Here is a 57,671-nt window from a genome sequence, read left to right as displayed (position 1 = left end):
TTTTGAGCTGACTACCGCTGGAAACGGGCTGGAACGCTATGATTTGATGGCACATGACAAGACGAGTTTTCCACCCATGTCGCTCAGCTTGTGGGTGAATCCCGGAAGTCGTTTGCTCGTACAGGGAGAAAATCCGTATATTTACTCTTGGAAAGTAGAGAGCGATGTGAAGGAACAACAGTTCCAGCAGCAGCTGATGCAGGCTTCCCGCAAGGAATGGGAAGAGTTTCAGCGGTTGTCCATGCAGAAGTTTGAGCTGATGAGGTCGGCTGCACAGGGAGGAAACAAGGAACAGGCTCGTGCAAAGGTAGACAGTCTGCAACAACTGACGGATAAGGTGAGCGATCAGATTACGCAGCATACTATCGCACTTATGAAACAGTCGCCGGTCAATGCCGTCTGGATGGATGAACTGTACCATATGGGGATGTCGGTGAAGTTCCGTAAAGACTATCCGTATAAGGAAGACGTGCAGCAGTTGTACGACCGTCTGGATGCCGCACAGAAAGAGACTTTTGAAGGGAAGAGCGTGTACCTGACTTTAAATTCGCCGACCGTGGTCAAGGCGGGCGAGGAAGCTGTCGATGCGGATATGTATGATTTGGAAGGCAAGGTTCACCACTTGGCAGAGTTTCGCGGAAAATACGTCCTGCTGGATTTCTGGAGCCGGGGATGTGGCCCTTGCATGATGTCGCAGCCGGAGCTGAAAGAAATCAGCGAGATGTACAAGGACAGCTTGGAGGTGGTCAGTTTGAGCATTGAGAACCGGAAAGGATGGGAAGAGGCTTCTAAAGCGCATGCCATGACTTGGAATAACTGGAACGATTTGGAGGAAACCAATGGATTGTATGCCCGTTATGGCGTCAGAGGTATTCCCCATTTTGTGTTGATTTCTCCGGAGGGAAAGGTAGTTGACAGCTGGAGTGGATATGGAAAAGGGCTGTTGAAGCTGAAAGTCAAAGGCATGTTGGCTCCCAAACAGCCGATGCGTATCGAATGGAAAGACGGTCACAAACTGGTGCATCATCCGCGGAAGAAAACAGAGAAAGTGGATGTGCTGACCATCCGTCAGGTGGAACTGACAGACTCGGCTACGGTGCTTCGCGTGCATGCACGGTATATTCCAAACTATTGGATTCGGCTGGACAAAGCGACTTTCTTGATGTCGGACAAGGGGGTGAACTATCCGCTCCTGCGCAGTGAAGGTTTCGCGATAGACGAGCAAGTGTTTATGCCCGATAGCGGAGAAATGGATTTCACGCTCTATTTTGCTCCGCTGCCGAAAGATACCCGTTGGTTTGACTTTTCGGAAGGCGAGCACGTGGAAGGGGGATACTATATCGAAGGTATCCGTCTGACAGAATAATAACGTACTAAAATTGACAATGGATGATACTGAATGTCACACTGAAAATGATTTTGCGAAGCTGGTGGCGGAACAAGGTGTTTTTCCTTGTTTCGGTAGCCAGTCTGGCATTGGGATTGGCCTGTACCAACTTGCTGGTGACGTACTTTGTGCATGAGCATGGGTTGGAAGGGCATAATCCGGACCGTGGCCGTATGTTTTTCCTGCGGCAGGATGACCCGATGACGGAGGGGAAACGAGTGGCCTTTGCCGGAGCAGAGATTCCTCCACAGCTGAAGCAAAACTATGCCGAGGTAGAGGATTTTCTTCGGTTAGGGAAACTGGATTTGCTTTACTGCAAGGTGAACGAACAGAAGGTGGAAGGTGATTTTAAGATGTTGTCGGCCGATACGACCCTGACGAGCTTTTTTGATTACTGTACGGAAGAAGGTAGTTTAAGTCAGGTACTTTGTCAACCGGGAAAAGTGGCGTTGAGTGAGGCTTGTGCCCGTCGCCTTTTCGGAGAGAAACAAGCGGTAGGAAAGCAGGTGGAGGCACATTTCCGCTTTGGAGAGGTCCGTACGTACGAAGTGGCGGCAGTGCTCAAGAAACGCGAACAATCACTTCTGCAGTTTGATATGCTGATAGCACACGACCCTGATTTCTTCTGGGGTGGTCTTACACTGCTGAAGCTGACTCCGGGTACGGATGCTGCTCGTTTGGCTGATAAACTGAATGTGGACAAGGTGCCTACACTGATGCCCGGTCAGACGAAATATTACTTGGACCCGCTGGATGCCATTTGTTTCACGACTCCCGACGATGCTTCTCAGCAGACGCTCGACTTTGTCAGTCAGACACCTGTCCAGACTCTCTACATCAGTCTGCTGGCAGCCGTACTGATACTGGTCATTGCCTGCTGCAACTATACCAACATGAGTTTGAGCCGCTTGCTGCAACAGCTGCGTATGATTCATGTGGAGAAATTGATGGGGGCTACCTTGCGCAATATCCGTCTGCAACTTTTCGGGGATGCTTTCCTGACGGTGGTACTGGCGTTCGGGCTGTCCATTTTGCTGGTGAACGATTGCTTGTCACTGTTTAATGACTTGTTGGGTTCGCGGTTGACCATGACGTTCTTCTTCAGTAGTCAGATGCTGCCGTGGTTGCTGTTGTTTATTCTGTTGATGTCGGTAATACCGGCCTGGTATATCAGCTATCGCTTGTCACGCTTGTCGTTCACGGAATACCGTACGCTTTACAGTGGCCGGCGCAAGCAGCGATTTGTGGCAGTACTGGTAACGGTGCAGTTTGTGATTTCCATCGGTTTGTTGCTGGCTACGCTGACAGCCCGCAACCAGATGGAACTGACCCGCCAGCGGGCTTCGCGTTACGAAGGCTGCATTGAGATAGGGGATGCCTTTGGAGCTCCGTTGGCTCCTTTCAAGGCGGAACTGGAGAAACGGGTGAAAGGCATTGAATCCATGACACTTTCCAAGGCTTCGGTACTCAGTGCCTGGATACGTCAGTTGAACGTGCAGCGTCCCGGTGGAAAGGAAGTGCGTACCAATCTGCTGACCTTGGAAGGCGACTCCACTTTATTGCGTACCTTGCGCATTGAACAGTTGAGTGGAGAATCTCCTTCCCGCTTGTTGGAGCGTCAGGTCTCTCCGGTATTGGTGAACGAGAGTTTTGTCCGGCTGTTGGTGCCTGTGGGTACGGAAGTGGTCGGACATGCCTTGCGTGAGTTCGAAAGGGAAACACAAGACAGCTTGGCTGTGATAGGTGGTGTGGTGCGTGATTTTTCCGTCAATTCACTGGAGGAAGCCGTAACGCCCCTTGTCATCACACTGCTGTCGGCAAGTGACTTGCAGAAAGGATTCTATCTGCAGCTTCGTCTTCGTCCGGAAAGCCGTGAGGAGGCCTTGCGGCAGATAGAGACGGTATGGAATGAGATGAATCCCAACCAGCCTTTCAGATACACGGACATGCATCAGGAGTTTATGGCACGCAATCAGAAAGTGCTTTCCTTGTCGCATATCCTGACGTTCTATGCTGTCATTGGTCTGTTGCTGACAGGTTTCGGGTTGTTTGGTATTGCCTGGTACGCCACCCGTCAGCGGATACGTGAAATCAGCATCCGCAAGGTACATGGAGCGACACGTGGGCAAATCATTTGGCTGCTCAACAAGCCGTTCTGCCTCTATGCTATCGTAGCCTATGTGGTGGCCATGCCCGTTGGCGGGTGGCTCATGCTGCATTGGCTGGAGCAGTTTGCCTACCGTGCCCCGCTTTCGGCCGGTATCTTTGTGTGGCCGTTGCTAGTGGTGTGGGGCGTTTCAGCGCTTATCGTCTGTCTGCAAGGTTGGATATTGAGTCGGGTAAATCCGGTAGAGTGTATGAAACAAGATAATTAATAATAAATAGTCAATAAATGTGATTCAATTAAATTTTAAGCGTATGATTAAGACAGAAAATTTACAGAAAGTGTTCCGCACGGATGAGGTGGAAACTTGGGCATTGAATAATGTAAGTATCGAAGTAAAAGAAGGGGAGTTCGTGGCCATTATGGGCCCTTCCGGTTGTGGAAAATCTACCTTGCTGAACATCTTGGGATTGCTGGACAACCCCACTGGCGGAAAGTATTACCTGAACGGGGTGGAAGTGGGCAGCTACACCGAATCGCAGCGTACCTCCTTGCGTAAGGGCGTGATTGGCTTCGTGTTCCAGAGCTTCAATCTGATTGATGAATTGAACGTATATGAGAACATCGAACTGCCCTTGCTGTATCTGGGAGTGCCTTCGGCAGAACGTAAGCGGAAGGTGGAGGCAGCCATGGAACGGATGGGGATTACGCATCGGGCCAAACACTTCCCGCAGCAGTTGTCGGGCGGTCAGCAACAGCGTGTGGCCATTGCCCGTGCGGTAGTGTCGGGCCCGAAACTGATTCTGGCCGACGAACCTACCGGTAACCTGGATTCCAAGAACGGACGGGAAGTGATGGGGCTGCTGACCGAGTTGCACAAGGAAGGCACTACCATCGTGATGGTGACACACTCGCAGCACGATGCCGGTTTTGCCGACCGCGTGATCAACCTCTTCGACGGACAGGTGGTGACGGAAGTCAACCTGTAAGGAGCAGGTTGTGTCTTTCTATAACTGTTTCTTGAACCGGCCGGGCGACATGCCGCTGTGACGCTTGAAGAACTTGCTGAATGCGGCCTGGTCGGCGAAACAGAGTTTTTCGGCCACGTCCTGTACGGTATAGGCTGGATTGAGGAGGCAGATTTTGGCCTCTTCCATCAGGCTTTCATTGATGAGCTGGTTGGCCGATTTATGGTAGGCCTTTCTCAGTTTGGCCGACAGGGCATCGGGTGACACACAGAGCTGGTCGGCATACCATCTCACGGTGTGATGAAAGCGGCAGTGGGTATGCATCAGGTAAAGAAAGCGGGGAAGCGTATCGTCCCATGGGAGGACGGGCTCTTCTTCGCTTTCCTGTTTATAGGTACGGAAAATGATGTTCCAGATTTCCAGTACCAGGGAACGGAGCGTGTTCTCCAGAATTTCATGCTGAAAATTGTTTTCTGTCTGTGCAAGGGTGTGCCGCAGGATATCGAACAGGACACCGATACGGGAGATGTCGTCTTCCTTTAGCGTAAGGAAGGGCGCTTGTACATATCGGTAAATGTAAGGCGTAACCCTCGGTCGGATACATTCTGCCGCCTGCAGGAAGAGTTCCCGGCGGGTGATGAGCAGGCGACCTTCAAACTGGGCATCGGTTTTCAGATCGGTCCATTGGTGAGGTTCGATAAATTCAATGTAGGCGGGAGCCTGGATAGCCATGCGCCCCTCGGGCATTTGCAGACTGAGTTCTCCTTTTAGCATGAGCAGGGAAACCGTGTGCTGGGTGTCGATGGTACCCTTCCGGAAAACCTCTTCGCCTTGTACATGAAAAAGGCCCATCAGCTCGTTGTAAATCATTCCTTCCTCTTTTTCCCCTTCGGAAGACAATGGCTGAAGCCATTTGGTAAAAGCATATTCTCTCATCTTATTGTATGGTTGTATTGTATTTGCGCGTCTAAAGTACGTACATAAATCTATGTCTGAAAGTCTTTTTGTATGTTTTAGAAATCGTAAACAGAATAAATGCTAAAGAGAGGATTCGGACAAATGTTCTTAGGATTGGGACAAATGCCTTGGTAGAGCAGGCTTCTAAATTTGCACTTGCTATAACAACAGAATGAGTCAAATCAACTAAAAAGAGAACAAGATGAAAAAAGCATTTGTTTTTGTCGGAACGTGTCTTGTGATTTTGCTGGGACTGCTGACGGCTTGTACACAGTCGGCCGGTACTTCGCAGGAGGGCGGATACAAGACCATGACCGTAAAAAAAGAGAATCGTCTTCTCACCAACAGCTACTCGGCGGTGGTAAAGGGAAGGCAGAGTGTGGAAATCCGTCCGCAGGTGAGCGGTACGATTACCGACATTTGCGTGAAGGAAGGGGCCAAGGTGCAGAAAGGGCAGGTGCTCTTTGTCATCGACCAGGTGCCCTATCAGGCAGCCTTGCAGACGGCAGCGGCCAATGTGAAGAGTGCGGAAGCGGCGGTAGCTACGGCCCGTCTGACCTCGGACAGCAAGGAGGAACTCTTCAAGGAAAAGGTGGTTTCTGATTTTGACCGCCAGACGGCACGGAATTCCTTGCTGGAAGCAGAAGCCAGTCTGGCACAGGCCAAGGCAGCCGAGACCAATGCCCGCAACGACCTTTCTTATACCGTAGTACGAAGCCCGGTGAACGGAGTGGCAGGCATGTCTTCCTATCGAGTAGGGGCCTTGGTCAACTCGTCCATCACCACTCCGCTGCTGACGGTCTCCGACGACGAGGAAATTTATGTGTATTTTTCCCTTACAGAAAACCAGATACTGTCGCTGGTCCGCCAGTATGGCAGTGTGGAAAAGGCGTTGGCGGGCATGCCTAAAGTGTCGTTGTTGCTGAGCGACGGTACGGCGTATGCCCATGAGGGTACGGTGGATGCCATCAGCGGTACCATCGATACGGAAACCGGAGCCATCAGTCTGCGGGCTGTGTTCCCCAATCCGGAAGGCATGTTGCGCAATGGAAGTACGGCCACGCTGGTACTGCCTTATACCAAGAACGATGTGCTGGTGGTTCCGCAGGAAGCCACTTTCGAAATCCAGGACAAGGTGTATGTGTATAAGGTGAACAAGGAAGGCAAAGCCGAATCGGCTCAGGTGACAGTCTTCCCGCTGAACAACGGACAGGAATACATTGTAGAGAGTGGCTTGCAGGAAGGCGACGTGATTGTGGCCGAAGGTGCAGGATTGATTCAGGAAAATACGCAGATTCTTTCCGTACATACTGAAAAATAGGAGGGTGCTATGAAACTGAAGACTTTTATCGACCGGCCTATCTTGTCGTGTGCCATTTCCGTGCTGATTCTGATATTGGGAATCATCGGTCTGAGCAATCTTCCCATGGAGCAGTATCCCGACATTGCACCGCCTACCATCATGGTGTCTACCACTTATACCGGTGCCAATGCAGAAACGGTGCTGAAGAGTGTCATCGCTCCGCTGGAAGAAGCCATCAACGGGGTAGAGAACATGACATATATGACTTCCACGGCAACCAATACGGGGTCGGCTTCCATTACGGTGTATTTTGCGCAGGGAACCGATCCGGACATGGCGACCGTCAACACGAAGAACCGTGTGTCGGAAGCAGAAGGACTGTTGCCGGCGGAGGTAACCAAAGTGGGAGTTACCGTGGAAAAACGCCAGAACAGTATGGTGAAGATTCTGGCATTGTACAGTCCCGACGACAGTTACGACCAGAATTTTATCAACAACTATTTCAAGATTAACGTAGAACCTCGTCTTTCCCGTATCACGGGCGTCGGAAATGTGAACGTGATGGGAGGGGATTATGCCATGCGTATCTGGATGAATCCCCAGAAGATGGCCCAGCATCAGCTGGTGCCAGCCGATGTCATCGCTTTGCTCGACGACCAGAACGTGGAAGCGGCTACAGGTACGCTGGGCGAGGATTCCGAAAATACATTTCAATACACGCTCAAGTACCGGGGTCGGTATGAAACGGCAGAAGAGTTTGGCAACATGGTGCTCAAGGCCTTGCCGACAGGTGAAGTGCTCCGCCTGAAGGATGTGGCCGAAGTGGAACTGGGTGCCCAGACTTATGCCTATAACAGCCAGATTGCGGGCCACCCCGGTGCTACGTGTATGATTTCGCAGACCGCCGGCTCGAATGCCAACGAGATTGTGAAGGAGGTGGATGCTTTGATGGCAGAAATCTCGAAAGACTTGCCCAAAGGGCTGGTGCTGACCGACCTGATGAGTACGAAGGACTTCCTGGATGCGTCGGTGCATGAGGTGGTGAAGACCTTGATTGAAGCCATCATTTTGGTGGTATTGGTGGTTTATTTCTTCTTGCAGAGTGTACGTTCCACCATCATTCCGTCAATCTCTATTATCGTGTCGCTGGTGGGTACGTTTGCCTTCCTCTATGTGGCCGGATTCAGTCTGAACCTGCTGACCCTCTTTGCCCTGGTACTGGTGATTGGTACGGTGGTGGACGATGCCATCGTGGTGGTGGAGGCCGTGCAGGCCAAGTTTGACGAAGGTTACCGCTCTCCTTATAAGGCGACGGTGGCTGCCATGGACGGCATCTCTGCAGCCATTGTCACTACCTCATTGGTATTCATGGCGGTATTTATTCCTACTTCGTTCATGGGAGGCACCAGTGGGGTGTTCTACACGCAGTTCGGTCTGACCATGGCGGTGGCAGTGGGTATCTCGGCCATCAATGCCTTGACCCTCAGTCCGGCATTGTGTGCCCTGATTATGACGCCCCACATGGACAAGACGACGGGCGAGAAATTGAGCTTTTCTTCCCGTTTCCACCATGCCTTTGAGGCCTCGTTCAACCGCTTGGTGCTGAAATACAAAAATGGCGTTTCGTTCTTCCTGCGGCGGAAATGGATTGCCTGGGTTTCCTTGGTGGCAGTTTGTGCTTTGTTGGTTTTCTTCATGCGGACCACAAAGACGGGACTGGTGCCGGATGAGGACATGGGTACGGTCTTTGTCAATGTGACCATCCCTCCCGGAAGCAGTCTGGCACAGACCCGCAAGACGATGGGAATGATTGACAAGCGTATCCGTGAGATTCCGCAGATAAAGACGTATTCCAATGTGACAGGTTACAGCATGATGGGCGGACAGGCCGCTTCGGGAGGAATGCTGATTATCAAGCTGAAGCATTGGGATGAACGGGAGAAAGCAGAGGACAATATCAATGCGGTGATTTCTGCCATCTATCAGCATACGGCAGACATTAAGTCGGCCAAGATTTTTGCCTTTGCCCAGCCTACCATCATGGGATACGGTATGGGTAGCGGTTTCGAGATGTATGTGCAGGACCGTGCCGGAGGCAGTGTGGACGATTTGCAGAAGTACACCCAGAATTTCATTGCGGCCCTCAACAAGCGTCCTGAAATTTCCATGGCCTACACCACTTTCGATACGAAGTTCCCGCAGTATATGGTAGAGGTGGATGCCGCGAAGTGCCAGCGGGCCGGTGTCACCACGTCCGATGTGTTGAGTGTGCTTTCCGGATACATCGGTGGTAACTATTCCTCTAACTTGAACCGTTTCTCCAAGCTGTACCGTGTCATGATTCAGGCACGCAAGGATTATCGTCTGGACAAGGAGTCGCTCAACAACATGTTCGTACGGACCGAAAGCGGGGCCATGGCACCCGTGGGACAGTTCATCACCCTGACCAAGGTGTACGGGGCAGAAACGCTGACACGGTTCAACATGTACACTTCCATTCCGGTGAACGGAATGCCGGCCGACGGATACAGTTCGGGAGATGCCATTGCAGCCATCGAGGAGGTGGCAGCGCAGACTTTGCCTACCGGCTATGGGTATGAGTTCAGCGGTATTACGCGTGAGGAATCCGGCAGTACGGGAAATACCGTGATTATCTTCATTATCTGTATCGTGTTCATCTACTTGATTCTGTGCTCATTGTATGAGAGTCTCTTTATCCCGATGGTGGTGATTCTGGCCGTGCCTTTCGGACTGATGGGAAGCTTCCTGTTTGCCAAGTGCTTCGGATTGGAGAACAACATTTACATGCAGACCGGATTGATTATGTTGATTGGTTTGCTGGCAAAGACAGCCATCTTGCTGACCGAATACGCTTCTGCCCGTCGCCGGCAGGGAATGAGCATTGTGCAGGCTGCCGTGGCGGCTGCCGGAGTCCGTCTGCGTCCGATTCTGATGACGGCGCTGACCATGATTATCGGTTTGTTCCCGCTGATTGTCGCTACGGGAGCCGGAGCCAACGGAAACCGTTCGTTGGGTGTCGGTACGGTAGGAGGAATGCTGGTCGGTACGGTAGCCCTGCTGTTTGTGGTGCCGGTGTTGTTTGCCGTGTTCCAGGTGATTGAGGAAAAGGTGATGCCGCGCCGACATAGAGAAGAGGATACGGATGCCTGAGGTCCGGGCGGAAATAGTTAATCTACTAAAGACGATTTTGATATGCAGAAAAATATAAGTCATTTAGGAATGCTCGTTTGCCTGGGCAGTATGCTGACCGGGTGCGGCATCTATACCCAATACCAGCAGCCGGAAGTGCAAACCGACGGACTGTTTGGAACGCTCCCGGAGGAGGTGGATACCACCTCCTCACTGGGAGATTTGAAATGGCAGGAATTGTTTACCGACGTTTCTTTGCAACAGCTTATTGAACGGGCTCTGGAGGCCAATACGGATTTGAACGTGGCTCGCCTGAAAGTGGAGGAAGCACGGGCTTCCCTGGTTTCGGCCAAGCAGGCCTACCTGCCGTCTGCACAGCTGGACCCGGAAGGGGCGTTGAGCAGTTACGACGGGAGCAAACCCACCAAAACCTACACGTTGGGAGCTTCTGCCAGTTGGGAACTGGATTTCTTTGGGAAGCTGACCAATGCCAAACGGAAAGAACGGGCGGCATTGGAACAGAGCGAGGCGTATCGGCAGGCGGTACAGACCCAGCTGATTGCCACGGTGGCGGAAAGTTATTACACCTTGCTGATGCTCGATGAGCAGGTGGCTGTGACGGAAGAAACAGTGGAAAGCTGGAAAGAATACATCCGTAGCCTGAATGCCCTGATGCGGGCCGGACAGGCCGACCGTGCGACGGTGAATCAGGCGGAGGCCTCCCGTTTGAATACGGAAGCGTCTTTGCTCGACTTGCGGCAACAGGTGACCGAGATGGAGAACAGTCTTTGCAGTCTGCTTTTCTGGACTCCGCAGCACATTGCACGCGGCACACTCAGCGAGGTGAATTTCCCGCAGACCCTGTCGGTAGGGGTGCCGCTGGATTTGCTGGCCGGTCGTCCCGACGTAAGGCAGGCAGAGGCCACGCTCAAGCAGGCCTTTTATGCCACCAATCAGGCACGTTCCAGCTTCTATCCCAGTGTGACGTTGAGCGGTGCGGCCGGATGGACCAACAGCGGAGGAGCGTTGGTGACGAACCCGGGGGCTTGGCTGCTACAGGCGGTGGGCTCGCTGGTACAACCCCTCTTTCAGCGCGGGCAACTGATAGCCAACCTGAAAATCAGTAAGGCGCAGCAGGAAGAGGCTTTGCTCCAGTTCCAGCAGACGTTGCTGGATGCCGGTACGGAGGTGAACAATGCCCTGAACCAGTGGCAGACAGCCCGGCGGAAAACGGAGCTCGACCAGCAGCAGGTGGGGCACTTATCGGATGCCCTGCACGATACGGAACTGCTGATGGAGCATGGGACGATAAATTACCTGGAGGTACTGACGGCCCGCCAGTCGTTGCTGACGGCACGGTTATCGCTGGTGGCCGACCGGAACTCAGAGATTAAAAGTGTGATAACCCTCTACCATGCATTGGGTGGGGGATGTGAAGAGGAATAAAATAACGCGCGATGAAAAAATTGCTATATGTGGGAATGTGCCTGTGTGCCTTGTTTTTCTTGTTCGCATGCGAAAAAGACGACGTGAACAGTTACACTCCACTTCCCAAACTGCATTTGGGAGAAACTTTCAGATACAAATGTGAGCCGGAGAATTATATCCGGCTCGAATATGATACCTTGGACGAAGCGGCTGTATTGAACTTCTACAAGGACGAAGTCACTTCGCTGGATTACCTGGACTACGATGAGAATTCCTGCACTTTCTCCTTCCACAAGGGAGAAACCGGACTTTACCGTATCAGCTGGGATTATACGTCGGAAAATCCTTTACGGATATTCTACGGGCAGAACGGCATGTGGTACCGGATGAATACGACCGGAACGAACGAGTACCTGCTGGAGGCCAACGATGGAATGGCCGTAAAGGTGGTGGCCTATCGTTCCAGCTACGATTCCGTGCATTGCACCATCAACCGTTTTTGCATTGAAGAATACAAGGCAGAAGAATAAACAGAGTGACCGGTGGCCGGTCTGCCTTCATCTTCCTGAAGGCAGTGCCGGCAGTTCGGCCTCTATACGGTTTTCCACGTCATCGGGCAGCTTGGAGAAGAAATCCATGCCCGTCACTTTTTCTACAGAATCGACCGGTACCAGGTATTTTTGCAGGGCCTGATGATGGGCCTTGTTGTCGAACAGGAAGCCCATGGCGATGGGATTTTTCCGGTTGTAAATCAGTACCACCTTGAAGAACCGGTCGGGTACGGCCACCCGATGCTCTCCGATACGCTTCGGCTGTTTCTGGTCGTAAATCGGGCCGCAGGCAATGTACACCGTGCCATATTTTCGTGCCCAGCTGCGGCACAGTTCTTCCAAATCGCCCCAGTCATCACGGTTCAGCTTCTGGTTCTGCGGACAGATGTTGCTCATGTAGAACGATTCTTCCATCGCCTTTTTGCTCCACTTCATATCGGCAGCCGGTGCCATGTGCCCCCGGTCGTAACCGGAGTGCGTATAGTCTGCATGCTCCACGCGCGGTTCAGGCAGGTCCGGGTCGGGTACGAAGCGGTTTTTCCGTTCCTCGTTTCCCTTCGTTTCCTGGCGGGTCAGTTCCCAGGCCACCCAGTTGGGCGTCTTGTAGAAATTATTGTACGACACCGTGTAGCCCGTGCGTTGCAGCTGGATTTCCTCCCGTTTCTTCAGCACGACCGGAATCTCCAGTTTGCTGCCGATGCGGTTCGTGGCCGACGGCGAAGCGGTTTCCTCTGTCGCCTCCTTGGTGACTCGTTGTGATACTTTTTCCCGGGCCTCTTCCAGTGTTTCCGAGATTCCTTTTTCCAGCCCTTTTGCTTCGGGCAGGTTTTGCTGGTTCTGGTAGAAGTATACCCCTCCACCGAGAATCAGCAACAGGAGGATGAAACCCTTTAACGAGCCGGTGGAAGAACTTCTTTTTTTCTTTGCCATAATACGTGCGGTTTAAACCAGTTTGAAACGCATCCGGAAGATGCCGTCCTTGTAGTCGTGGCTGATGATTTTGAACGTGCCGATTTCTGAGGTATTCTCCACGTGCAGTCCGATGCACAGACATTCGTCGTAGTCGCCCACGTGTACCACGCGCACCGTGTCGGAGGCCCCTTCGGGCAGGCGTTTCAGGTCGAAGCGTCCGGCGGCATCTTCTTGGGTGGTGAATTCCGTGGTCACCGGCAGATGACGGGCGATGACTTCGTTGACCGTATTCTCAATGCGGGTGATGTCTTCGTCTGAGGGAGCCTGTGGAAGCGCGAAATCAAGTTTGCTTTTTTTCCGTTCGATGTGGGCCGATACCGCCCGTCCGCATCCGAAAAGATTCACCATCGTGCGGTTGACAATGTGTTCGCAGGTATGCATGGGAGGATATTCCTGCTTGTGGTGTTCGTTAAGTTGAGTGGTTTGTTCCATAATTTATTTGATTTGGCGGCAAAGATAGAAAAATGAAAGCAAATCACAACTATAAGATTATCGCCAAGTAGATATCATTGTTGTTTCCAATGATTCAAAGAAAGCAGAACTCACCTGATTTCGGATGGATTTAGGAGAGTAATGTAAACCGTTTGGCTTTCAGTGGGGTACGAAGAATTATTCACATTTGTAGAGGTGTGCTTTAATTTATTTAAGTTTCATATAGCAAAATGGCGGCCATGCGAATGATGACTGCCATCAATATACAATGACCCGTTAAGACTTTAGGATGTAAATTCATTTTATCTTTTCTAATAGCCATGCCATATTCTGCCCCAAATTTTTCATATTAGCAACACCTTCCTCATCTTTCAACGCTTCTCCTGGCAGACGACCATAGGCTATATTCCAATATGTAGAGCCTACCAGGTAGGTTTCTTTGTTCAGAAAGAAGTGGTTGAGCGTGTCAATGACATTCATTGCACCGCCTCTCCGTGCCACAGCTACCGTTCCGCAGACCTTGTGTCGAAACATACCCGGATTGGTGTCACTCACCACGCTGGCACGCTCGATGACTGCTTTCAGCGTGGATGAGACATCTGCCGAATAGGTAGGTGAGCCCAACAGGATGCCATCGGCTTCGGTCATTTTTCGATATAGTTCTTGAAAACTGTCGTCACCGAAAACGCAATTCTTTTTCCCGCTACATGCAAAACATGCCCTACACGGATGGATAGTCTGACCAGCCAGTTGGATATGTTCTGTTTCATATCCTTGTTTTTCCAGTTCCTTTAAAACCAAATTCAACATATCTGCCGTATTCCCATCCTTTCGTGAACTACCGTTTATTGCCAGTACTTTCATTTTCTGATTCTCTGTTACATTTAAACTTTCAAAAGCATTAAGTCCACTGGCTCCTAATGCAGCACCAACGGCGACGGCTCCCATCTTTTTGAGAGCCTCGCGTCGGGTGATATGGTTATTATGATTCATACGATATACCCGTTCCGGCTGTAGTGGTTATGGCAACAATGGGCAGCTGCATCCGCATTTGCTACAGTTGGATTAGGGGCAATGCCATCGAATACTTCGGTTTCTACGCCAGCCTTATGAAGTTGTTCTTCGGTACGTGCGAGATAACCGTTTGCACGGGTTGATTTTCCATTAGAGATGACAAACAATGCCCGTTTGCCAGGCAATGGCTGTGCATGGAGATTGTTCAACTGTCCTACACCGAAAAGGATATGGGTAGGAATGTACTGGTCATAAGTCATACTTGTTTTCATCATAATTCAATCTGTATAATTCAATCTGTTTTAGTTTGTTGCGAAATCGTTTTTCCCTGTCTTTATGCAGTCCGCAATCTTGAAACCGACGGTCCGTATTCCTTTATCCCTGTTTAATACCAGTCGTGCTTCTCATTCCGGTTGAGTGCGGCGATTCGTGCCATTTCATCGTCGGTCAATGAGAAATCAAAAATAGAGATATTTTCCTCGATATGGTCGGGATTGCTCGAACCGGGAATGGCAACCACGCCTCGCTGCAGGTGCCAGCGAAGAATAACCTGTACCACCGATTTGCCGTGCCTGGCTGCTATATCCGATAACACCGGGTCGCTCAGCAGTTCACCCTGATGTCCCCGTCCTCCAAGCGGATACCAGGCTTCTACGGCAATGCCGAGATTGTGTAAGTGTTCCACTACTTCAGTATCCTGATAATAAGGATGAACCTCATTCTGAACCAGTACGGGTTTGATATTTACCTGAGGTAAGAATTCGTTTATCTCATTCACATAGTAACACGACACACCTATTGAACGTATTTTCCCTTCTGCCACATACTTCTCCATGGCCTTGTATGCCTTCACATCATTCGTACCCGGATGATGAAGCAACATCAGGTCGACATAGCCGATGTTGAGTTTTCTCAGGCATTCCTCGATAGCAGCTTCAGGATTGGCGTACTGGTTGGGATAGAGTTTGGTAGCTACAAAAATCTCTTCACGCGGTACATCCGATTCCCGGATGGCTTGCCCCACCTCTTCTTCATTGCCGTAGATGGATGCCGTGTCAAATTTCCGGAAACCGCTTGCCAAAGCGGCCTTAATGCTGTTGATGCAGACATCGCCATGCAGGCTGTATGTGCCCAAACCGAGAATCGGCATATCGTAGCCACTGCTTAACTTCACTGTCGGAGCGTTTCCGTTTGTCCCTTCAGAGAGGTCAAATACCCCCGCATTCGTACCATTGTCAATATTTAAGTTCATACTTTCAATCCAGTTTTTAATTGTTTCTTCTGATTCGCTTCCATTGAATCGTTGTCCCCGTTCCCATTCGGCTCCTGGTGCCAGCTGATGCAGGTCTGTATCACTTGAGCCAATGCCACTGGAATGTGACGTGCAGAACGGTACAATCGTCTTGCCCGTAAGGTCATGGCCTTCAAGGAAGGTGAAAATGACTTTCGGCGCTTTCCCCCACCAGATGGGATAGCCGAGAAAAATTACGTCGTAATCGGCAATTTCCTTACATTTGCCCTTGATGGCAGGACGTGCCGACGGATCATTCTGTTCCCGGTTTGCACGACACGATGAATTGTTGTAATTCAAATCCTCGGAGGTATAGGGCTCTTCGGGTTCGATTCGCCAGGCAGCCGCATCGGTCACCGCGACAATCCGATGGGCGATACCTCTGGTAGTATTCGTGCAGGAAAAGTACACAACCAGTGCACGACCGCCGGTCGGCTGTGGGTCGGGGTCTTCAGAATCGGGGTCCGGTTGCGGGTCCGATTCAGGCTGTGGAGTGGGATTTTCCGTGTTTACAGATTCTTCTGTCGGAGAACACGCACTTACCGTCATTGCCAGGCATGACATCAGTATCATAGGTAATAACCATTTTTTCATTTTATCACTATTTTAGATTGTTTTGAAAGAGCGCCACCTTGATATATGGTTTATCCCCGTGTCTCTTATTCGATGGTACTCATATCGATTACATAGCGGAATTTCACTTTTCCGTCAGACACGTTACGCCAGGCCTTGTCTATTTCGGAAGCATCGGCCTGGATGAGCTCTACTTCGGGATAAATGTCGTGTGTCCCGGAATCATCGGATAAGTAGCATACAGTCCTTGTTTCTGCTGTTCGTCCCATCCGGCGTGCAGATCGCTGTGGCATATTCCGGCATAGAGTATTTCTATCTGGATATCATTGTCTCCAACAGCTCTACGGGTAAACTCGTGTGGATGAAATGTGTCTTTTGCCGAAAACATGGCGAATCCTTTTGCCGGAATCCGATCCGTAGTCGCGGTGGCGGTGGCGATTATAGCCAAACTTGCCACAAGTGTCATAATTGTACGTTTCATACTTTTTTAATTCTTATTATTACTATTGTCATTGTTCTTACGTTGCAAAGGTAGAAGTTTTAAGGGCCTTGGCCGGTACCTGTCTTAAGGGAGGAAATACCTCGATTACGGAAGTTTTCCTTTAAAACTGAAAATTGATAATCAAGAAGTTAAAATCTGTAAGGCAGACAGCTTCCCAATAGTCACGAACAGAAAAAAGGACCGACCATTAAAGAGGTAAAACTGACTATCATCGGGTAACGAACATTCCCTATAGCACGAAGTGTGGCAGGCAAAATGTAGAAAAGTACCCAAGTAAGGGGAAATGATACCCAGATTACGTTTTATCAAAGGAGCACAGTCGTAATCTTGAGAATAATTATTTACTTTGTATTGACTGAAAGAGTAAATCAATCACTAAGAAAGAGAAAGCTATGGATATTATCAAGGCAGATACAATCGAACAATACAACCGATACTTCGGTTTCCAAACCAAACACCCGCTGGTGAGCGTTGTTCATTTTGACCGTTCGGATAACCAGCCTACACACAGAATGACATTTGGTTTCTATGCGTTGTTCCTGAAAAAGACAACAGGGTGCATCATTAATTATGGCAAGACGGTCTATGATTTTGACGATGAGACCGTGGTCAGTTTTGCTCCGGGACAGACCGTAGGTATCCATCGCACGGAAGACGGCCCCACACCGGAAGCTATTGGGTTGCTGTTTCATCCTGATTTCCTGCACCGCACCTCATTAGCACAGAAGATGAAACAATATTCTTTCTTCTCGTATGCTTCCAACGAAGCCTTACATCTGTCCGTGGACGAGCGCATCATCCTGCAAGACTACATGGACAAGATAACTCGTGAACTGGATCATCCCATTGACAGGTTCTCCAAACCGTTGATTATTTCGAATATCGAGGTATTGCTTAACTATTGCATGAGATTCTATGAACGTCAGTTTGTGACCCGTGAAGAATTGAACAATGATGTCCTTGTACGTTTCGAACGGTTGTTGAACGGATATTGGGATTCGGGTATGGCAAAACAACATGGGCTACCTACCGTGAAATACTTTGCAGACAAAATATGTCTTTCGCCAAATTATTTCGGTGATTTGGTAAAGTCTGAAACAGGCAAGACAGCACATGAATACATTCAACTCAAAATAGCAGAAGTGGCTAAAAGCGCCTTGCTTGATTCCAATCTCAGCACCAAGCAAGTTGCCGAGATGCTTGGTTTCCAATATCCGCAACATTTTCTCCGTTTCTTCAAAAAACAAGTTGGTTGTACACCGAAAGAGTTTATGAATAATGCAGTGGCTTAAATACATTTTGTGTTTGAATGTCTGTCTGTGTTTATATTTTTATTCCTCTGTATTCCTTGTGTCCACAGGAATTGAGGAATTTTGAGGTCTGAAAAAAACGCACTTGCATTTGATGGCAAACGCACTTGTGTTTTACTTGAAACGTACTTGCGTTTTGATCAAAACGTAAAGGCGTTTTTTCAGACCTTATTCACGTATCTGAATGCCCTGTTTTTCAGTGTTTTCCATTTTTAATGGGAAGGATAAGAGTCTTTGGGGAAGAGCAGCCGAAACCAGAAACGACCCGATTTATGGGAGAAAACCATTTTTGTATGGTCTGTGGTGCAGGTTTAAGGTCTTTGGGGGGAGGGAAAGGTGATTATCTTTTCGGGTTTCGGAAAAATCTTATTATTTTTGCGTGATGAACCTCAAATATTATTATCATGAAATTTATTGGAATTATTCCTGCTAGATATGCATCTACACGCTTCCCGGCCAAACCACTGGCTCTGCTGGGAGGCAAACCCGTCATACAGAGAGTCTATGAGCAAGTGGCCGGTGTGCTGGACGAAGCATACGTGGCTACGGACGACGAACGCATCGAAGCGGCTGTGAAAGCCTTCGGTGGAAAAGTGGTGATGACTTCCGTCGACCATAAGAGTGGAACCGACCGTTGTTACGAAGCCTACTGCAAGGTAGGCAGCGGCTATGACGTGGTGGTGAACATTCAAGGCGATGAGCCTTTCATCCAGCGTTCGCAGCTGGAAGCCGTGAAGGCGTGTTTCGACGAGGAGACGACCCAGATTGCCACCTTGGTGAAACCGTTTACACCGGCCGACGGATTCGATGCGCTGGAGAATGTCAATTCGCCGAAGGTGGTGGTGGACAAGTGGATGAATGCCCTTTATTTCAGCCGTTCCATCATTCCTTACCAGCGCAACCGCGACAAGCAGGAGTGGCTGGCCGGACACACATATTACAAGCACATCGGACTGTATGCCTATCGGGCTTCGGTACTGAAAGAGATTACCGCCCTTCCGCAGTCGTCACTGGAACTGGCCGAATCGCTGGAGCAGTTGCGCTGGCTGGAGAACGGCTATTCCATCAAGGTGGGCCTCAGTGAGGTAGAGACTATCGGTATTGACACCCCGCAGGATCTGGCGCGTGCCGAGGAATTCCTGCGCAATCACGGGGAGGCCCTATGACGCAGCTTGACCGTAGTGTGGCTCCTGCCATCCGCCAGCTGGAGCATTTTTCCATCTTGCAGCCGGAACTGCACCGCATGCGCAACGGCATGCCGCTGTATGTGCTTTCGGCGGGCAATGAAGACGTGATTCGTTTCGACTTGCTGGTACGGAGCGGACAGCTCGACCAGTCGCAGCCGCTTCAGGCAGTGTTTACTAACCGCATGTTGCGCGAAGGAACCGTACGGATGACTTCGGGCGAGATTGCCGAGCGGCTGGATTATTACGGGGCTTGGCTGGAACTTTCTTCTTCTGTCAACTGTGGATTCGTCACGCTTTACACGCTGACCAAATACCTCGACCAGACGCTGGAGATTGTGGCCGGAATGGTGAAAGAGGCGGTATTCCCGGAGGAACAGTTCCGGATTATCTGCGACATCAACCGCCAGCAGTTCCTGGTGAACAACCAGCGGGTGGATGTGCTGGCCCGCAAGCAGCTGAACCGTTCGTTGTTTGGCACCGCGCATCCTTTGGGCCGGTATGCGGAGCTGGAAGATTATGAACGTATCCAGGTGGAGGCGTTGAAGGAGTTTTATCACCGGCATTATCATTCGGGCAACTGTTCGATGTATGTGTCGGGCAAGGTGACGCCGGAAGTTATCCGATGCATTGAGCACCAGTGGGGAGAGGCTCCGTGGGGCAACTGTACGTCGGAAAAGGTGGAGCGGACATGGGATATCGTGAAGGATACCCGCAAACGGATTTTCGTGGAGAAGGAGGATGCCTTGCAGAGTTCCCTCCGCATGGGAGGTTTCTCGCTCGACCGCAAGCATCCGGACTATCTGAAATTGCGGGTGCTGGTCACGCTGTTCGGCGGCTATTTCGGCAGCCGGCTGATGTCGAACATCCGTGAAGAGAAGGGATATACCTACGGTATCGGGGCCGGACTGGTGTCTTATCCGGGCACGAGCCTGCTGGTTGTCAGCACGGAGGCGGCCAACGAGTACATCGAGTCGGTGGTGACGGAAGTGTACCGTGAAATGGACCGCCTGCAGCAGGAAAAGGTGCCGGCCGAGGAACTGGAGATGGTGCGCAATTACATGCTGGGCGATATGTGCCGTTCGTATGAAGGGGCTTTCTCACTGTCGGATGCGTGGATATTCATTGAGACTGCCGGACTGAAACCGGATTTCTTCGATGCTTCGCTGGCAGCCATCCGGGAAGTTACTTCGGAGGAGTTACTCTCACTGGCTCAGCAGTATTTCTGCAAAGAAAACTTAATAGAGGTGGTGGCAGGTAAAAAAGTATAAACCTGTCGGTGCGGGCAAAAGTAAAAAGACTATTTTTGAACGGATTTAAAAAACAGACCAATAACAAGGATGAACAAACATACATTGATTTTATTTACTTTACTGACTTTCGGCTCGGTTTCGGCTTCGGCCCAGATGTCGTTGGGATACTATCAGTTTAAAGACGGATCGGAATATACCGGTGAACTGAAGGGACGTAAACCGAACGGGAAAGGACGGACTGTCTTCCGGAACGGGGATGTGTACGAAGGCGAATATGTGAAAGGAAAACGTCAGGGGGAGGGAACCTATACCTTCAGTGACGGCGAAAAATACGTGGGGCAATGGTATGAAGACCAGCAACACGGGAAAGGAACATATTATTTTATGAACAACAACCGTTACGAGGGAATGTGGTATGCCGATTTCCAAGAAGGAGAGGGTACCATGACTTATTATAACGGGGACTTGTATGCCGGCACGTGGCATCATGACAAACGGAACGGACAAGGCACTTACACCTGGAAAGGTGGGGCGGTCTATACGGGTGAATGGAAGAACGACCTGAAAAACGGAAAAGGTACCATGGTCTGGGAAGACAAGTCGAAATATGAAGGCGAATGGAAGGACGGCATGCGTCACGGAAAGGGAACCTTCTATTATACCAACGGCGACAAGTACGTGGGCGACTGGAAGGATGACGTGCAGGATGGAAAGGGTATCTATTATTTCCAGAACGGCGAACGTTACGAAGGTGATTATGCCAACGGGGAACGGACGGGACGTGGTATCTACACGTATCCCAACGGCGACAAGTACGTGGGGCAGTTCCTGAACGGCTGGCAGGAAGGACAAGGCACGTTCACCTGGGCCAACGGGGCTGTGTACGACGGACAGTGGGTGAAGAACCAGCGCTCGGGTACCGGAAAATACAAGTGGGCCAACGGCGATGAATACGAAGGCCAGTGGAAGAATAACATGGCGGAAGGAGAAGGTACCTTGCGTACGGCTGACGGTTCTGTTTACACCGGAGGGTTCGTGCGGGGCAAAGAAGACGGAAAAGGGGTGCTGATTGACAAGGAGGGCGTACGCTTTGAAGGCTTCTTCAAGCAAGGAAAGAAAGATGGTCCTTTTATTGAAACGGATATCAACGGGAATGTCATCCGGAAGGGGACTTTCAAATACGGACGTTTGTTGGAGGAGAAAAAATGAACTGGGAATTATCCGAACTGACGTGGAAGGTGCGTGAACTGGCCGTGGAAACCGGCGCTTTTATCCGTGAGGAGCGGAAGAAGTTCAATCGGGAACGGATTGAGAAAAAACATGCACACGACTATGTGTCGTATGTGGACAAAGAATCGGAACGAAGAATAGTGGCCTGTCTGCGGGAATGGCTTCCCGAGGCAGGTTTTGTTGCAGAAGAGGGAAGCGGAAGCCATGCCGACGAGGAATACTGCTGGGTGGTGGACCCGCTGGACGGAACGACGAATTTCATTCACAACCATGCACCTTATTGCATCAGTATTGCGTTGCGCAACCGCAAGGAAATCCTCTTGGGGGTGGTGTATGAAATCTGTCGGGACGAGTGTTTCTGGACTTACAAGGGAGCGCCTTCTTTCTGCAACGACCGGCAGATACGGGTTTCGGAGGTGGCTTCGCCCGACGATGCTTTTCTGGCTTTTGGATTGCCGTATGATGCGGAGGTCTACAAGCCGGTGTTCAACCGCCTGATAGAGAATTGCTACGGCAATGTGGCGGGTATCCGGGTGGTAGGTGCGGCGGCAGCTGAAATGTGTTACGTGGCCGACGGACGCTTTGAAGCCCGTGCAGAGGCTTTCACTTGCCCGTGGGATGTGGCAGCCGGCATCTTGCTCGTGCAGAATGCGGGAGGCCGGGTCACCGACTTTTCGGGAGGTGATTCGTTCTATACGGGTCGGGAGGTCATCGCTTCGAACGGAAAAGTGCATGATTTTCTGCTGAATCTGTTGCGGTAGTGCAAAAAAACATCTTTTTGTGCGACAGATAAGATTTTTTTTGTAAGTTTGTGTAACTCAAAAGAAAAAGATATGGATATATCGAATATATTGGACTTCCTGAAAGTGCTGGCGGCAAACAACAACCGGGAGTGGTTTCAGGAACATAAGGCGGAGTATTTGAGTGTGCAGGCTGATTTTGAGGAACTGCTGGGCATGGTTATCGCCCGTATCTCCCTGTTCGACGAGAGTGTGGCGCATGTGCTTCCGCAGGATTGTACGTATCGTATCTATCGGGATGTCCGTTTCTCTTCGGACAAGTCTCCCTACAAGACCCACATCGGGGGCTATATCAATGCCAGAGGGAAGAAATCCAATCATTGTGGTTATTATGTGCATCTGGAACCGGGCAACTGTATGTTGGCCGGAGGGAGCTGGTGCATGCCTGCCGATATGCTGCGGGCGGTACGGCAGTCGGTGTGTGACCGTATCGACGAGTTCCGGGCCATTGTGGAGGATCCGGCTTTCCACCAATATTTTCCGGTGGTAGGGGAGACGCATCTGAAAACGGTACCGAAGGGATTCCCGAAAGATTTTCCTTATCCGCAGTATATCCGCTGTAAGGATTTTACGGTGGCCTGTCCGCTGGAGGATGAATTTTTCTCCCATCCGGATTTTCTGGACCGGATGACAGAGATATTCCGGCAGCTGAAGCGCTTTGCCGATTTCACGAATGAGACGATAGACGAGTTTGAATAAAATATTTAACTACTTAAATGTGAAATGATATGGTAATTGACAAATTGGAAAACCTGGAGAAATATGTTTCACTGAATCCTCTGTTTGCGGAGGCGGCGGCTTTCTTGAAAGCGACCGACCTGCAGGCTCATGAGGCGGGGAAAGTGGTGTTGAGAGAAGGGGAACTGACAGTGAACTTCTCGGATGTCTGTCCGAAAACCAAGGCGGAAGCACGCCTTGAAACGCATAATGAATTCATTGATATCCAGCTTCCGTTGTCGGGGGTGGAAGTGATGGGCTATACGCCGCGTGCCGACCTCCCTGAAGCGGCGTACGATGCGGAGAAGGATATCTCTTTTTATGAAGGAGCGGCTACTGACTATCTGACCGTAAAACCGGGGATGTTCGTGATTTTCTTTCCGGAAGATGCACATGCACCGGGCGTGACTCCTGAGAAAGTGAGAAAAGTGATTGTAAAAGTTCATGTCAAATAAATTCTAATAACTAATACTATGGACAAGGTATTGAATATCATAAAGAATGATCCTTGGCTGGAACCGTATGCCAGCGCTATTAACGGTCGTCACCAGCATGCAATAGAGAAAGAAAAAGAACTGGTGGGAAAGAAGACTTTGTCGGACTTTGCAACCGGACACATGTATTTCGGTCTGCATCACACGGACAAAGGGTGGACGTTCCGCGAATGGGCACCCAATGCCACGGAAATCTATTTGGTGGGTGACTTCAACGGCTGGCAGGAAAAACCGGCTTTCCGCCTGAAACGGGTGCGTAAGACGGGTAACTGGGAAATCAATCTGCCGGAGAAGGCCATGAAGCATGGCGACCTGTACAAGCTGAAGGTGTACTGGGAAGGCGGATGCGGCGAACGTATTCCGGCATGGGCTACGCGTGTAGTGCAGGATGAACAGACCAAGATTTTCAGTGCGCAGGTATGGAATCCGGAAAAGCCGTACAAGTTCAAGAAAAAGAGCTTTACGCCGAACGTTTCTCCGCTGATGATTTATGAGTGTCACATCGGTATGGCACAGGATGCGGAAAAAGTAGGCACGTACAACGAGTTCCGTGAGAAGGTGCTTCCCCGTATCGCGAAGGATGGGTACAACTGTATCCAGATTATGGCCATTCAGGAGCATCCTTACTATGGCAGTTTTGGCTACCACGTGTCCAGCTTCTTTGCACCTTCTTCGCGTTTCGGTACGCCGGAAGAACTGAAGCAGCTCATTGATACGGCACATCAGATGAACATTGCCGTCATCATGGATATCGTGCACTCACACGCCGTGAAGAACGAGGTGGAAGGACTGGGTAACTTTGCCGGCGATCCTTGCCAGTATTTCTATCCGGGCGACCGTCGGGAACATCCGGCATGGGATTCGCTTTGCTTCGATTATGGAAAGAACGAGGTGGTTCACTTCTTGCTGTCCAACTGCAAATACTGGCTGGAGGAGTTCCATTTCGATGGTTTCCGCTTCGATGGAGTTACCTCGATGTTGTATTACAGTCACGGATTGGGAGAGGCTTTCTGCAACTACGGCGACTATTTCAACGGGCATCAGGATGACAATGCTATCTGTTACCTGACACTGGCCAACCGTCTGATTCACGAGGTGAACCCGAAGGCCATCACCATTGCCGAGGAAGTTTCGGGCATGCCGGGACTGGCGGCACCTTTCGAGGACGGTGGTTATGGCTTTGATTACCGTATGGCAATGAACATTCCGGATTATTGGATAAAGATTATCAAGGAACGCAAGGATGAGGATTGGAAGCCTTCTAGCCTGTTCTGGGAAGTGACGAACCGTCGTAAGGATGAAAAGACGATTTCTTATTGTGAGAGTCACGATCAGGCGTTGGTGGGCGACAAGACCATCATCTTCCGTCTGATTGATGCCGACATGTACTGGCACTTCAAGATTGGCGACGAGAACGGCGTAGTGGAACGAGGCATCGCCTTGCACAAGATGATTCGTCTGCTTACCGCCTCTACCATCAACGGAGGTTACCTGAACTTCATGGGAAATGAGTTCGGTCATCCGGAATGGATTGACTTCCCGCGCGAAGGCAATGGATGGTCGTACAAGTATGCCCGCCGTCAGTGGCACTTGGTAGACGATCCGACACTGTGCTACCATTATCTGGGTGATTTTGATGAGAGCATGGTCAAGCTGATGCGCAGTGTGAAGAATATCCAGAAATCGGATGTCATCGAGGTATGGCACAACGACGGCGACCAGATTCTGGCTTTCCGCCGGAAGGACTTGGTGTTTGTGTTTAATTTCAACCCTACCCGTTCGTTTACTGACTACGGCTTCCTGGTTCCGAGAGGTGCCTACGATGTGGTGCTGAATACGGACAACAAGCAGTTTGGTGGCTTCGGCTTCTCGGACGACAGTCTCCGCCACTTTACCTGTGCTGACCCGCTTTATGCAAAAGATAAGAAAGAATGGCTGAAGCTGTATGTGCCGGCCCGTTCTGCAGTGGTATTGAAACGAGTGAAAGAATAATTTTGTATGAGTGATTACACAAATGCACTTTATAAGAAGACTGCACGCATCATGATTGCTGTATGCGGTCTTCTTTTTTCTCTATTTAGCTTTGTCTATCTCTACGTGTTCCAGCGCGATGTGCTGGAAGCACTTCATTATTCGCTGGCGCACGGCAAGACGGTATTTGCCCCGCTGGCCAGTGCCATCGTCATTACCCTCATCCTGCTGTTGCTGCGGTGGGGAGTGAACAGTCTGCTGGGACTGAAGGGAAAGGTACGCGCTTTGGCGTATGTACCTTCTTTTCTGGTGCTCTGTGCCCTGACCGACGTGGGGCGTGGGGTTTATATGTCCAGCTATTATACGCCGTGGACGTGGTTGCTTCCTTTGCTGGTGTTGCTGTTTGTCGGCCTCGGCTACTGGTTGCGCGGACTCTTCCGGGTACAGCTGAACCAGGAAGGAAGTCTTTGGGGGCTGGTGAACTGTAACCTGACCATTCTACTGGGCCTGTGTGTGCTGACAGTGTGTGTAGGCAATACCAACCGGGGCTATCATCACGAACTGGAGGCGGAACACTATCTGCGCGCACGGGAATATGACAAGGTGCTGGAGGTCGGAAAACGTTCGCTGGAGGCCAGTCGCAACTTGACGGCTTTCCGTGCAGTGGCATTGTCCCATCTGGGGCAGATGGGGGACAAACTGTTTGCCTATCCGCAGTATTACCGTTCCGACGGATTGTTTTTTGAGTCGGATTCCTTGCATACGCTTCGTTATACGAACGATTCCATCTATTATTTGTTGGGAGCCCGTCCGTATGCCGGAGAAGACCGTATGGTGTTTCTGCGTAACATTTGTTATAAGGGTACGGGAAAATATACTTCCCTGGACTATTATCTTTCCGCCTTGCTGCTGGAAAAACAGCTGGGTCAGTTCATGGAGGCTGTTCCTGATTTCTATCTGCCGGAAGATAGCCTGCCGCGGTATTATAGAGAGGCGGTGGTGCTGTATCATGCACAGCAGAAGGATACCCTCTATCCGGTGACAGACAGTCTGATGATTGGGCGTTTCAAGGCTTATCGTGCACTTCAGCAGAAAGAAGATTCTCCAGCGGAAGAGCGGAATCGCATGCGGCGGGAATTTGGTGATACCTATTGGTGGTATTACGACTATCAGGAATAAGAGGCATTTGTGGATGGGATAAAAATTAAGAGAGACTGCCGGGGAAATGCAGTCTCTCTTATTTTTAAGAACAAACGCCTTTGTCCTTACAGCTGATATTTTCACAAATACCAATACTGTTCTTATCTATTACTATGAAAAACATCTTTATAACAGCTGGTGTAAATGGATTGTTCAACGGAAATTGCTTATTTAACACTTGTTTTGGTTTTGATTCTATCTTTTACACATTCCCTTGAAATCACAATACGTACATTGGTCTTCCTCTTCCGTTTGATTGAAATCCAGTTCCGGGTTGAAAACTTCTTCCAGAAGTGCTTTCAGCCGGTTGCGGAACTCTTCTTCCAGAGTGGCAAAATCCTCTACCGGAGTGGTTTTGTTGTACGATTCCTTGAGCTGGATAACCGGTGAATAGTCTTCTGCCGCAGCCCGGTGAATATAGAGCAGGGAAGGGGCTACTTTCCGGTCGTCGTTCCGTTCCCGCAGCTTCCTGCATACGATGGCGGCATACAAGAAGGTCTGGAATACGTAGTTGGAGCGTTTGGGACCCGGTGTGAACAGAGACTCCACACTGGGTGGTGTATCGGCTTTTCCCCCTGTCTTGTAATCCACGATGCGGAGCACATTGTCCTTGCTGTCCATTCGGTCGATGATACCGCCCATGCGCGAACGAATCACCCCTTTGGGCGTTTGTATCTCGATGTCCTCCATGACGGACTGTTCGGAGCCTACGAAGGTGAAAGGAGCATGACGCAGGTCATTGCGCAGCAGTTGTTGGACGTAACGCAGGATGACGGCCGAGTTGATGAGCTGGATGCCGTTGTATTCCGGACGTTCGTCAGCAGGGAGATGGAAGAACAAATCCTTGAACCCGTTGTCCACGTAGTTTTGCAGCTTTACTTCCTCTTTGAGCAGAGTTTCCAAAGCCTCTTTATTGATGACTTTCCCATGCGCCGTAAGGTCCTTGTAGATATGCTCGGCTGCATAGTGGAAGATACTTCCGAACTTGGCCGAGTCGATTTCCGCGCTCACTTCATCGGGTGCCGAAAGTCCGGCCACATACTTGTAGCAGAACTTCAACGGACAGTCAAGGTAGCAGTTCAGGGCCGAGGGAGAGAAGAAAGCTTTCGGATTCACCCGCACATCGAATACCTGCTGCATCCGTTTCAGAATGTCGGCTGATTTGGGGATGCGGATGGGGGAGGATACGACCGGCGACTGTTCGGCTTCCAGCTGTTTCCGTTCTATCGGATAGCCCCATTCAATCAGCAGCTGGAGCATGAAGCGCGACATCTCGCCCCGGTTCATGCCGTCGCTCACCGTATTGTACACCAAGGTCGCTTTTTCCGCCCGTTGCAGCAGGCGGTAGAAGTAATAGGCATAGACGGCAATCTTGTGGTCGATGGTGGTCATACCGAATGCCTTGCGCAGGTTGTAGGGGATGAACGAAGAATCGCCGCCCGCCTTGGGCAACTGTCCTTCGTTGACCGACAGCAGGATGACATGGCGGAAATCCAGGTTACGGGTTTCCAATACTCCCATCACCTGCATACCGATGGCCGGCTCGCCGTGGAACGGAATGCTGGCGGCCGACATGACCCGCACAAGCAGTCGGTGGAAGGTGGCAGGCTGCACTTCCAAATCCTTGCTTTCGAGCAACGCATGGAAGCGGTTGACCATGGTGAAGCTTTTAAACAAGGCTTCCCGGTAGAGCTGGTCAAGAGCATCGCTGGTAGAGGCCGTCTGCTTGCGGTACAGCTGTGCCACCTGCTTCAGAATATCGGCCAGCCGTTTGCACAGCTCCTGGTTGTGGGTGCAAGGTTTGAATAGCAGTGACAAGGCCTCATCCCGTTCCAGTTCCGACGGCAGCGGATAGAAGCGGTTCTTCTCTGTCAGCTCCTTTTCCAGCGGAGTGGCTGCCTCCGAAAGCAGTTGCGTGTACGGATGCTTCAGTACACTGATGACTTCGGCAAACTGGTAGCGTCCGCTGCGGGAGTTATAGCCTGAGATGTGCAGCTCCAGCAGTGTTTTCACGAAACTGTAGGCCGGAGTTTGCGAAAGCGGGAAACCCATGGTAATGTTGATGTGGCGCACGTTCTCCGGCAGCGAATGTAATACAGGTTGCAGCAGGGCTTCGTTGCAGAGCACCACCGCCGTTTCTTTTTCGTTCTCCGTCAGGTTTTCCCGAATCCATTGCGGAAGGTAGCGCGCCTGCCCGTTTTCCGTAGGCGATTCGATGAAGGTTATCTCTTTCGGGTGATTCAGGTGGTCGAACAGGGCCGGCGGCAGTTCCGACGGGAAATTCTTCAGGTTACGGCGGATGAACTCACCCGCCTCGTGCGGATGCTTGTCCAGGTAGAAGGTGTCGTAATCCCAGTAGAACAGGGCCTTTCCGGCTGCGTGCAGCTTGCTGAATAGAGTTTGTTCCACTTTGTTCAGTACGTTGAATCCCACGAACACATAGGTATCGTAGGGGAACTTCTGTACGTCCATCGTTTCCGTCACCTCGCGGTAGAGCATTCCTTCGTAGGCGATGCCTTGTTCGCGGAGCCGTTCCTTGTATTGCGTATAGATGTCGCCCAGCACGTCCCACAGCGAGATGAAACGCCGCTTCAGTTCCGTGACCTGCTCGATGGAGAAATTGCGGAAAAATTGGCTCAACGCTTCCTTCTGTCCTTCCTCCAGAAAGTCATATTCAGCCGTCAGCTTGTTCAAGTCTTTCAGGTTGCTGAACAAGGCCTTCGTGTCGACCAGGTTCTTGTCGGCATCGTCGAAATCACTGATGAGCATCTCGCCCCAGAAATAAAAATCGTCTAGGCTCTCCTTGCTTCCCGTCACTTCCCGGAACACCTTGTAGAGGTCGCACACCAGTTTGATGGAGTCGCCCGTAACCCATTGTGACGACTGGCGGAACAGCTCACTGATGCTCACGTAGGCCGGCGACCAGACCGGACGGTCGGACTCCTGCGCCAGGTATTCGTTGAAAAAGAGGCTGGCACGCTTGTTCGGGAACACCACGGCCACCTTGGTAAAGTCTCCGTGCAGCTTCCGGTACAAATCAGCGGCCACCTGCTTCAAAAAAGTTTCCATATATTGTATTGTCGAAATAGTGTGGTAAATAAAAATAAACTCAGGCCGGAAGCGTCACTTCTTCCAGCTCGTTGGCAAACACATACCAGAGGAATCCCCAGATGTGGGTGTAGCCCATTTGAGTGAGCAGGTTCATGTACTCCTGCACCTGTGTGCGATAGGTCTCGTTCTTCTTTCCGAACTTGAAGTCCACCACGACCACCTGCCCGTCTTTCCGCATCACGCGGTCGGGGCGGCGCGTCTGCATCTGTCCCTCCTCGTCGGTGTACACAATGGCGCATTCGTTGTAGAGTTCCCAGGTGCCGCTGAACCAGTCTTTGGCAGCCGGATGCTGCAAAGCCCGTCGGGCCAGTGCTTCCACCTGTTTCATTTGTTTTTCCGATTCGAAGATACCCTCGAAGTTCAACCGTTCCAAAGCAGGCGATAGGTCGTCCGCCTTTTCAATGTGGGCGAACACCTGATGCAGCAGCTGTCCCTGACGGATGTACTGTCCACGGCTGTCCTCTGTCTCATCCCCCTGGATAAAGTCAGCCGAACGGTTCGACTGCTTGAATTCGATGTGCGTTTCAATGCTTTCCATCTTCACGGGAACTCCCTCCTTGGACGAAGAAAGCCGGTTGGATTTGCCCGCCTTCTTCTCGTCGTGCGCCGTGCAGAGCTCCCCGTATTCGCCCACCGCATCATCTTCCGGGGCTTCCTGCGCCAGCGGCAATTCCACCTCCTGCATCAGTGGCAGACTGTCGTACAACAGTTCCGATACCGTACCTTTCTGTCCCGCCTTGGCAAAAATAATCAGGTTTTTGCAGGCACGTGTAAACGCCACATAAAGCAGGTTCAGGTTGTCCACCCACAGCTGCAACTTTTCCTCCAGGTAATCGTCGTGGTACACCGATTCCGCCATGGCACTCGAGTAGTTCACCGGTACGATGTCCAGGCGGTTGAACGGCGGGATGTCCGTTTCCTTTCCCGTGCCCGCCACGCTGCACCATATCAGATGACTGTTCGTCTCGTTCTCCATCTTCCAGTCGCAGAACGGCAGCAGCACCGTGTGGTATTCCAGTCCCTTCGACTTGTGGATGGACAGGATGCGGATGCCGTCGATTTCGCCCGAAGGAATGGTTTTCGTGTTCAGCTTCTCGTCCCAGAAACGGATGAAAGCCGTCAGCTCCGACGAGTTGTTCTGCATGTATTCCGTCACCGCATCATAGAACGCATAGAGATACGCATCCTGTTTCTCGATGCACTCCATGTCGAACAGCACGAAGAGTTTCTCCAGCAACTCGTAAAGCGGCATGAAGCGGAGTTCGTTTGCCTGCAACTGGAAAGCTGCTGGCAAATAATTCTTTGGGTCGTCGAGCAGCACGGCGTTGAGGCTGATATCCTTTCGTAACACTTCCTGCTGATAGGCCACCGCCAGACGGGCCAGCGCAATGTGGTCGTCGGGCGAAGACAGGTAACGCAGTCCGTCGATGAGCATGTTCACAGCCAGCGAAGCGTTCAGCTGGAAAGCCTCGTCCGAGACGATGCGGTAGGGGGTGTGTTCGTCGAAATAGGCCGCAATGTCGGGGATGCTCCGGTTCTTCCGTACCAGGATGGCCATCTCATTGAGCCGGATACCCTCTGCCGTGAGCCGTTCCACCTCTTCGGCCAGCTGTTGCAAGGTGGCCTCCGTATAAGGCCGCTCCTTGGAATCCTGCAGGAAAGTCACCTTTACGAAGCCTTTCTCGTCTTTCTTGGCACAACGTTGCCGCACGTCGCTGTACGCCTGTTCCAGCTGCGTGCAAGGCGTGCCCTGTTCCTCCTGATACCGTCGGTTCAGCGTCTGGCAGGCCGCCGTGAAAAACTCGTTGTTGAAACGGATGATGCGCGCCTCGCTTCGCCAGTTCGTGTCGAGCGTACATTCCTTGATGCGGAAACTCCGGTCGTGCCCCAGTCCCGCGAGGATTTTCCAGTCTCCGCTTCGCCAGCGGTAGATGCTCTGCTTGATGTCGCCCACAATCAGGCTGCCTTCCTTCTGCGCCAGACTCTCCTGCAAGAGCAGATGGAAATTCTCCCACTGCATGCGCGAAGTATCCTGAAACTCGTCAATCATCACCGTATCAATGGTGGTGCCGATTTTCTCGTAGACAAACGAAGCGTCGCCTTCCCGAATCAGGCTGTGGAGCAGGGCGTTGGTGTCCGACAACAGGAAACGGTTGTGCGCCTGATTCTGCAACCGCACCTCCTCGTCGATGTGCGCCAGCAGCCGCAGGTTGTTCAGGTAACGTAGCGAGAGGTCGCACGAATTGAGCAGCAAGCTGTTCTGCGGACGCCGGTTTTCCGCTTCCTCCAGTAACGGCATCAGTTCCGAGGCCGCCAGCGAGCGGATTTCGTCACGGTGTGAAGACGTCTTCGTGGTCCAGTTCTCTTCACTTTCCAGACACTTCTCCACGGTCGCATTGCGGATGTCGCTGCCCAGTTTCCCGTTGGCCAGCTTGTTGAAATAACTGCCGATGCCCCGCGAGCCGTTTTTCAAGTCCGCCGGCGTCAGCCCGTGCATTTCGAGCAGTCCCGTAAACTGGTCGTTGAATCCCTTCATAAATTCCAGCACCTCTTCGCGGATGTTTTTCAGTTCCTCCCGATACGTCGGGATGAACTTCGGGTCGGCCAGTTTCCGGCGCAGTCCTTCCCCTTTCTCGATATAGTTCTCATCGAAGATGTTTTGTCCGAAACTCTTGATGTCCTTCGACACATCCCAGCGCCGGTCGTTTGCAATCCGTTCTTCGATGTACTCCAGCAGCCAGTAGAGCACCGGCGAGCGGCGGTCCAGTTTTTCAATCATGGCATCCACGGCATCGCTCAGCACTTCCGTATTGTTCAGTTCGATGGACAGGTTGGCCCCCAGCTCCAGTTCCCGTGCCAGGTTGCGCATCACCGACTGGAAAAACGAGTCGATGGTTTCGATGCGGAAACGGCTGTAGTCATGAATCATGTGCCGCAAGGCCTCGCGTGCCGCCTCCCGGATTTCCCCGACCGACTTGGCCGAGGTCTTCTGTATTTCCTTCAGGTAACCGTCCGACCCCTCATCGGCTGTGGCAATGCCATACAGCTGTTCCAGAATACGCTCCTTCATTTCCGCCGTGGCCTTGTTGGTGAATGTCACCGCCAGAATCCTCCGGTACGCATACGGGTCTTCAATCAGTTGTCTTATATAATGTACGGCCAGCGTGAAAGTCTTGCCGGAACCGGCAGACGCCTTGTAGACTAAAAGCTGGGGATGCTGTTCCATGTGTGATGTGGTTTTAAGTTTTTGTCAGACAAACTTACGGAATTTTCGTGGAAAAACCACAGAAAATGCTCGATAACTATTCAGAGGAAGAGGAGGGAAGACAAGGACGATAAGCCGGAAACCGCTTGTACCTCTTTATGTTTCCCACGGCGAAAACGTAGGTTTCCCGTATGGAAAATGTACGGCTCCGCATCGGGAAACGTACGTCCTGCGCGCGGGAAACGTAGAACACTTCAGGGCTTTTTCTTCTTAATGTATCTACGTTTTTCAGATAAAACGCCGGAATAATTTGTATAATTCAAAATAAAAGCATACCTTTGCGCCGCAATTAAGGATGGTTCCGTAGCTCAGCTGGATAGAGCAACGCCCTTCTAAGGCGTGGGTCCTGCGTTCGAATCGCAGCGGAATCACTTGAATGCAGCACTATTAGTAAGGATGGTTCCGTAGCTCAGCTGGATAGAGCAACGCCCTTCTAAGGCGTGGGTCCTGCGTTCGAATCGCAGCGGAATCACAGAAAAGAGGAAATCAAACGGTGAAATGCCATTGGTTTCCTCTTTTCTTTTTTAGTAAGTCGCTTAAAGCTTCAGTTACCTGAAAGCATGAGAATAGGGAGGAACACCCGGCTGCTTTCGGCTCGGTCGGCCTGCCTTGACTGCCTTTAAAGAAAATGACTTAAGAAAAATTCTTACAAGAATGTTTGTAGTTTATAAAAAATGCATATCTTTGCAACCCGATAAAACTGGAAATTTTATTTTTGAAGACACAAACCTGACGAGCTTAAGCTAAACTATTGAGAAAAATCATATCGAAGGCTATATTGGAATAAGCCTGTATTCCAAATTATTTTAAAAAGGTAGAGAAAGAGTGCAAAGATGACAGATGCGGACTGATGCTGCTCCTGCAGTAGAAGGAAGTACCTGTACAGACTTTTCACACCCGTTTTGCAACAAAAACAAACTAGAATTTTAACCGGTTCTTGACTGCTGGCCAATGCGACATTGTCCTGCCTGGAGATGATGTGCCTTGACGGCTGTTGTGAACCCTAAAAATGTGATAACTATTTAATTGTCCAACCAATTCTTAAATCATCTATGAAAATAGAAAGAGCTACTCAACTGCTATTCCTGTTGCTGCTTAGTCAGGGAGGAAATGCAGCGTACGCCAGTTTGCCGAGAGGGGCCGGTGAGCCTTCCGTGCAAGTAACGGCACAAACAAACAAAATCACAGTCAGTGGAACCGTTGTAGACGCGAATGGAGAACCTCTGGTGGGGGTGAGCGTGCTGGAAAAAGCGACCAGCAACGGTACGATTACCGATATTGACGGAAATTTCGCGTTGTCGGTCACAGAAGGTTCCACTTTGGAAATTTCCTACGTAGGTTATAAGAGTCTGACAGTCCCGTCGAAGGAGGCACTGGGTGTGCTGGTGATGAAAGAAGATTCGGAACTTCTGGATGAGGTCGTGGTGACTGCCTTGGGTATCAAGCGTTCCCAGAAAGCCCTGAGCTATAACGTGCAGGAAGTGAAAAACGACGTACTGACAAAGGTAAAGGATGCTAACTTCGTGAACAGCCTGAACGGAAAGGTGGCTGGTGTGAATATCCAGCGCAGTGCTTCGGGAGTAGGTGGAGGTACGCGCGTGGTGATGCGTGGTAACAAGTCCATCAGCGGAGACAACAACGTGTTGTATGTGATAGACGGTGTGCCGATGGGCAACCAGGCCGACCGCTCGGGCGACGGAACAGGTTTCGGCTCGGGACGTACCTCGGGTGAAGGTATTGCCAGCTTCAACCCTGAAGACATTGAGAGCCTGTCGGTGCTGACCGGTCCTTCGGCTGCCGCCCTCTACGGAGCCAGTGCGGCCAATGGAGTCATTCTGATTACCACCAAGAAAGGAGCCGCCGGCAAAGTGAATGTCAATGTGTCTTCTTCGGCAGAGTTTTCGAAAGCCTTTGTGCTGCCGAGGTTCCAGAATACGTATGGCAATGTAAGCGGAGAGGCCGCTTCCTGGGGTGAGAAACTGGCGGTGCCTTCTTCTTACAATCCGGCTGATTTCTTCAATACAGGAACCACCTTTACCAACTCGTTCAACCTGTCGGTGGGTAACGACAAAAACCAGACCTATGTGTCGGGCTCGGCGGTCAACGCGAAGGGCATTGTGCCGAACAACAAATACCATCGTTACAATGCCATGGTGCGGAACACCACCAAGTTCTTCAACGACAAGCTGACCATGGACGTGTCTGCCAGCTATGTGCGTGAATACGCCAACAACATGCTGTCTTACGGTACTTATTTCAATCCGATTCTGGGTGCGTATCTGTATCCGCGCGGAGAGGATTTCAGCAAGGAGAAATATTTTGAACGCTACGATGCGGAGTTGGGCTACAACGTGCAGTCGTGGGCACCGGGCGATTTCGGTATGGCGGTACAGAATCCCTATTGGGTAGCTTACCGTAATATCCGTCCGGAGGTGAAAGACCGCTACATGCTTTATGCTTCATTGAAGTACGACATTACGGATTACTTGAACGTGACTGCCCGCGGTCGTCTGGACAACACCTATACCGAAAGAGAAGACAAGCGTTACGCTTCTACTCACGGTACGTTTGCCAAGCCTTTGGGACGTTATATCTATTCCAATGAGACCTTCCGTCAGAAGTATGCCGATGTGATGGCCAATCTGTCCAAGCCTTTTGCCAACGATTTCTTTGCCAATGTCAACGTGGGTGCTTCTTATGAGGAATACGATACGAAGGGAAGAGGCTACGGCGGACAGCTGCTGCTCATCCCCAACAAGTTTGCTTACGATAATGTGGACCCTTCTACCGGAGTGCCTTCACAGACGGGAGGAGACAGCCGGAAGATGAACATCGGTGTGTTCGGTTCGGCAGAAATCTCCTGGAAATCGGCAGTGTACCTCACCCTGACTGGACGTGCCGACAAACCTTCGCAGCTGGTCAACAGCAAGTCGCCATGGATTTTCTATCCGTCAGTCGGTCTGTCGGCCATTGTGACGGACTTGTTGTCGGACAACCTGCGCCAGTCCATTTCTCCGGTGCTGGGCTTCCTGAAGGTACGCGCTTCTTATACTGAAGTAGGTTCACCGATTCCGTATACTGGACTGACTCCCGGTACGATTACGCACTCCATTGAAGGAGGGGTTATCAAACCGTTCAAATACTATCCGCTTCCGGAGCTGAAACCCGAAAGAACCCGTTCGTATGAAATCGGTATCGACTCCAAGTGGTTGAACAACACTGTTTCGTTGGGAGTGACCTTGTATAAGTCGAACACCTACGACCAGCTGTTGCAGGCCAAACTGTCGGAAACTTCGGGTTATGACTACATGTTCGTACAGGCCGGTAACGTAGAAAACCGCGGTATCGAGCTGACCTTGGGTTACGACCAGACATTCGGTGACTTCTCTTACAGTACCTCGCTGACGGCCACGGCCAACCGCAACAAGATTATCGAACTGGCTTCGGACGTGAAGAATCCCGTGACCGGAGAAACCCTTGACCTGAGCGACATCAAGGTGGGACGTTTCCGCCTGCGTGAAGGAGGAGAAATCGGTACCATCTATGCCGAAGAACGCCTGAAACGCGACCAGGACGGCTATATCGTGTATAACGAGGGACAGACCATTACCACCGAATCGACCGAGCCTTACAAGCTGGGAAGTGTCAACGCCAAGTGGAACCTGGGCTGGAGAAACGGCTTCTCTTACAAGGGCTTCAACCTGAACTTCCTGGTGACAGCCCGTCTGGGTGGTATCGTCATTTCGAAGACACAGGCCGTGCTCGACCAGTTTGGTGTATCGAAGGCTTCGGCAGATGCCCGTGATGCCGGACAGGTGATGGTGGGCAACGTCCCGGTACGACCAAAGGATTATTACGAATCCATCGTCAATCTGGATGCCTACAATGTGTATTCGGCAACGAATGTCCGTCTTCAGGAAGCCAGTCTGGGCTATACGTTCCCCAATTCCTGGTTCAAGGGCACCTCGTTCCACAATGTCAGCCTTTCCGTTTACGGCACGAACCTTTGGATGATTTACAACAAAGCTCCATTCGACCCGGAACTGACGGCTTCGACCGGTACGTTCGGACAGGGATATGACTATTTTATGCTGCCCAGCCAGCGGACTTATGGAGTGAGCCTTAAATTTGGATTCTAACAACTCAAGAAAAACCGAAACAATATGAAGATAAGAAAATATTTGATACCCGCATTATCTGTATTGGCACTGGCTTCTTGCAACTATGAGAAGATCAATACGAATATCTACGGGGTGACAGAAGAAGAAATGAAACAGGGCGGACTGCTGTATGGAGCCCCTTTCCTGGATATGCAGAAACTGGTGATTCCCATCGGTTCTCCCACGGAATCGACCGGACCGGGTAACGACCTGGCCAACACGGATATCATGTCGGCTGGAAACTATATCGGCTACTGGGGCATGAACAACAACTGGAACTTCAACACGGAGTCGACCTGGAATTTTACGGATGGCCGTATGAGTTACGCCTACCAGAACTTCTATTCGAAGCTGTTCCGTGCGTGGAACGATATTTACAAGCATACGAAGGAGTCCGAAGAGCCGGCCGACAAGGAAGTGCAGGCCGTGGCCAATATCGTCAAGGTGATGGGGTGGCTCCGTGCCACCGACGTGTTCGGACCGATTGTGTATACCAATGCCGGCAACGGTGACATTGCCCCCAAGCTGGACGCTCAGGATAAAGTGTACAAGGCCATGCTGGCCGACCTGAAGGAAGCCTCTCAGGTGTTGGGCGGTACAGCCACGAAGGTGCTTTCGGCTTACGATGTGATTTATGGCGGTAATCCGCAGAACTGGACCCGTCTGGCCAATTCACTGATGCTGCGTATGGCGGTACGTGTCCACTTCAAGGACATGGAACTGGCAAAGGAATATGTGGCGTATGCCTTGGACCCTTCACATGGAGGTGTCATCGAGAACATGGCACAGGAAGCCAAGATTCAGAGCACCGACAAACTGCCGCTGATGAACTCTATGCTGCCTACGGTGGAAGATTACGGAGAATGTCGTATGGGAGCCACTATCTGGGCTTACATGCAGGGATATAAAGACCCTCGCCTGGCAGTCAATTTCACCACGGTTTCGGGTAGCCGTTTTGTGGCCCTTCCTCCCACGAACAACAATTCGCTGAACGACCGGGCCAAAGGGGGAGCTTCCAAGCCCAAGGTGAGTGCGGCCTCTCCATTATTCTGGTTGCGTGCCTCGGAGGTTTCTTTCCTGAAAGCGGAAGCCGCACTTTATCAGCTCACGGCCGGCAATCCGAAAGAACTGTACGAAGAAGGCGTGACCAAATCGTTCGAAGAAAACGGCGTGAGCGGAGTTACTTCTTATTTGCAGGGCACGCAGCTGCCGTCGGACGTCAAAGCTTATACTTTGCCTTATAATTACCAATATGCTTGTGTGCTTTCCACAGGCAATGTATCTCCGAAATGGAACGATGCAGACACGGAAGAGGTGAAGTTGCAGAAGATTATCACACAGAAGTATCTGGCACTTTATCCTAATGCCGTAGAAGCATGGACGGAATACCGCCGCACGGGTTATCCTTATTTGCTCAAGCCGGCTCATGACAAGGCCTATGCAAGTATCGGTGCACCGGAAGATGCTCTGACACCCGAACGTTTCCGTTTCGCTCCGGCAGAATACGGTACGAACCCCAACATGTCGGAAGTGCCTACCCTGCTGGGGGGAGACGACCAGGGAGCGACCAAATTGTGGTGGGTGCGCGACAACCGTCCTAAACAACCGAAATAAAGATTAATCTGCTAAAATGTTTAAACAGACTAAGAGATGAAAAGTATCATGAAATATATCGGAGCCTTGCTGGTAGTGGCAGGGTTCGTGGGTTGCTCCGATTGGAATATACCTGAAAGAGAAGTATTCGAAAACCAGCAGGGGCTGGAAAAATACATACCGCTTCTGGAGGCAGAATCGGAAGCCGACCTGACACCTACCATGCGGGAATATTTTGCCAAACTCCGGGAATATCGCAAGACCCCTCACGTGAAAGGATTCGGATGGTTCGGAAACTGGACCGGAAGAGGCAGCAATGCACAGAACTATCTGAAAATGCTGCCCGACAGTGTGGACTTTGTGTCCCTGTGGGGAACCCGTGGCAATCTTTCTGAAGAACAGAAGAAAGACCTGAAGTTCTTCCAGGAAGTGAAAGGTGGAAAAGTTCTTTTGTGCTGGATTGTGCAAAGTCTGGGCGACCAGATGACTCCTCCGGGAAAGGATCCTCAGCAGTATTGGGTTCAGGAAAAAGGAAAAGGTAACTTTATGGAAGGTGTGAAAGCATACGCCAATGCCATTTGCGACACTATCGAGAAGTATAACCTGGACGGTTTCGACATTGACTATGAACCTAATTATGGGCATCGTGGTACGATGGCTAATTCAGATCGGATTTCTGAGAAGTCTGGGAATACCCAGATGTTTGTGTTCATCAAGACTCTTTCTGACCGTTTGCGTCCTGCCGGAAGATTGCTGGTGATGGACGGGCAGCCGGAGAAACTTTCTACGGAAGCTTCCAAGTATATCGATCACTATATTTACCAAGCATATTGGGAATCTCGTACGGAATATGTGATAAGCAAAATACGGCAGACACATTTGGAGGACTGGGAACGTAAGACCATCATTACCGTGGAGTTTGAACAAGGCTGGCGGACCGGTGGAGTATCAGGTTATACGAGTATCCGTCCGGAAATCAATGCCTATCCGGAAGGCCGTCAGATATTCGATTATGCTACCCTCGACCTCCCTGGCGGAAAGCGTATCGGAGGAATCGGTACCTACCACATGGAATATGATTTTGCCAATGATCCTCCTTATAAGTGGCTGAAGGAAGCTTTGTATTTGGGAAATGTAGTTTATCCGGGTAAGTTTGAATAAAAATTGAATTATGAAGAAAATATTGTATTTTGGAGTTTTGGCCGGCAGTCTGCTGGTCAGCTCCTGTCAGAATGAATTATATAAAGATGCGGCCAGTGAATACCAGGCATCGCAGGGAGCCTATATCAAAGGCGGAGAATCGTCGCAGGTCTTTGTGGAAGAAGGACAGGAAGTCGATGTGAAGTCCATCACCGTAGCTTTGGTACAGCAGGAACAGACATCCAGAACGGTGTCGGTGGAAGCCGGTAACGCCTCACAGCTGGAAGCATATAACAAGAAGCACGGTACCACTTACCTGATGCTTCCCCCTGAAATGTATGAGGTGAGCAAGGAAGTCGTGTTCGATTCGAAGCAGACTTCCCAGTTCTTGCCTGTGAAGCTGAAAAATGTGAAGTTCTCCTTGCAAGGAAGCTATGCGTTGCCCGTGAAACTGAGTGGCGGTACGGTGCCGGTCATCTCCGGAGAGGCTGAGTCGCTGATTGTGCTGGAGCAGCGTATCAATACCAAATGCCTGCGCATGAAAGGTTATGGTAGCGAGGATGGAAAGATGTTCCCGGACGATTTCAAGGTAGACCAGTGGACCATGGAAGTGATGGTGAACCGTAGTGCTTATAATCTGAACAACCGTTCTATCTGTGGAACCAAGCTGGTATCCGGTTCCGGAGCTCTCGATGAGATTTATCCTCGTTTCGGCGACGTGACCATCCGTCCGAACCAGTTGCAGATAAAGACTGGTAACTCTCAGATTGACGTGCCTGCCGATGTGTTTACGGCACAGCCCGACACATGGTACATGCTTTCATTCGTGTACGACGGAAAGAAGAACTATGTATATGTGAACGGAGAGCTGGTGGCAGAGCGTGAAATCCGGACAGGTCCTTACGGTCTGGTCGGTTTCTGGATTGGCGGTGCCAATGAGCTGGTGCGTGAGATACGTTTCTGGAAGACGGCCCGCACACCGCAGCAGCTGAAGCAGTTCATGTGGAAGATGGTAGACGGAAGTGACGAGAATCTGGTGTTGTATTATCCGTTGAACGGCAAGAAGCGTGATAAGGACACTGGCGAAATTACAGACGACGAGACCAAGCTTTGGGACTGGAGCAACAATGCCAAGCATTTGCCTCTTTCTACCGGAGCCAAGTTTGATGATAATGGCGGCAAGGGCTTTGTCTTCCCGCTTGTTGATTAGTTTTAGATTTTGATTACGAAAGGCTGTCATTTCCCTTTGGGGAATGGCGGCCTTTTTTTGTGCGGTTTTTGTGAGGAAAGAGGAACGTAGCCCTAGATTTATGTAGATTTTTTGTTTCCATTTTAGTATCTTTGAATCATTGGAGACAACCTATATTGATAGTAGTTACTTGTCCTTCCGGTTGTGATTTGCTTTCATTTTAGTATCTTTGAATCATTGGAGACAACTAGACAAGAACGGGAAAAGCAACTGGCCCGTTGTGATTTGCTTTCATTTTAGTATCTTTGAATCATTGGAGACAACCGGAGTGTTTATCTGTGCTATTGCAGACTGTTGTGATTTGCTTTCATTTTAGTATCTTTGAATCATTGGAGACAACCAATAGAAGAGCTTTTCTCATTAACTGTTGTTGTGATTTGCTTTCATTTTAGTATCTTTGAATCATTGGAGACAACACCCAAATACGATATGAAAGCATTTAAGTGTTGTGATTTGCTTTCATTTTAGTATCTTTGAATCATTGGAGACAACAGAATTTACAGATGAATCATTAAAACTGAGTTGTGATTTGCTTTCATTTTAGTATCTTTGAATCATTGGAGACAACTGAAAGACGCGTGGCGTTCGATGGAACTTGTTGTGATTTGCTTTCATTTTAGTATCTTTGAATCATTGGAGACAACATTCATCCAGTTTCCCGGTCATCGACAGCTGTTGTGATTTGCTTTCATTTTAGTATCTTTGAATCATTGGAGACAACTAGCTCACCGTATTAGATAGATTATCTGCAGTTGTGATTTGCTTTCATTTTAGTATCTTTGAATCATTGGAGACAACATAACAGCAGATACAAGTCCATCCCCCGCGTTGTGATTTGCTTTCATTTTAGTATCTTTGAATCATTGGAGACAACATTTACCGACTTTGCTACCCTTATCAAAAGTTGTGATTTGCTTTCATTTTAGTATCTTTGAATCATTGGAGACAACACGATTGTAGTTATTCGCTGTTTATCAGTGGTTTAGGATGAGTTTTAGAAAAAAGAATTTGTTGTTTCTCAAATAATAAATCCCATATTCAATATGGGATTTATTATTTTAAAAGAGTTCTAATTGTTGACCTGGCGTTTTTACCCCACTGGCTTTTTTCCCATAAAAGAGTTCGATTTCACCAAATTGTTTGTCTGTAATGCATAGGATTCCTACTTGTCCATGTTCTGGAAGGAAAGATTTAACTCTTTTTATATGAACGGCTGCATTTTCACTACTGGCGCAGTGACGTACATAGATGGAAAATTGAAACATGGTGAATCCATCTTTTTGTAGATTCTTGCGAAAGTCTGTATAGGCTTTTTTATCTTTCTTTGTTTCGGTTGGTAAATCAAAAAGAACTAGAATCCACATAACTCTGTATTCACTGAAACGGTCCATTATAATTCTGGATAGATGATTTTACGTATTTCTCCAGAAAAACATTTGTATAAAGAAGCTGTAGTCTGACCTGCTGCTACCATTAAAGGACTTCTTTTCCCGTTGATTCTGACCTCTATGGTGGGGATAGATAATAAGGTCGCTTTTGCTTCTTTAGTAAGTTCCAGAGTATTTTTAGCGTATAAGGTATAGACAATCTGGTCTACAAACGGTCGATAGGGTTCCATGATGTCATCAGCTAAGCAATAGGCGTTATATCGGTTATGATGGTGAATCCCTAATGTAGGCAATAAACCACTTGTTACAAGACTTCGTGCAATCACTGCACGGAGAATGGCATAACCATAGTTCAAAAGATTATTGGGAGGAAGGCCTTCCCGTTCTCTTGTAAATTCTTTAATGTCGTGAAACAGTGTTTTCCAGTAAAAGGCTGCGGCCCGGGCTTCAAGGTTATCTGGGTCTCCACTACGGACATCATTAGCCCATATTCGCATGCATTTGATGTCTTCTTTTATGCATGAGGTTAGGACAGCTGCCTGGTTATTAATTTTGGATTGGATGGTTTGTTGCCATAGCTGTTTCTTTAAAGGAAGAGAAGCATCCAGTTGCTTTCGGAAGCGTTCGTTTTGAGTAGTATTCCCATAGAGGGGAAGCATTAACCCTACGGGCATACTCTTGCTATCACAGGTGATAAGGGCACAATTGTTTTCGAGTAGGGCTTCAATAGCTCCAGAAGTGATTGTGATTTGTTTATTGTCCAATACCACTACTCCTATATCTTCAATCGGTCGTGTGATTTCAGATTGGCGCTTCATGGTTTCCGGAAGTGAAGCGTTTTTCTCCACTTCCGGTAATTTTATGACAAGTTGGGCATTTCGTAAGGATAGGTATGCCGGATTTCCAAAATACAATGTTTTTTTTATCATAAGCTAATTGATGAAGTTATATTTCCTAGCCTGTCTATTTTAATGGGAATGCATATTTCTTTTATCATTTCATTTTGCCAAGATTTTTGTGCTTTGTTATTACTCCCGAGTTCAATAGTCTGAATTATGGGATTTGCTACAAAGTATGGTATGAAATGACATTCCCCCTCTGTACAACTTACCATCTTGTAAATCCTGTCTTTTTGTATTGGTTGATTGATGTGCCCACATTTTATTTCCTCTTGAGTTGGAACATATACTAAATCATTAGGAGACAAAACATATTTAGGCAGATTTCCTTTACTGTCTTCAGGTGCCGGTGACAATCCTTTTTTCAGCCGTTCAATGACCACATTTAATGAAACAGAGGCGAAACTGCGTTTGTGCTCTGTTTCGTATATGGCAAAAAATAAGTTTGTACCTTTAGCAGCTTCTACGAACTTTTCTGATTTGTTACCCGTTTGTCCTACTGTAAACTTTTCAGCTTGTTCGTATGTCCGCACTTTATATATTGGTTGATGCCATTTGCCATTATTTAAGGATATAATGTTTTTGTTCATCCATTCAATGCCTTCAGGGGAAAATGCTTGGTTTGGATCGTTATTATTTTGCTCTAGATGATGTAATAGAATTTGTTGTATTCCTGTATCCGCAACTTTTTCTTCAATTTTCTTGTTATTGAAACTTGTATCTAGGGATTCGCGGCTTGCAAAGAAACGTTCTTTTCCCTCTTTTGTGAAAGAATAGAATTGGATTTTCTTCAGGTTTACATCCTGCCAAGTATCTTTATTTTCCTCAAAATATTTTTTTATTTGCTTTTCGTTAAATCCTTGTTGCAATAATTCTTTTATTCTTTTCTTTAAATCTTTTTCTACAATCCTTTGTGGATTTTCTAGCGCGGCTTTTAGAGAGACGGTGGTTATTTTGCGTAAATTAATCTCTCCATATACAGTCTCTTTGTGCATGGGTTTACGGATAGCCCAGCTATCTCCTGTTTCTTGCGCACATTGTACCTTTTTCCCATTTTGATAGCGGAAATAGTGATTAGTCGTTTTATTGATGATACGTAAATTTTGCTTGAAACTGACAATAATATTCGCCAGAGTTGCATAAACATCTTGGGTAAATGTTTCCCATGGTTTGTTTATTATCCATTGATAATTCCCTGAAGCATCGGTTTTTGTCTTTTTACATAAAATCTGACGCAAGTCCAAACGTGAGATTTTTGCATTTTTGCTGGCTGATTCATTGTTCAGATAATTGACTATATTCCGATTGGCACAGGCTATGACAATGGCATCCATGGCGTGATGACGATGGTCAATACGTTTTTTGTTGAATCCCTTTTGTAATGCTAAGGGCATGGTGGGGATTATCTTATTGTTAGTATTGGTTGTGGTGAAGTGGTCGCTGTTTGTAATTTCATTTAACCGCAAGAAACGAGGTAGAATAATTTTATTCCATATATCATTAATTCCCCAGTCTTTTTTCAGACGGTCGGTAACACCCCCGGTACAAACAATGATATTTTTGGAAGTGGCCTCAGATTCTTCTTCACGAACAATATTCGACAATAATGATTTGATAAACTTGCTGATGTAACGACTGTCGTTTAACTGCCGTTGGATAAACTGTTCAGGAATATCTTCCATCAACAGTTTCTTCATCTTGACCGGGTTGTATGAGTAGTGTTCTTTTACAAACAATTCATAGGCTTCTACGGTTTGTATTTTTACTTTTTGTCCGAAGCCTAATTCAACTATTTTCCCTGAGTTGTTCTTTATGAACTCATAGCCTAGCATATTTCCTTTGAGCTTGTTGACCTCTGCTTCACAAATAACTTTGTTTGTGAATGAATCATCAAAGTAGCGAGATTGTGGGATAATATGTTCAATTTCGTAGGCAGGAGTAAACAGTTTTCCCAATGGAATCATGGCTCCCGTATAAGGTGAGCGATATTTCTGTTCCAGCCAGCATTTGTAGCGTAATACATCAGAAGTAGAGGGGCGTTTTTTTGCATCAGTTTCATTAAACTTTTTCAGGATAGTGGCTATATCTTCCGGCATATTTTTAGCTTCTTCGTGTAAGACTTCTTCTTCATATATGCGTAATAAATCCTGTTGATTGGGAGAGTGGGGACGTACATTCTCGATTTCAAATTCCGGCTTTGCAAACTCAGTGAGAAGTGTCTTGATACGCAGATTGGTATTTTCGTTTTCTTGTATTTGTTGGGTGAGTCTTTTGCGTTTTTCCGCAGGATTCTTCATTTCACGTCCCAATTCGACATGAATTTCATCGATATGGCCTATTTGTTTCCATATATCGCGTACAGTACGTAAAGTTTCCATTATAATCTGCTCCACGATAGGATTATGCAGTGAATGTTGCTTGAATGATTGTAAGTAAGCATCAATATCTGAAGGTTGCTGCCATTTCGTAATGTCTTTTATTTCAGAGTGTCGGTTATATACAATATAGCATGCTAACCATGAAGGTAGTCCCTGGAATGAAGAGAGGCTATCTAAATGGATAGTCTTTTCTTTTATTCTGTGTGCGGTTGCTTCGTCCATTTCTCCGTTCAGAATTTGATGGATGCGGGTGAGGGTTGCGTTATCTATTGATTCTGGATGCCAGTATTTTCCCATTCGCATGAGAGGAAGCAGTTTTTTGAGGGCTTTGGCAGAATAGGAGCCATAGTCTTTTTTGAATGGTGGTATTTGTTGGAAAACATCTGCAAACTTATTTCCCAACTTGTTTTTATCAGCAAAATGTAGCAATGCTTGCCGGAGTTCTTCTTTATCTGAAATGGAATATAAAATATGCCAAAGTTTTTCTTCCATATCGGTAGTCAGAAGCGATTGGTCTATACCTGCTTTTCCCCAATAGAATAGTATTCTGGAATGTGTCTCATTGCAGGGATATGTTTTATCTTCCACGTAATTCCAGCGATAGTTTGCCACATTTTTCTTTAATCCAAATGCTGGATATTTGAGAAACGCATCTTGTTTGATTTCTTTCTTTTGGTTGAGCCAATCAAAAAGATTCACATAATCGTCTGCATTTTTCAGAAATTCATTAGTTACATCTATGTCTGTGGTGAACTTTCCATTGAGGGTCCCTTCTTTTTGATAGATTCTCAAATTGGACAGGAACTGCCAAAGACGGAATTCCTGGAAGAGGGGATGAGATTTGGCAATACATTTCACCGGGACGGTATGGATTTCTCCGGTTTCCTTATCTACATAAGTATGCTCCTCATACGGGCAGTCGCTGATGAGTGATTTCTTGCTTTTCAGTGGACGTTGATAGAATATGACATCCTCAACGAGCAATTTGGACATACTATATTTAGAAATTGTATTGCGATGTGCTTCGTTGCTGGGATACAACTCTTCAATGCAGGCTTGCAACAAGTTTTTGTCCTGTAGTTCGGGGTGGAACTTTTCTTGTGTCGTTAGTATTTGATAGAGTTCTTCCTTGTAATACTTACGTTCGATGGTGCGAATCAGTTTTCCTCGAATTTTTTGGTCGGGTGCTTGTAATAATGTATCGTAAATATAAGTACCAACTTTCTTTCCTGAAACGTTCAGCTCTTTTTCGGTTTTAGCTTTGACAAGTCCCCATTGTTCTTCCCATTCCTTCTCAGTGGGAATTTTAAAACGGCGGGTGAGCTCTCCATTTTCATCACATTTGTCATTTCCATTTTTATCCAAATCTATGCTTACTATGATATCTTTCTTTTGCCCTTTCCAGTCGGGCATGTTTTTCCCAAACCATTTACCTTTTTCTCCATTTGCTAAAGTGAGGATAAAGATTTTTAATCCTTTATAAATTTCTCCAGTATCAACGATTTCTGTTATAATTTGATTGTCAAAATATTGCCTTGTCTTAGGTGCGGGCTTTTCGGCTTCTTCTTCCCGTAGTTGGTAGTATCCTCTTTTTTGGTTGAAATTTAGAAGAATCCAAGCCAGTTCTTCTTTCTCTATTTTTTGTGTAAGGGCTTTTTTGCGTAGGTAGAATAAAGTCCAGTCGTAAGGTACCTTTTTAGCACTTCCATCTTTTTGTGAAAAGTCTTTCAGCATTTCTTGAAAAGATTTTTGAAAGATAAAGTGTGGTAAATGGTTTGCTCCTTTTTCCCAAGCTAGCTTTGGCTCTGAATTAGCTATAAATTTTCCATATCGGTCTAATTGAGCAGCGTAAAGGGGTGGGAGGAACCCTAATAGTTGCAATACGCGGTGTAGTCTTTCCCGGCGAAGCTTTTTCCGTTCATATAATCGTCGGGTATTGCGGTATTGTGTGCGGTTAGCTGTTTGTGAAACGGTATTTCCTTTATTGAAATCTCCTAATTGGGCGGCATCCATAGGAATAATTCTGCTGCCTGCCGCGTTGATTCCTATGAGTTGTTCTTTTTGAGTGTTTTCATCAGTTGTGGCATTAATAACTGCCCATCCTATGCTGTTGGTTCCTAAATCTAATCCTAAAATGTGCTTCATAACTTTGGTTTATTGGGTTGTTTTTCAAAGCTACTAACTTTTTATGAGAAATGTTTGTTTCTCCCGTTTTTTCTTCCTAGCTTTGTAATACTAAAATGAAGCAAATCACAATAAGGATTATTCCGTTGTGAAAACATTTAGGCTCTTGCCCATCGTCCTTTATCGGTGGGCTTTTTTATGCCGTTTCTGTTTTGAATCTCAGTGTAAATTCTCCCTTGAGTATTTCGCAAGGATTTGGGCTTTCTTTTAGATATAGATCAATGGCTTCTGTCATGTGTTTTTCAATTGCTTTCAGGTCATTGCCTACTGTGATAATGGGAACTCCTTCGATGTAGGCACTCAAGTTGCTGCCTGCGTTTTCTACAATTACTTCAACTGCTTTCATGACTGTTATTGTTGTATGGAAAAGATATGGACTTAATAAGCATATACATTGTAAAGCTATCTACTCTTCTGGTGTTTTACCAACCCAAAAGGCCATGATACGAAGCTACGTGTCATTTGTGGGTACATCGTTTATTATGCTTTATGGAATGCAATAAAGTCCTCCCACGTGGAGTTTTCTTACAATACTATAAGATTTATTATCGGGGAAGGACTATTGATAAAAACATGCGTAAATTCAAAAGTTATACCTATAGATTGATTTTAAAATCAAAAAAGTATCTTATAGCCACTCCAATAATGATTGCCACCAGTCCGAGGACTATATCGGTCATATTCCATTTTCCTCCATAATAGTGGCATCTGTCTGAATTTTCTTTCATTGCGAGTAAGATGACACCTACTGACGGAGAAAACAAAATGGTAGCCAAAAGGTAGGTCACAAATCCAATTATATTATTCTTCATATTGTTTAAGTTTACTGAATTATAATATTATCTGTATTCTTGTGAAGCCGCAAACACAAAGGTAGTTTAAGGTGTTCCGGCATAAAAAATATTTTTACGCAAATGTAATCATATATTTTTTCATAGCAAGTTAATTTGCGTCGGATGATAGATAAAAAATCCCCTCCCAAACTCATTCATAACGGAGAGTTCGGGAGGGGATAATTTTATCTATATCTTCGGCTGTACGGATTATTTATATTCGTCCCAGCTCTTGATTGCAATGTCGTCGATGCTCATCGTGCAGAAGGCATGGATGAAGGCGCTTGCCAGACGAGCATTCGTAATCAACGGAATGTTCAGGTCGATGGCAGCACGGCGGATTTTGTAACCGTTGTCCAGCTCGCCGGCGCTCAAATCACGCGGAATGTTGACTACCATGTCAATTTCCTTCTTGTGTAACATTTCCAGTGCCTGCGGTTTGCCTTCTTCGCTCGGCCAGAATACGCGGGTGTTCTCAATGCCGTTTTCAGTCAGGAACTTGGAAGTACCACCTGTAGCGAAGATGTTGTAGCCTTTGTCCTTCAATTCATGGGCAGCTTTCAGCATTTCCACTTTCTGCTTCGGTGTGCCGGTAGACATCAGGATGTTCTTTTCCGGAATGCGGTAGCCTACAGAAAGCATGGATTTCAGTACGGCACATGAAGTGTCTTCACCGATACAGCCTACTTCACCGGTAGAAGCCATGTCGACACCCAGTACCGGGTCGGCTTTCTGCAAACGGTTGAAGGAGAACTGACTGGCCTTGATACCTACATAGTCGAGTTCGAAGAGGTTCTTTTCCGGCTTTTCTACCGGCAATCCCAGCATGACTTTCGTAGCCAGTTCGATGAAGTTGATTTTCAATACCTTGCTGACAAACGGGAACGAACGGCTGGCACGCAGGTTACATTCAATCACCTTGATGTCATTTTCGCGGGCAAGGAACTGGATGTTGAACGGACCGGAGATGTTCAGTTCTTTCGCAATCTGACGGCTGATGCGCTTGATGCGGCGTACGGTTTCTACGTACAGTTTCTGCGGCGGGAACTGGATAGTGGCGTCACCTGAGTGAACTCCGGCAAACTCGATGTGTTCACTGATGGCGTAGGCAACGATTTCACCGTTCTGTGCCACGGCATCCATCTCTACTTCCTTGGCATGTTCGATGAACTGGCTGACTACTACCGGATGCTTCTTGGATACGTTGGCGGCCAGCTGCAGGAAGCGTTCCAGTTCTTCCTGGTTGGAGCATACGTTCATGGCAGCACCGGAGAGTACGTATGACGGACGAACCAGAACCGGGAAGCCAACTTTCTGGATGAAGGCGTTGATGTCTTCCATGGAAGTCAGTGCGCTCCATTCCGGCTGGTCTACGCCGATGCGGTCAAGCATAGCCGAGAACTTGTCGCGGTCTTCTGCGTTGTCGATGCTCTTGGCAGAGGTGCCCAGGATGTGGATGTGCTGTGCATCCAGACGGAGAGCCAGATTGTTTGGAATCTGTCCGCCGGTAGATACAATCACACCGTGCGGGTTTTCCAGGTCGAGGATATCCATTACACGTTCGAAGGTCAGTTCGTCGAAGTACAGACGGTCGCACATATCGTAGTCGGTAGATACGGTTTCCGGGTTGTAGTTAATCATGACGGAACGATAGCCTTCCTTGCGGATGGTGTTCAGGGCCTGAACGCCGCACCAGTCGAATTCTACGGATGAACCGATACGGTAGGCACCTGAACCGAGTACGACGATACTCTTGTGGTCACCCAGGTAGTGTACATCGTTGGCCACACCGCTGTAGGTCAGATACAGGTAGTTGGTCTGTGCCGGATATTCAGCGGCCAGTGTATCGATTTGTTTCACTACCGGAACGATACCTACGCTCTTACGGTGCTTGCGGATATCGAGGATGGCATCTTCCATGTCGCCTTCGTAACCGATGGCGCGTGCCACCTGGAAGTCGGAGAATCCTTGACGTTTTGCTTTATAAAGAAGTTCGTTCGGAAGCTGTGACAGCAGTTTGTGGTTGTTGCCCCACTCGTGCAGCTCTTTGGAAGTCTGCATGATGTTCATCAGCTTGTCGAGGAACCATTTGTCAATCTTGGTAAGGTCGTGAATCTGGTCTACGGTGTAGCCGGCGCGCATGGCTTTTGAGATGACGAAGATACGCTTATCGGTCGGTTCGCGCAGGGCCTTGTCTACATCGGCAATCTGGAGTTCCTTGTTTTCCACGAAACCGTGCATGCCCTGACCAATCATACGCAGACCTTTCTGGATGGCTTCTTCAAAAGTACGTCCGATGGCCATGACTTCACCTACTGACTTCATGCTGGAACCCAGCTCGCGGTCTACGCCGTGGAACTTACCCAAGTCCCAGCGAGGAATCTTACATACCACGTAGTCCAATGCCGGTTCAAAGAAGGCAGAAGTAGTCTTAGTGACAGAGTTCTTCAGGTCGAATAATCCGTAACCCAGACCCAGCTTGGCAGCGACGAAAGCCAGCGGATAACCGGTTGCTTTAGATGCCAGGGCAGAAGAACGGCTCAGACGGGCGTTTACCTCAATCACGCGGTAGTCTTCCGATTCCGGGTCGAAGGCATACTGTACGTTACATTCACCCACGATACCGATGTGGCGGATGATGCGGATGGCCAGTTCACGAAGTTTGTGGTATTCGCTGTTGGTCAGTGTCTGTGAAGGTGCGATAACGATACTTTCACCGGTGTGGATACCCAGTGGGTCGAAGTTTTCCATGTTGCAGACCGTGATACAGTTGTCGAAGCGGTCGCGCACTACTTCATATTCTACCTCCTTCCAGCCTTTCAAGCTCTTTTCTACCAAGACCTGCGGAGAGAAAGAGAAGGCTTTTTCGGCCAGCACGTTCAGTTCTTCTTCGTTGTCGCAGAAGCCGGAACCCAGACCTCCCAGTGCGTATGCTGCACGGATGATGACCGGATAGCCCAGTTCCTTAGCAGCACGGCGGGCATCTTCGATATTTTCTACCGCTTCACTCTTGATGGTCTTTACATGGATTTCGTCCAGTTTCTGTACGAACAGCTCACGGTCTTCCGTATCCATGATGGCCTGTACCGGAGTACCGAGTACGCGGGCATTGTACTTTTCGAATACGCCTGCCTTGTAAAGAGCTACACCGCAGTTTAAGGCTGTCTGTCCACCGAACGACAGCAGCACACCGTCGGGACGTTCCTTGGCGATGACTTTCTCTACGAAATAAGGAGTGACGGGCAGGAAGTAAATTTTGTCGGCCACACCTTCCGAGGTCTGCACGGTGGCAATGTTCGGGTTAATCAGAATGGTTTCGATACCTTCTTCCTTCAGGGCTTTCAGGGCCTGTGAGCCGGAGTAGTCGAATTCACCTGCTTCACCGATTTTCAGGGCTCCTGAACCTAATAATAGTACTTTCTTTATGTTATCTTTCATATTCTGTTTTCTTTTATTTTTGTAGATTTGCGAATGGTAATTTCCCATTAGCTTCATAAAACTTTTGCAAGAAAGCTTTTTCATAATCTCGTGGAATGATATCTTCTAAAACTTTCCAGCAAATAATTAAATCGTTAGCATCTGCCAATTGCCAAATAAAACGACCACCCCAATGTCCTACATTTTGATGTTGTCCAAATTTTAAATATGAACTTAGACGGGAATTAAGATTTGTCGCCTTACCTATATATAACAATGATTCACCTTTTAACCATTTGTCTTTCAGTGTTTCTATTGAAACGTTGGGATTTCTTTGCTTAAAGAAACCTCCAGTTCCTGTTTCTAAAAATTGTGGCTCTAATCCTGATAACCGTAGAACTAAATAAACTCCTGGCATTTGAGGTATTATTGCTCTATTATCTCTTAATTTAGCAATTGTTATGAAACCTTCAAAATTATAGCTCTTCAAATTCTCAATTATCGAATTTTTCATGGTGTTTATATTAGGTTATTACTTACAGCAACTTTACAAACTCGTCGAACAGGAACTCTGTATCGGTCGGACCGCTGGCAGCTTCGGGGTGGAACTGTGCCGAGAACCAAGGATTCTTCTTGTGGCGGATACCTTCGTTGGAGCCGTCGTTCATGTTGATGAAGAGCGGTTCCCAGTCGGCTCCTAGCGTGTTGTTGTCCACTGCGTAGCCGTGGTTCTGAGAAGTGATGAAGCATTTGTCAGTGCCCACCAGACGTACCGGTTGGTTGTGGCTGCGGTGTCCGTATTTCAGCTTGTAGATTTTAGCTCCACCAGCTTTTGAAAGCAGCTGGTTACCCATACAGATACCGAAGATAGGAAGTTTTTCGTTCTGCATGGCTTTGCGGATATTCTGTACGGCCGCATCGCATGTGTCCGGGTCGCCCGGACCGTTGGAGATAAACAGGCCGTCGAATTGCAAGGAATTGAAATCATAGTCCCAAGGCACGCGGATAACTTCCACGTCGCGCTTGAGCAGGCAACGGATAATGTTTGATTTCACGCCACAGTCCACGAGCACTACTTTTTTCTTGCCTTCGCCTTCGTTGTAGCGGATGATTTCCTTGCAGGAAACCTTGTCCACGTAGTTCACGCCGGCGTAAGTAGCCTCCGGGATGTTGTCCGGTTCATCGTCGAACACGATTTTTCCCATCATCACACCGTGTTCACGCAGCATCTTGGTCAGTTCGCGTGTGTCGATGCCCGTGATGCCCGGAATCTGTTCACGCTTCAGCCAGTCGGCCAGGCTTTCTACTGCATTCCAGTGGGAATACTTTTCGCTGTAGTCGCTCACGATAATCGCTTCGGCATGGATTTTTTCACTTTCCATGAAAGTGGGCAGTCCGTTTGCTTCGAACGTGAACGGAGGCACGCCGTAGTTACCGACCAGTGGATAAGTCAGTGTCATCAACTGACCGGCATACGAAGGGTCGGTCAAGCTTTCAGGGTATCCGGTCATTGCCGTGTTGAACACCACTTCACCGGCTACCGGTTTCTCATAGCCGAACGACTTGCCGTGAAAGCGGCTCCCGTCGTCGAGGATCAATGTTACATTTCTCATTACCTTATTACAAATAGTCTTATATATCTTGTATTATTATTCTTTTGCGTTCGTATATACGAAAAAACGCCCGGATTTGCCGAAAAGCAATTCCGGGTGTAAATAATAAAGGGAAACTCAAATATTCAGGGAAAAAATGACATGAGGGAAAAAGAGAATGGCTTCCGGCATTCATCCAGTCCGCCGGAATTCCGAATATGTGTGTATTCTTTCTATGTCTTAACCAGTAATCCATTAAACTCTTTTGTCACGTCATAATTCGGAGTGCAAATATACACATTTCTATTCAAATGAAAGGGTGATTATCGAAAGTTTTTACAAAAATATTTCTTTTTCGTCTCTTCATTTCTTTTCTCCGTCCTTGTTTGTCTTTTTGTTTGCATGATAGAAAGCAGCAATTCTTTCAGACGTTGTTTCCTTTTGCGGGTATAAGTGGAAAACCGTTGAATTATATCTCAGTAATTATGGGGTAAATGGTGCAAGATTTAGGTACCAAATCTTCTCTGTGGGTCGTGAGACGGGGGATGTGGATAGAAAAAATGCAGTTTTCTTGAAAAAAAACTCATTTTTGTTTGGCAGGTTTCAGGAAAACAGTAATTTTGCAACCGTTTTCAACGAGACACGTTGCCGAAATAACTCAGTTGGTAGAGTAACTCATTCGTAATGAGTAAGTCGCGGGTTCGAGTCCCGCTTTCGGCTCCAATTTAGAACCGCTTATTACACTGTAAATTAGGCGGTTTTTCTATTTTCTACAGCTTATTACGATGATTAAAAAAAAGGATTTGGATTGTAAATTTACAATTCTGTGAGTATCCCTGGAGTATCCTTAAATTTTTTAATCATTATGGCAACTCTATCACTTACCATTTTCAAGGCAAAAGTATTAAAGGACGGAAGGCATAAGATAAGAATTGCACTCCGACACAAGCATGAAACAACATATATCGTCACACGATTCATTATTTCAGAGAATCAGTTTAAGAACGGTCAGGTCGTGAAGCATCCAGAGGCATCTGCGATAAACCGGAAACTTAGGAACATCCTTGATGACCTTCAAGAGAAACTGGACTCAATAAAACATCTTGAACTTTATTCCTGCCGTCAAATTAAAGAAATCATATCTACTGACAATCTTTCCGAAGAACGAACTTTTTCATCGGCATGTGGAAGTTTTGTTGATTATCTTAAATCTGAGGGAAGAGATTCATACGCATTGTCTATTGAAAGGGTGGGGAGGTATTTTCGGGACTTTGCAAGGGGGGACATACTTCTCTCAGACTTAACCCCGTCATTAGTCCAGAATTTTGCGGCATTCATACGGAAGCGGAAAGTGACCGAAGCTACAGTAAACACAATGCTTGCTCAGATGAAGTCAGTAATCAACAGAGCGATAAGAGAGTGGAACATATCTTATGACATACATCCTTTCGTGACCACGCGAATATCTGCGGCTCCAATCAGGAAACTTGATTTGACGGTACAGAATTTTAACAAGATTCGTGAATCTTCACCAGAAAAGAGAAAGTTGATTATGGCACGTGACCTTTTTTGCCTTTCCTTTTATCTGGGAGGAATGAATCTTATAGACATTATGCAAACAGACTTTAGAAAAGACGTATTGGAATATTCACGCTCAAAGACTAAAGGAAGAATGCAGTCGGATAACGTGGTTGCATTAACAATTCCATCTCAGGCAAGAGAGATAATATGCAGATGGATGGATAAAAGGACGGGAAAGCTCGACTTTGGGTATAAATTCACATATCACAACTTTTCTCAGTATGTTACGTATTCTCTTGGAGATTTGGCTGAGGAATTGAATATTGATGAACGTGTTACATTTTATTCGGCCCGCAAGTCTTTCGCCCAGTACGCCTCTGAAATAGGCATTCCTGACGGGATAATAGACTACTGCTTAGGGCACTCAGACAAATCAAAGGGGGTTATCCGGTACTACACCAAAGTCCGGCAAAAACAGGCGGATATGGCCATTTCGCGGGTGATTGATTACGTGAACAATCCGGAAAAATACAAGCAATATATTGAACTCCGGTCTGATATTATGATGATGAGAGGATAATGGAAAAGCCCCTTCTGGATATTAATCTGGTCGGGGCTTGTCGCCTAAAATAAGACGAGCTTCTACGTCGCGAAATTAAGAAATTTATTCTATCTGATAGCATTCCATACCATTAAGTGAATCCTCTATTCTTTTATAATCACTTTTTTGTCTCCATTGACATCTTAATGGATTAGTTACGACAAACATGTCACTTAACAACTTGCTTGTTCCTATATTTTTCTTTCCATGCTTAGCTAAAAATACATAATTATCATATAGACAATCTTTATTCTCTCTTCTAATAAACTCATTATCAAAATGTACAGATGTATAAGACAATCCTATATAAGGAGTGAAAACCTTATTTTTATTTCCATCATATTTTTTCTGTAATTTTTCATCCATATAATCCAAGACCGACATAACGTACTGTGGAAATATGTATTCCAAGGAACCGTTTTTTATAAACATACATGCTAAAATGTATGGTAGACAAAGTAAATAATTCCTCTTTTCTTTTAATCTCAATTCATTAAAATCAAATTCAGATTTTAATCTAAAATCAATTATCTGTAAAGGTTCTGTATGAATAAATTTAAATAAAGAAATCATCAGGTCTTCACCTTCCACTGGAGTAACTTCACAGAAACAACTAAAACAAGACTTTGATAGATAAAGACGTATCATACCTTCTCTGTCAAATCTTCCTGAGTTCATTTTTTTAGACATTAATGGTATATGAAACATACATTGAGCATTAAAATCCCTTTCTTTGACTTCTGACGTCACTGATCTTGCTCTATAGAAAACTTCTTTGTACTGAATTATAAGACTTGGAAAATTTACATTTTCAATCAAAAGTTCGCTTCCGTTTTTTTCTCCATTTATAAATGATAAAATTGTCGTAGTACTATAAAGTACATCCCTTGCTAATTCCTCATTCTCTTTTTTCAATAACTCATAAAATCTTTCATATAAATGTGACAAATTTGCAATATAATCATCATGTTTATTTCTATTGAACAGACACAGAATGTCTTTATAAATTTCATTTAGGCTCATAACTCTCAGATTTAAATTATAAGCAAATGTAAAAAATCTAACGCAGAATTGTTTGGAAAATCAATACTATACTACAAAAAATCCCCGACACACTTGCCGGGGTACTGCTGCTTTTCCGTTTCAAAAAAGTAGAAAAAGCTTACTTCATATTACACCTCCTTCTATTTCTTTAATTTATACACCATTCTCCATGCAACTACAAGTATCGTGATTATTACTATTCCGATTGCCCATCCTCCGACATTGATACATAATTTCTGCCACCTGGTCAGCTCCTTTTCTACCGAGTACGGTACTTTCACTTCCTTGGTTACCGTAATCTTCTTTGATGGCAGGTAGACCGTATCCTGCTGTGTCTTCATCTTCGCCAGCAGGTTGCCCAAACTGTCGATTGTAAGATGTGCCTGTGCGTTCCTGCTGTTTGCAATGTCCAGCCAAGCCAGTACCACCTTCCCGTTTTCGTCACACTCCAGAAGCGCCCGGATGGTTGCACTATCAGGCGGTAGCTGGACTTCCACCAGCTTCT

General features: G+C 48.0%; 38 protein-coding genes, 3 tRNA genes, 1 pseudogene and 1 CRISPR repeat array (2 of these 43 only partly in view). Of the genes and pseudogenes, 24 read left to right on the top strand and 18 right to left on the bottom strand.

Translation table 11 applies throughout. The annotated features are described in order from the left end of the window. The 3 genes in view from OIM59_RS09400 to OIM59_RS09390 are tightly spaced (at most 43 nt apart) and all read left to right on the top strand, a layout consistent with a single transcriptional unit that may run on beyond the window. A protein-coding gene (locus OIM59_RS09400; RefSeq protein WP_299168793.1) for a TlpA disulfide reductase family protein crosses the window boundary here: on the top strand, nt 1-1,366 show its 3' portion. The gene continues 182 nt to the left of window position 1, outside the view; 1,366 of the gene's 1,548 nt are visible here — the last part of the coding sequence; its start codon lies off the left edge, out of view; the stop codon is at nt 1,364-1,366. 23 nt (nt 1,367-1,389) lie between these two features. Further along, nucleotides 1,390-3,762: an ABC transporter permease gene (locus OIM59_RS09395; protein ID WP_303896387.1), complete on the top strand. Its 2,373-nt coding sequence runs from the start codon at nt 1,390-1,392 to the stop codon at nt 3,760-3,762. Nucleotides 3,763-3,805: 43 nt separating this feature from the next. Beyond that, nucleotides 3,806-4,480 (top strand): ABC transporter ATP-binding protein, encoded by a 675-nt coding sequence (locus OIM59_RS09390; RefSeq protein ID WP_072542899.1) that lies wholly within the window; start codon nt 3,806-3,808, stop codon nt 4,478-4,480. Nucleotides 4,481-4,498: 18 nt separating this feature from the next. On the opposite strand, the gene OIM59_RS09385 is transcribed toward OIM59_RS09390, so the two are convergent. Beyond that, entirely contained in the window at nt 4,499-5,395 is an 897-nt protein-coding gene (locus OIM59_RS09385; protein WP_299168799.1) for an AraC family transcriptional regulator, read from the bottom strand. 223 nt (nt 5,396-5,618) lie between these two features. Between OIM59_RS09385 and OIM59_RS09380 the strand changes: the two genes are divergently transcribed. Genes OIM59_RS09380 through OIM59_RS09365 form a run of 4 tightly spaced genes read left to right on the top strand, consistent with a single transcriptional unit; the run spans nt 5,619 to nt 11,827 of the window. After that, complete coding sequence (locus OIM59_RS09380; protein ID WP_299168802.1) at nt 5,619-6,737, top strand: efflux RND transporter periplasmic adaptor subunit; 1,119 nt, start codon at nt 5,619-5,621, stop codon at nt 6,735-6,737. Between the two features lie 9 nt (nt 6,738-6,746). Then, nucleotides 6,747-9,890 carry an efflux RND transporter permease subunit gene (locus tag OIM59_RS09375; RefSeq protein WP_303896385.1) on the top strand — a complete coding sequence of 1,048 codons (3,144 nt, stop codon included), beginning with the start codon at nt 6,747-6,749 and terminating at the stop codon, nt 9,888-9,890. Nucleotides 9,891-9,932: 42 nt separating this feature from the next. Then, nucleotides 9,933-11,315 (top strand): TolC family protein, encoded by a 1,383-nt coding sequence (locus tag OIM59_RS09370; protein ID WP_299168807.1) that lies wholly within the window; start codon nt 9,933-9,935, stop codon nt 11,313-11,315. An 11-nt stretch (nt 11,316-11,326) separates the two neighbouring features. After that, entirely contained in the window at nt 11,327-11,827 is a 501-nt protein-coding gene (locus tag OIM59_RS09365) for a hypothetical protein (protein WP_299168809.1), read from the top strand. 27 nt (nt 11,828-11,854) lie between these two features. On the opposite strand, the gene OIM59_RS09360 is transcribed toward OIM59_RS09365, so the two are convergent. The 6 genes from OIM59_RS09360 to OIM59_RS09335 form a co-directional block, all read right to left on the bottom strand. Next, nucleotides 11,855-12,778 (bottom strand): DNA/RNA non-specific endonuclease, encoded by a 924-nt coding sequence (locus OIM59_RS09360; protein WP_303896382.1) that lies wholly within the window; start codon nt 12,776-12,778, stop codon nt 11,855-11,857. A gap of 12 nt (nt 12,779-12,790) precedes the next feature. Continuing rightward, nucleotides 12,791-13,252 carry a hypothetical protein gene (locus tag OIM59_RS09355; RefSeq protein WP_072542892.1) on the bottom strand — a complete coding sequence of 154 codons (462 nt, stop codon included), beginning with the start codon at nt 13,250-13,252 and terminating at the stop codon, nt 12,791-12,793. A 297-nt stretch (nt 13,253-13,549) separates the two neighbouring features. Then, on the bottom strand, nt 13,550-14,245 hold the full coding sequence (locus OIM59_RS09350; protein ID WP_299168818.1) for a flavodoxin family protein: 696 nt from the start codon (nt 14,243-14,245) through the stop codon (nt 13,550-13,552). Next, on the bottom strand, nt 14,242-14,541 hold the full coding sequence (locus OIM59_RS09345) for an iron-containing alcohol dehydrogenase (RefSeq protein WP_308772606.1): 300 nt from the start codon (nt 14,539-14,541) through the stop codon (nt 14,242-14,244). Before OIM59_RS09345 ends, OIM59_RS09350 begins: the two co-directional genes overlap by 4 nt. 110 nt (nt 14,542-14,651) lie before the next feature. After that, entirely contained in the window at nt 14,652-16,151 is a 1,500-nt protein-coding gene (locus tag OIM59_RS09340) for an aldo/keto reductase (RefSeq protein WP_299168821.1), read from the bottom strand. Between the two features lie 169 nt (nt 16,152-16,320). Beyond that, nucleotides 16,321-16,611: an alcohol dehydrogenase catalytic domain-containing protein gene (locus OIM59_RS09335; RefSeq protein WP_303896379.1), complete on the bottom strand. Its 291-nt coding sequence runs from the start codon at nt 16,609-16,611 to the stop codon at nt 16,321-16,323. Between the two features lie 413 nt (nt 16,612-17,024). Here OIM59_RS09335 and OIM59_RS09330 point away from each other — a divergent pair, with 413 nt between their 5' ends. The 9 genes from OIM59_RS09330 (at nt 17,025) to OIM59_RS09290 (ending at nt 26,770) form a co-directional block, all read left to right on the top strand. Beyond that, the gene (locus tag OIM59_RS09330) at nt 17,025-17,924 is read left to right on the top strand and encodes an AraC family transcriptional regulator (protein WP_299168827.1); all 900 of its coding nucleotides are present in this window, start codon (nt 17,025-17,027) and stop codon (nt 17,922-17,924) included. Nucleotides 17,925-18,346: 422 nt separating this feature from the next. After that, nucleotides 18,347-19,108 (top strand): 3-deoxy-manno-octulosonate cytidylyltransferase, encoded by a 762-nt coding sequence (gene kdsB, locus OIM59_RS09325; protein ID WP_299168829.1) that lies wholly within the window; start codon nt 18,347-18,349, stop codon nt 19,106-19,108. After that, nucleotides 19,105-20,397 (top strand): pitrilysin family protein, encoded by a 1,293-nt coding sequence (locus OIM59_RS09320; RefSeq protein ID WP_299168831.1) that lies wholly within the window; start codon nt 19,105-19,107, stop codon nt 20,395-20,397. Before kdsB ends, OIM59_RS09320 begins: the two co-directional genes overlap by 4 nt. A 69-nt stretch (nt 20,398-20,466) precedes the next feature. After that, nucleotides 20,467-21,588, top strand: a complete 1,122-nt coding sequence (locus tag OIM59_RS09315) for an MORN repeat-containing protein (protein WP_299168833.1) — start codon at nt 20,467-20,469, stop codon at nt 21,586-21,588. Then, nucleotides 21,585-22,370 (top strand): inositol monophosphatase family protein, encoded by a 786-nt coding sequence (locus OIM59_RS09310; RefSeq protein WP_299168835.1) that lies wholly within the window; start codon nt 21,585-21,587, stop codon nt 22,368-22,370. The genes OIM59_RS09315 and OIM59_RS09310 overlap by 4 nt, the downstream gene beginning before the upstream one ends. Before the next feature lie 72 nt (nt 22,371-22,442). Continuing rightward, complete coding sequence (locus OIM59_RS09305) at nt 22,443-23,108, top strand: DUF2461 domain-containing protein (protein WP_299168838.1); 666 nt, start codon at nt 22,443-22,445, stop codon at nt 23,106-23,108. Between the two features lie 29 nt (nt 23,109-23,137). Continuing rightward, a complete protein-coding gene (locus tag OIM59_RS09300) occupies nt 23,138-23,581 on the top strand; it encodes a YhcH/YjgK/YiaL family protein (protein WP_072542886.1) in 444 nt (147 codons plus the stop codon). A gap of 18 nt (nt 23,582-23,599) precedes the next feature. Continuing rightward, nucleotides 23,600-25,612 (top strand): alpha amylase C-terminal domain-containing protein, encoded by a 2,013-nt coding sequence (locus OIM59_RS09295; RefSeq protein WP_299168842.1) that lies wholly within the window; start codon nt 23,600-23,602, stop codon nt 25,610-25,612. Nucleotides 25,613-25,618: 6 nt separating this feature from the next. Beyond that, nucleotides 25,619-26,770, top strand: coding sequence for a DUF6057 family protein (locus tag OIM59_RS09290; RefSeq protein WP_303896374.1), 1,152 nt, complete (start codon nt 25,619-25,621; stop codon nt 26,768-26,770). 216 nt (nt 26,771-26,986) lie between these two features. On the opposite strand, the gene OIM59_RS09285 is transcribed toward OIM59_RS09290, so the two are convergent. Beyond that, nucleotides 26,987-29,860, bottom strand: coding sequence for a PD-(D/E)XK nuclease family protein (locus tag OIM59_RS09285; RefSeq protein ID WP_303896373.1), 2,874 nt, complete (start codon nt 29,858-29,860; stop codon nt 26,987-26,989). A 40-nt stretch (nt 29,861-29,900) separates the two neighbouring features. Then, the gene (locus tag OIM59_RS09280; protein WP_303896372.1) at nt 29,901-33,128 is read right to left on the bottom strand and encodes an exodeoxyribonuclease V subunit beta; all 3,228 of its coding nucleotides are present in this window, start codon (nt 33,126-33,128) and stop codon (nt 29,901-29,903) included. 336 nt (nt 33,129-33,464) lie between these two features. Between OIM59_RS09280 and OIM59_RS09275 the strand changes: the two genes are divergently transcribed. The 6 genes from OIM59_RS09275 to OIM59_RS09250 all read left to right on the top strand — a co-directional run bounded on the left by OIM59_RS09275 (nt 33,465) and on the right by OIM59_RS09250 (nt 41,270). Then, nucleotides 33,465-33,538: transfer RNA gene (locus OIM59_RS09275), tRNA-Arg, on the top strand. A 27-nt stretch (nt 33,539-33,565) separates the two neighbouring features. After that, a tRNA-Arg gene (locus OIM59_RS09270) sits at nt 33,566-33,639 on the top strand. Between the two features lie 580 nt (nt 33,640-34,219). Then, nucleotides 34,220-37,306 (top strand): SusC/RagA family TonB-linked outer membrane protein, encoded by a 3,087-nt coding sequence (locus tag OIM59_RS09265; protein ID WP_303896371.1) that lies wholly within the window; start codon nt 34,220-34,222, stop codon nt 37,304-37,306. Nucleotides 37,307-37,330: 24 nt separating this feature from the next. Beyond that, nucleotides 37,331-38,941 carry a SusD/RagB family nutrient-binding outer membrane lipoprotein gene (locus OIM59_RS09260; protein ID WP_299168857.1) on the top strand — a complete coding sequence of 537 codons (1,611 nt, stop codon included), beginning with the start codon at nt 37,331-37,333 and terminating at the stop codon, nt 38,939-38,941. Nucleotides 38,942-38,977: 36 nt separating this feature from the next. Beyond that, nucleotides 38,978-40,081 (top strand): endo-beta-N-acetylglucosaminidase family protein, encoded by a 1,104-nt coding sequence (locus OIM59_RS09255; protein ID WP_299168860.1) that lies wholly within the window; start codon nt 38,978-38,980, stop codon nt 40,079-40,081. 10 nt (nt 40,082-40,091) lie between these two features. Beyond that, nucleotides 40,092-41,270, top strand: a complete 1,179-nt coding sequence (locus OIM59_RS09250; protein ID WP_299168863.1) for a BT_3987 domain-containing protein — start codon at nt 40,092-40,094, stop codon at nt 41,268-41,270. Between the two features lie 118 nt (nt 41,271-41,388). After that, a CRISPR array of direct repeats spans nt 41,389-42,259; the repeat unit is 32 nt; unit sequence CATTTTAGTATCTTTGAATCATTGGAGACAAC. 108 nt (nt 42,260-42,367) lie between these two features. On the opposite strand, the gene cas2 is transcribed toward OIM59_RS09250, so the two are convergent. The 7 genes and pseudogenes from cas2 to carA form a co-directional block, all read right to left on the bottom strand. Continuing rightward, the gene (gene cas2 / locus OIM59_RS09245) at nt 42,368-42,700 is read right to left on the bottom strand and encodes a CRISPR-associated endonuclease Cas2 (RefSeq protein WP_072542877.1); all 333 of its coding nucleotides are present in this window, start codon (nt 42,698-42,700) and stop codon (nt 42,368-42,370) included. Continuing rightward, nucleotides 42,700-43,626 carry a type II CRISPR-associated endonuclease Cas1 gene (cas1, locus tag OIM59_RS09240; protein WP_072542876.1) on the bottom strand — a complete coding sequence of 309 codons (927 nt, stop codon included), beginning with the start codon at nt 43,624-43,626 and terminating at the stop codon, nt 42,700-42,702. The genes cas2 and cas1 overlap by 1 nt, the downstream gene beginning before the upstream one ends. Next, nucleotides 43,623-48,119 carry a type II CRISPR RNA-guided endonuclease Cas9 gene (cas9, locus tag OIM59_RS09235; protein WP_303896365.1) on the bottom strand — a complete coding sequence of 1,499 codons (4,497 nt, stop codon included), beginning with the start codon at nt 48,117-48,119 and terminating at the stop codon, nt 43,623-43,625. The genes cas1 and cas9 overlap by 4 nt, the downstream gene beginning before the upstream one ends. 178 nt (nt 48,120-48,297) lie before the next feature. Further along, nucleotides 48,298-48,504: pseudogene (locus OIM59_RS09230) on the bottom strand (antitoxin HicB); the annotation flags it as partial. A 697-nt stretch (nt 48,505-49,201) separates the two neighbouring features. Then, complete coding sequence (gene carB, locus OIM59_RS09225; protein WP_072542873.1) at nt 49,202-52,429, bottom strand: carbamoyl-phosphate synthase (glutamine-hydrolyzing) large subunit; 3,228 nt, start codon at nt 52,427-52,429, stop codon at nt 49,202-49,204. 13 nt (nt 52,430-52,442) lie between these two features. Beyond that, on the bottom strand, nt 52,443-52,922 hold the full coding sequence (locus OIM59_RS09220; protein WP_303896361.1) for a hypothetical protein: 480 nt from the start codon (nt 52,920-52,922) through the stop codon (nt 52,443-52,445). 22 nt (nt 52,923-52,944) lie between these two features. Continuing rightward, a complete protein-coding gene (carA, locus tag OIM59_RS09215) occupies nt 52,945-54,021 on the bottom strand; it encodes a glutamine-hydrolyzing carbamoyl-phosphate synthase small subunit (RefSeq protein WP_299171793.1) in 1,077 nt (358 codons plus the stop codon). A 626-nt stretch (nt 54,022-54,647) separates the two neighbouring features. Between carA and OIM59_RS09210 the strand changes: the two genes are divergently transcribed. Together OIM59_RS09210 and OIM59_RS09205 are read left to right on the top strand one after the other, a co-directional pair. Then, nucleotides 54,648-54,723 (top strand) — tRNA-Thr (locus OIM59_RS09210). Between the two features lie 142 nt (nt 54,724-54,865). Continuing rightward, nucleotides 54,866-56,101 (top strand): site-specific integrase, encoded by a 1,236-nt coding sequence (locus OIM59_RS09205; protein ID WP_303896358.1) that lies wholly within the window; start codon nt 54,866-54,868, stop codon nt 56,099-56,101. Nucleotides 56,102-56,185: 84 nt separating this feature from the next. On the opposite strand, the gene OIM59_RS09200 is transcribed toward OIM59_RS09205, so the two are convergent. Beyond that, nucleotides 56,186-57,145: a hypothetical protein gene (locus OIM59_RS09200; RefSeq protein WP_303896356.1), complete on the bottom strand. Its 960-nt coding sequence runs from the start codon at nt 57,143-57,145 to the stop codon at nt 56,186-56,188. 161 nt (nt 57,146-57,306) lie between these two features. Next, on the bottom strand, nt 57,307-57,671 hold the 3' portion of the coding sequence (locus OIM59_RS09195; protein ID WP_303896355.1) for a hypothetical protein. The gene runs 136 nt beyond the window's last position; 365 of the gene's 501 nt are visible here — the last part of the coding sequence; its start codon lies beyond the right edge, outside the window — the gene reads right to left on this strand; the stop codon is at nt 57,307-57,309.

It is taken from the genome of Bacteroides mediterraneensis (assembly GCF_025993685.1).
Classification (GTDB): domain Bacteria; phylum Bacteroidota; class Bacteroidia; order Bacteroidales; family Bacteroidaceae; genus Phocaeicola; species Phocaeicola mediterraneensis_A.
Note: the sequence above shows the minus strand (reverse complement) of the source record. Positions and strands in the feature narration are given on the sequence as shown.

Bases quoted from the DNA above. Each gene is read 5' to 3' on its own strand.
- OIM59_RS09395 (WP_303896387.1), top strand. From the start codon at position 1,390: ATGATACTGAATGTCACACTGAAAATGATTTTGCGAAGCTGGTGGCGG.
- OIM59_RS09390 (WP_072542899.1), top strand. From the start codon at position 3,806: ATGATTAAGACAGAAAATTTACAGAAAGTGTTCCGCACGGATGAGGTG.
- OIM59_RS09385 (WP_299168799.1), bottom strand. From the start codon at position 5,395: ATGAGAGAATATGCTTTTACCAAATGGCTTCAGCCATTGTCTTCCGAA.
- OIM59_RS09380 (WP_299168802.1), top strand. From the start codon at position 5,619: ATGAAAAAAGCATTTGTTTTTGTCGGAACGTGTCTTGTGATTTTGCTG.
- OIM59_RS09375 (WP_303896385.1), top strand. From the start codon at position 6,747: ATGAAACTGAAGACTTTTATCGACCGGCCTATCTTGTCGTGTGCCATT.
- OIM59_RS09370 (WP_299168807.1), top strand. From the start codon at position 9,933: ATGCAGAAAAATATAAGTCATTTAGGAATGCTCGTTTGCCTGGGCAGT.
- OIM59_RS09365 (WP_299168809.1), top strand. From the start codon at position 11,327: ATGAAAAAATTGCTATATGTGGGAATGTGCCTGTGTGCCTTGTTTTTC.
- OIM59_RS09360 (WP_303896382.1), bottom strand. From the start codon at position 12,778: ATGGCAAAGAAAAAAAGAAGTTCTTCCACCGGCTCGTTAAAGGGTTTC.
- OIM59_RS09355 (WP_072542892.1), bottom strand. From the start codon at position 13,252: ATGGAACAAACCACTCAACTTAACGAACACCACAAGCAGGAATATCCT.
- OIM59_RS09350 (WP_299168818.1), bottom strand. From the start codon at position 14,245: ATGAATCATAATAACCATATCACCCGACGCGAGGCTCTCAAAAAGATG.
- OIM59_RS09345 (WP_308772606.1), bottom strand. From the start codon at position 14,541: ATGATGAAAACAAGTATGACTTATGACCAGTACATTCCTACCCATATC.
- OIM59_RS09340 (WP_299168821.1), bottom strand. From the start codon at position 16,151: ATGAAAAAATGGTTATTACCTATGATACTGATGTCATGCCTGGCAATG.
- OIM59_RS09335 (WP_303896379.1), bottom strand. From the start codon at position 16,611: ATGAAACGTACAATTATGACACTTGTGGCAAGTTTGGCTATAATCGCC.
- OIM59_RS09330 (WP_299168827.1), top strand. From the start codon at position 17,025: ATGGATATTATCAAGGCAGATACAATCGAACAATACAACCGATACTTC.
- kdsB (WP_299168829.1), top strand. From the start codon at position 18,347: ATGAAATTTATTGGAATTATTCCTGCTAGATATGCATCTACACGCTTC.
- OIM59_RS09320 (WP_299168831.1), top strand. From the start codon at position 19,105: ATGACGCAGCTTGACCGTAGTGTGGCTCCTGCCATCCGCCAGCTGGAG.
- OIM59_RS09315 (WP_299168833.1), top strand. From the start codon at position 20,467: ATGAACAAACATACATTGATTTTATTTACTTTACTGACTTTCGGCTCG.
- OIM59_RS09310 (WP_299168835.1), top strand. From the start codon at position 21,585: ATGAACTGGGAATTATCCGAACTGACGTGGAAGGTGCGTGAACTGGCC.
- OIM59_RS09305 (WP_299168838.1), top strand. From the start codon at position 22,443: ATGGATATATCGAATATATTGGACTTCCTGAAAGTGCTGGCGGCAAAC.
- OIM59_RS09300 (WP_072542886.1), top strand. From the start codon at position 23,138: ATGGTAATTGACAAATTGGAAAACCTGGAGAAATATGTTTCACTGAAT.
- OIM59_RS09295 (WP_299168842.1), top strand. From the start codon at position 23,600: ATGGACAAGGTATTGAATATCATAAAGAATGATCCTTGGCTGGAACCG.
- OIM59_RS09290 (WP_303896374.1), top strand. From the start codon at position 25,619: ATGAGTGATTACACAAATGCACTTTATAAGAAGACTGCACGCATCATG.
- OIM59_RS09285 (WP_303896373.1), bottom strand. From the start codon at position 29,860: ATGGAAACTTTTTTGAAGCAGGTGGCCGCTGATTTGTACCGGAAGCTG.
- OIM59_RS09280 (WP_303896372.1), bottom strand. From the start codon at position 33,128: ATGGAACAGCATCCCCAGCTTTTAGTCTACAAGGCGTCTGCCGGTTCC.
- OIM59_RS09265 (WP_303896371.1), top strand. From the start codon at position 34,220: ATGAAAATAGAAAGAGCTACTCAACTGCTATTCCTGTTGCTGCTTAGT.
- OIM59_RS09260 (WP_299168857.1), top strand. From the start codon at position 37,331: ATGAAGATAAGAAAATATTTGATACCCGCATTATCTGTATTGGCACTG.
- OIM59_RS09255 (WP_299168860.1), top strand. From the start codon at position 38,978: ATGAAAAGTATCATGAAATATATCGGAGCCTTGCTGGTAGTGGCAGGG.
- OIM59_RS09250 (WP_299168863.1), top strand. From the start codon at position 40,092: ATGAAGAAAATATTGTATTTTGGAGTTTTGGCCGGCAGTCTGCTGGTC.
- cas2 (WP_072542877.1), bottom strand. From the start codon at position 42,700: ATGGACCGTTTCAGTGAATACAGAGTTATGTGGATTCTAGTTCTTTTT.
- cas1 (WP_072542876.1), bottom strand. From the start codon at position 43,626: ATGATAAAAAAAACATTGTATTTTGGAAATCCGGCATACCTATCCTTA.
- cas9 (WP_303896365.1), bottom strand. From the start codon at position 48,119: ATGAAGCACATTTTAGGATTAGATTTAGGAACCAACAGCATAGGATGG.
- carB (WP_072542873.1), bottom strand. From the start codon at position 52,429: ATGAAAGATAACATAAAGAAAGTACTATTATTAGGTTCAGGAGCCCTG.
- OIM59_RS09220 (WP_303896361.1), bottom strand. From the start codon at position 52,922: ATGAAAAATTCGATAATTGAGAATTTGAAGAGCTATAATTTTGAAGGT.
- carA (WP_299171793.1), bottom strand. From the start codon at position 54,021: ATGAGAAATGTAACATTGATCCTCGACGACGGGAGCCGCTTTCACGGC.
- OIM59_RS09205 (WP_303896358.1), top strand. From the start codon at position 54,866: ATGGCAACTCTATCACTTACCATTTTCAAGGCAAAAGTATTAAAGGAC.
- OIM59_RS09200 (WP_303896356.1), bottom strand. From the start codon at position 57,145: ATGAGCCTAAATGAAATTTATAAAGACATTCTGTGTCTGTTCAATAGA.